The following is a 57,671-nucleotide window of genomic DNA, read 5'->3' on the forward strand; positions in this document are numbered from 1 at the left end:
CTTTAATTTTATATACCATTATACTAGCGTCACTTTTTTTATTAAAAGACTCTAATTGTTCTTGGTTTAATCCAGGTAGAGTTAAATTTTCTCCACCATTGTAACTTATTGTTGTTTTCAGTTCTTTATCTAAACTAAGAGAAACATGATTATAATTTTTTTGAGTAAAAAGTGAAATTAATTCACTTGCAGAACTACCTGTGCTAGATAAAACAATATACAAATTTTCATCATTTAAACTTTTTTCACATTCCGCGAAATAACTTTCACTCAGTGAATTTCTATTTAAATATTTAATATAACTATGCCTAGGAATATCATTCGCAACTTCATGAATATTTTCTTTAGATAAAGCAGTTTTACTTTTACTAACATTCTTTTTTAAACTGTTCCTTTTGTTATTTATTTCTCTAATCATATCAAAACTAATTGATGTTTTACTGATCATTGAAAATTGATGTTCAAGTGTGTATATATAATGTAAGTATCTTACAAAGAATGGTACAAAAATGATAATAATACCAAAGACATTTTTCACTAAAAAGGCGAGCCAAATACTACTATTATTAAAAAATGTAGAAGCTATAAAAACTTCTTGTAGAATTAAGATTAAAGTGTATATTGAAACGAACATGATTTTCACTTTCCATGCGTTCTTCGACGCCAATATATGTATAATAAGAATTGCGACTGATAAAGCAAATATGACTGCAAATATAGCAGTTGACTTAGTAAATAATAAAGACATTAATAAAATAATAATTAAAAATTGGATCAGTAATAAATATACTTTTTTGACTCTCATATAAATGTTCTCCTCCATAACTTTCTTTAATATATAGTATATTTAAAAAATCAACAATCTAAACGGTCTTTTAATTATCAAATTAATATGTTTTTAAAATATAGAACAAGTAGCTTATGTTCTACACATGTAAATGAGTCAAACTTGGAAACAGGGCTAAATTATTTCAGTTACTCAAATAGTCTTCAGTCAAAATACCCTTCTTCAACCATGCTTAAATAAGTATGGTCACCTATAATAATGTGGTCTAATAAATCAATTCCTAGCACTTGACCACATTCTTTTAACCTTTCAGTAGTTTTAATATCCTCGGTTGAAGGCGTAACATCACCTGAAGGATGGTTGTGTAATACAATAATGGCGTTACTCGCACATTTAACAGCTTCACTAAATATTTCTCTTGGATGTACAATTGAGCTATTTAAAGTGCCAATAAATATAGTCTTTTGCTTAATAATTACGTTTTTAGAATTTAAAAACAACGCTATAAATTTCTCTTGTGTCAAATGCTCCATTTTGCCCATCATGAAATCTGCGACATCTTTAGGGCTTGAAATTTGAATCTTATCGTCTACGCTACCTGAATGCATGCGTTCTCCTAACTCAAATGCTTGCTTTCAAAATAAGCGCTTTATATAAACCTACACCTTTGATTTTATTTAAGTCACTGATAGATAACCTTTTTAATTCTTTTAAGTTGCCAACTGTCTTCAACAATTCGTTTGCAATATCTAAACTGGAACTCCCTTTTCGACCAGTATTAATGAGTATAGCTAATAACTCAGCATGCGATAAATGCGAGGCACCATAGCTTAACAAACGTTCTCTCGGTTTCTGATTATCTGCTAGTTCATTTATTCTCAAATTAGACCCTCTCCTAAAGTTAAATATTGATGAGACACCATCGTTAAATTAAAAGCAACAAAAATAAAAGGTATAAGTGGTATTCTTTGCTTTAAATTACGAAAAAGTATCATACTAACTAAAGCAAAAATCCCCCCACAAATAAACGTAAAAAACATTGTTAACACAAAATCTGGATATGGTAGTAAATAAGATAGCAATGAAAAAAGAAGTATGTCACCGTAACCAATGCCGTGACGTATTAAAAAATAAAAAAGGTGTAATATCGTAGTCATGATTAAGCAGTGGTATACATTTCCTTGTGCAATAAAATAGGCACATAACGAAAATATAATGTACAGATGGAGTGGCAGCGCAAAAGTTTTGATGTCATACATAGTAAATACAAGTAGGAATATATATATAAGTATAAAGGTGGTGTGATCTAAAGGAAATGATAAGTAAGAAAGTATAAATGCGGGAACAATAGATAATAATTCTCCAATTAAATATAAAGAACTCAACTTACTTTGACGAGCAACTGCTTCTTCCCTTTAAACACAAAAAGCTTAAAATTGGTATCATTTCGGTAAATTTAAGTACGCTTTGACAATAATCACAACGAGAACGTAAGGTAAAGTATTTTAACCTTAATTGATTTACATGGCTCAACTGGTACAAATAACTAAATAGAACTGGACATAATAAAAGTTGTTTAATCAATGATGTGCCTCCTTATAAAAATTATAGCACGTCCATTTTAATTTAATAACAAAATTATCACTTAATTAAAAATTTTAATTGCAAACTTGTTAAAATGAATTTTCAGTACACAAAAAGCGCTGTAATCTCTACAATTTAAAGGGAAAAGCATTTAAATAAAATAGAAATTACGCGCTTATGTATGTGTAATAATTATATGCATATTTAACTAGGGAATACAGAAAGACACAATCAGACACTCTGTATTTATTAATTAATATGTTATTTGTTGTTGTTACTTTTAAAAATAAAGTAAATAATTATTTTTCGATACTATTTTTTCTTAACTTCTTCTACTGTTTCTTCGACTTCTTTACGTGTTATTTTTTCACGGCCATTTTTCATAGCTTTCAAAGATTTATGTGCAAGCGCTAATGGTAAACGTGCGAATAATATAATCGTTCTCTTATGGATTGAATTGATATATGCATCTGCTTTTGCTAAGTTTTCATCTGCGTAATCAAACAGGTCTGCACGAGTCCAACCATCCGGTACAAAACTCACACCACGTTCATCTAAATCTTCTTTCTCATTTCGTAAAATGTTAACAGCTTGAAGTCCACGTCCATAACCAATGGCTAAATCGCGGTCTGTTTTTTCACCGACACACAATTCCCATAGCTCTGATAGCATGACACCGACACGCCCTGCAACGTAATATGTATATTCATCTAAATCTTCGCGTGTATGAACATCCCAGTTTGCTTTCGCCCATTTAGCCATACCGAATGCCATCTCGCTCGAACAATCTAAAACGATTGGCAAAGTTCTGTCGGGACATGCGTCTATCCACTCACTTAAACGTAGTGTAACTTCAGGCATAATATCTCTCACAGGGCCAAGAATCTCTAGATATTTTTCTTCATCAAAAGGTTCTTTAAACAATTCACTCACTTGCATTAAAATTGTATATTTTAAATCATTATCTACTTCTTCATGATCCTCAATCTCATCAATTGCTCGTAGTATTAAATATGCAGATGCTACTGAATGTTTTAATTCTTTTTCTAAAAAGGTAATCGGAATATAAAACGTACGGCTTGTTTCTTTCAGTACGCGCATTGCATCCTTTGGAAATTTCTTTTCTGTCATGTTAATCTTTCCCTCCCTTTTTTAAATACTATCATATTATTACAAATTAAAATAGGAATTGCTAAATAGCTAAAAAATCAACAATAATTATTCGCGTTAAACGACACATTAATTACAATTTACACAAATAATCAAACAAATCTTCACTTTTCATAAAACTATTATATAAAAAAGCCAGTTACTTTTACATTAAAGTCAGAATAAATCATTAATCCTGACTCAATAACGCTAAATAATAACTAGCTTTCTTATTGAATAACTCTTTATTTAATTAAAATCAGCACAGTTTCACTATTGTTTAATAAAATCTAAAAATTAACTTTTGCTTTAACTTCACTAATGAAATATAAACTTCCAGTTATGATTAATCCATCACCTTCATATGTTTCAATAAACTTCACATAATCATCAACAAGTTCTTTTTGATCAAATCGTATTTCTTCAAAAATAGCGTCTTTAGTTAATGCACGAGGAAAATCAAAATCAGTAACATAAAACGTTGAAGCAATTGTTTTAAGTTGGTCTACCATCGTATTAATTGGCTTCCCTTTTACTGCAGAAAACAAGATATCTAGACTATCAACGTGATAATAATCCTTCATTGTACTAATCAAAGCCTCAACACTTTCAACATTATGTGCGCCATCAACAATCATCAAAGGCTTTTCTTTAACTTGCTCAATTCTCCCAGTCCGACTTACTGATTCAATACCATCTATCATCTTGTTGAAATCTAAATCAACAATGCCTGATTCGTTTAGTTCAATAAGTGCAGTTATTGCTAAAGCCGCATTTTCTTTTTGATGCTCACCCAACATATTTAATAGTAAGGTTTCTAATTCATAGTCTTTATAACGATAAGTAAATTCTTCTTCTTGTGAAACGATACTAATATCGCGATCAAACTCTATACCTTCAGTATTCTGTTGCTCAACACAACCACGAATTACTTTAAGCGCATCTTCATTTTTCACTGCATAGATAATTGGTGTATTAGGTTTGACGATTGCGCCTTTATCTTTTGCTATATCAGTATAAGTATCCCCTAGAATTTCAATGTGGTCTAGTCCTATACTTGTGAGAATTGTTAATATCGGTTTAAAAACGTTCGTTGAATCGTTTTTTATCCCTAATCCCGCTTCAACTATTACAAAGTCAACTGGGTGTAATTCACCAAAGTATAAAAACATCATCGTAGTAATGATTTCAAATTCAGTGGCTGTTCCAAGCTCTGTTTCAACTTCTAATGCTTCGCTTACTGGCTTTACTTTTTGAACTAATTCAACAATATTATCATCACTAATCGGTATCCCATTTAAACTTATACGCTCATTAAAGGTTTCAATAAATGGCGAAGTGAAAGTACCCACTTCATATCCATTATCAACAAGCGCTGATCTTAAATATGCAACTGTGGATCCTTTTCCATTCGTGCCACCTACATGAATACCATTTATATTAAATTGAGGATTGTTTAATCGTTCCAACATCCATTCCATACGCTTAATGCCTGGTTTAATGCCAAATTTAGTTCTTTCATGTATCCAATATAAGCTATCTAGGTAATTCATGTTTAGGACTCCTATGCTTTTAATTGATTAATTCGTAATTTAACACCCTCGTATTTTTCTTGATACGTTTGTTTTTTCTCACGTTCTTCATTGATTACTTTTTCAGGTGCTTTATTAACGAAGTTATCGTTTGCTAATTTTTTATTAACACGATCCAATTCTTTTTCCCATTTCCCAAGTTCGTTTTCTAATCTCTCAATCTCTTTATCCATGTCGATTAAACCTTCAAGTGGTAAAACAACTTCACCAGCTGTAGTAATAGATGTCATCGCTTTTTCAGGTATTTCAACTGCTGTATCGATTGTAAGTTCACTAGGATGACAGAATCTATCTATATAATTTGAATTATTTACTAGCGTATCTTTAACATTTTCATCTTTTGCTTTAATGAAAATAGGTATTGCTTTAGATAATGGTGTGTTTACTTCCAGGCGTGATTGTCTAACAGATTTAATTATTTCAACAAGTTGTTGCATCGTTTCTTTACTTTCATCAAAAATCAATGCATCGTTCACTTTAGGCCAAGGTGCATTAACAATTGTTTCACCTTCATGTGGCAGATTTTGCCAAATTTGTTCAGTAACAAATGGCATGAATGGGTGTAACATTCTCATTGTATTATCTAACACATAAGTTAGTACAGAACGCGTTACTTGTTTCTGTGCTTCATCATCGCTATTCATTGGTATTTTACTCATTTCAATATACCAATCACAGAAATCATCCCAAATGAAGTTATAAAGCGTACGACCAACTTCACCAAACTCATACTTGTCACTTAAATCTGTAACGTTAGCAATCGTTTCATTTAAGCGCGTTAAAATCCACTTATCTGCTAATGATAGATTACCTGATAAGTCTACATCTTCAACTTTAAAGTCATCCCCAATATTCATTAAACTGAATCGAGTCGCATTCCAAATTTTATTGATAAAATTCCATACAGATTCAACTTTTTCAGTAGAGTAACGTAAATCATGACCTGGTGAAGAACCAGTTGCTAAGAAATATCTTAGGCTATCTGCACCATACTCATCGATAACATCCATTGGATCAACACCGTTACCTAGAGATTTACTCATTTTACGTCCATCTTCTGCACGGACCAATCCATGTAATAATACATCATCGAAAGGACGTTTTCCAGTAAATTCTAATCCTTGAAAGATCATTCTTGCCACCCAGAAGAAGATGATGTCATAACCAGTTACTAATGCATTCGTTGGGAAGTAGCGCTGGAAGTCTTCAGCTTCAACGTCTGGCCAACCTAACGTTGAGAATGGCCATAATGCACTAGAGAACCATGTGTCTAATACATCTTCATCTTGTGTCCAATTTTCAATATCTTCTGGTGTTGCTTCACCGACGTAAATTTCGCCAGTTTCATTGTGATACCATGCAGGAATTTGATGTCCCCACCATAATTGACGTGAAATTGTCCAATCTCTAATTTCTTCCATCCAACGGTTAAATGTTTTTTCAAATCTTGCAGGTACAAAATCGATTCTATCATCTGTTTTTTGATTATCTAATGCTTGCTCTGCTAAAGGTTTCATTTTTACAAACCATTGTGTAGATAAATAAGGTTCTACAACTGCACCAGAACGTTCAGAATGACCAACAGAATGTTCATGCTCTTCTATTTTAATAACTAAACCTTCAGATTCTAAATCTTTTACAAGCTGTTCACGACAGTCAAATCTATCTAAACCTTCGTATTTACCAGCTTTGTCATTCATTTTACCAGATTCATCCATAACAATAATGCGTTCTAAGTCATGACGGTTACCGATTTCAAAGTCATTTGGATCATGCGCAGGTGTTACTTTCATAGCACCACTACCGAATTCAATATCTACATAATCATCTGCTAAGATAGGCAATTCTCTACCTAGGATTGGTAATATAACTTTTTTGCCAATGATATCTTTATAACGATCATCATTAGGATTCACAACAATCGCAGTATCACCTAACATTGTTTCAGGACGTGTTGTAGCGATTTCTATATAGCCTTCACCATCTGCATAAGGATATTTAAAATGATAAAATTTACCTTGTACGTCTTCATGAATAACTTCAATATCTGATAACGCAGTACGAGCGATGGGATCCCAGTTAATAATATATTCTCCGCGATAGATTAAATCTTTCTTATACATATCAACGAATACTTTATTAACTGCTTTACTCAATCCTTCATCCAATGTAAATCTTTCTCTGCTGTAATCTAAACCTAATCCTAGTTTAGCCCATTGTTTTCTAATAAATGTAGCGTATTCTTCTTTCCAATCCCAGGCTTGTTCAAGGAATTTTTCACGACCTAAATCATGACGAGATAATCCTTGCTCATTTAATTTAGCTTCTACTTTGGCTTGTGTTGCTATACCGGCATGGTCCATACCAGGTAAATACAAAGTATCGTAACCTTGCATACGTTTCATACGTGTCAATATATCTTGCAACGTTGTATCCCATGCATGTCCTAGGTGTAATTTACCCGTTACATTTGGTGGTGGGATAACAATTGTGTATGTTTCTTTTGTATTATCTTCAGACGCTTTAAAATAGCCCTTATCAAGCCATTCTTCATAGCGCCCTGACTCAACTTCGTTCGGATTATATTTTGGTTTCATTTCCATTCGTTAAAATCCTCCTTAAAATAAAAAATCCGCCCTATAAATATATAGGACGGATTTCCCGTGGTACCACCTAAATTCAAGAAATTAGTTCACTAATTTCAAGCACTTAAAATTATGATTAACGCTCAAACACGCTTTAACCTATTTTACATACAATTACATTGTAGTATTTCAGCTAAAGTTCAATGTGGGCTACCTTCAATAAGTTAAACTGTACATTCTCAGCATACATGTACTCTCTGTTAAATCTAAACCTATTTACTCTTCCCAGTAGACAATATTTCTTTACTTAATTATAGTATAATGGATGTTAAGATAAGTCAATGGAATGGAGTGAAAATATATGAATGAATGCGCATTTGGCACAAAAGATCCAACCTATCTGGAATATCATGATGAAGTGTGGGGCCAACCACTTTATGATAGCTTGAAATTATTTAAACTGATGGCTTTAGAATCACAACATGCTTGGTCTTTCCTAGTTAACAATTTTAAAGAAAAAAGCATCTTACGAAGAAGCTTTTTATGACTTTGATCCAGTGCTTATCTCCAAAATGACACCAGATGATATAGACCGCTTGATGACATTTCCTAATATCGTTCATAATAGAAAAAAGATAGAAGCTATTGTAGGACAAACAAAAGGATATTTTGAAATAGAAAAAGACTTCGGAAGTTTCAGTGATTTTCTATGGTCATATGTAGATCACCAACCTATCGATTGTGGCTATACACATCCAAGTGATCGTATTACTGTAGACACACGCGCAACAGAATTATCGAAAACATTGAAGCGTTATGGTTTTAAATTTTTAGGGCCAGTGACAGTTTATTCATTTTTAGAAGGCTGCCGGTTTGTATAATGCACATATGCAATCATGTCCTAATAATCCAAAGCATTATCGAGGCAAAGGCTTTAATTAGCCATAGATCATTCCCTTTTGAGAAAATTTTATTTTTCGATATCTTTCAGCATGATTCAACAAAATGCCCGCCCAAAACCCAAATTATTTCAATAGACTATATAAAAAATAAGGCTGAGACATGTATTTTGTCTCAGCCTTATTTTTTATATTGGCAATTCACAGAGTAGCGATTCTACATTTTTAATTTTAAATAAATAGAAAAGTGTTGTAAAATTTAAAACTTTTATAAATCTCGTTTTTTGTGACTATTTTTAACAATCTTTTTATTTTTATACAACCTGATTATAAGTAAAGTCAATAGTACTGCAACGATACCCTTTACAATATCGTAGGTCAGTATGACATTAATCCATAGAAGAATGATGACCATGATATAAATAATTTTCATAATATATGTTAGAAACACTTTGTTAATTGTGACTTTTGGTTCACCTTATTCGCTCAAAAAGTAGTGTCACTTTAACTGAAAAGTGATTTGATATGCCTATATCACATTTTCTAACACGGTCTCACCCTCTCTATATCATAATATTGTGTATAAAAGTCGTAATATATAATTGTGATGTAATTGTTCAATTTTCTAATTAAAAATATCATCAGTTTAATTAAGTTTTTTTCACGATGTTTCAAGAACACGTTTATCGCTGGCGCAATTAAGAATAAAATAAAGAATATTCTAAAGATATGGTAACTAGAAATCAATGCGACATCCGCACCTGTTTCTAATGCCACAATAACAATTTGACTCATACCTCCTGGAGCAGCGCCCAAGAACAATTCATTTACTGAATGCGTCGAAAATGTAGAAATGATTAGCACCATTACGAAAGCTAACAATATGAGTAATATATTCTGAAAAGCGATTGCGACGGCAATTCGCCCTTTCATCTGATCTAATAAGAGCGCAATTTGAATGCCAATTCTAATCATATATATGACTTGTGCAGCTGCAATAATATAATTATCTAATGTAAAGTTAGCACCTGTCAATAAATTCCAACATATTAGTACAAGAATAGGTGCAAGTATCTGTTTTGTCGGAAAATTAATTTTACCCATTACGATATATACAGCGATTACAGCTAATGTCAAAAAGATAATACTTGGCATCGATAAAGCTTCAGTCAACGTTGCTGTTACTCCAGTTCCACCGGTTGCTAATTCTTGTGAGTCTTTAAAAAAGTAAGAAATAAAAGGCACAAGAATAACCACAAATATAATTCTCGAAGTTTGAGTCAAACTCACTACCATAATATCCGCTTTTTTATTTTCTTCGGCCATAATCAGCATTTGACTCAATGCACCTGGAATGACACTAAGTATTGCTGTTTCAGTATTTACTTTTGCTATTTTTTTGAAAAAATAAGCAATGATTAACGCGAGCCCAAGTAATAACACTGTAATTATTACAATAGTAAACCAATCATCTTTAATATCTAAAATAACCTCTTTAGTGAAAGTAGATCCAATTTGAACACCTAGTAACACTAAACCAATTTGACTTAGCCAAAATGGCCAATTTATTTCTAAATGCAAATATCTCACACAAATTATACTGGCAATAATAGGACCAAACATAAATGGCAATAATATATTGGTCGCATTAAGTATAAAACTTAAAAATAAAGCTAACGCTAAAACGATGATATTGTTTCTTAATTGCTTACTCATGTACTCACAACTTTCATAGGTATCATTATACTTCATAGTACTTTACATATAAAAGAACCCGATCAACACCATGGTTGTTCGGGCTAAAAATAAACTTTATACAATTCGACTTAGAGCGGTATCAAATGCTTGTATTGTTTGTTCAATATCAGCTTCTGTATGCGCTGTTGAAAGAAATGTTCCTTCAAATTGGGAAGGCGGTAAAAATACGCCTTCTTTTGCCATTTCTCTATACATTTGACTAAACATTTCTAAATCGCTTTTATTTGCTTGTTCAAAGTTTGTCACCGGCCCTGCATTTAAGAAATATCCTATCATAGAACCAGCACGATTTACAGTGATTGGCACATGATGTTTTGCAAAGACCGCTTTCAATCCTTCTTCTAATTTGTCACCTAATTTATTAAAATAATCATATGACTCAGGAGTTAATTGACTTAGTGTTTCATAACCACTTGTCATAGCTAATGGATTACCTGATAACGTACCGACTTGATAAATATCACCCGCTGGCGCAATTTGATCCATAATTTCTTTCTTACCACCAATAGCACCAACTGGCAAGCCACCACCGATTACTTTACCTAAACAAGTTAAATCTGGTGTTACATTAAAGTAACCTTGCGCACAGTTGTATCCCACTCTAAACCCTGTCATCACTTCATCGAAAATAAGTAATGAACCATATTCTGTAGTGATGTCTCTTAAGCCTTGTAAAAATCCTTCAACTGGAGGTACGACGCCCATATTACCAGCTACAGGTTCTACTATAACGCCAGACAATATCGTCACCAAATTCTTCAAAAGCAACTTTTAGTGCGTCTAAGTCATTATATGGAACTGTGATTGTATTTTTCGCAATACCTTCAGGTACTCCTGGTGAATCAGGTAAACCAAGCGTTGCGACACCAGATCCTGCTTTGATTAATAGTGAGTCACTATGACCGTGATAACAACCGATAAATTTAATGATTTTATTACGACCAGTATAACCACGTGCTAAGCGTAATGTATCAAGGGTTGCTTCAGTACCTGATGAAACCATACGTATTTTTTCAATAGATGGCACACGATCAATAACGAGTTCAGCTAATTTATTTTCTTGTAGTGTGGAAGCACCGAAACTTGTACCATTATCCACGGCTTCATGAATTTTATCAATTACCTGCTTATTTTTATGTCCTAAAATTAATGGCCCCCAACTTAGAACGTAATCGATGTATTCATTACCATCAATATCATATATTCTTGAACCTTCACCATGGTCCATAAATATTGCTGGTGTATCTACTGATTTGAAAGCTCTTACTGGACTATTGACACCACCGGGCATCAATTGTTCAGCTTTTACCATCGCTTTTTCAGAATTAGTATAACGCATTCTAAATAACCTCCTTATTGTTCATCAATATATCTACAAATATCTTTTGAAAAATACGTAATAATTAAATCTGCGCCTGCACGCTTCATTGAAATCATTTGTTCCATAACTACCGCTTTTTCATCAATCCAGCCATTAAGTGCGGCTGCTTTTGTCATGCTATATTCTCCACTTACATTATAAGCGACTACAGGTACGTTTGTAGTATTTCGAACATCTCTAATGATATCTAAGAAGCTTAGAGCAGGTTTAACAATCATCATGTCTGCGCCTTCGTTTAAATCACTATCAAGTTCTCTAAGTGCTTCTCTTCTATTTGCAGGATCCATTTGATATGTTTTGCGATCACCAAACTGTGGTGCAGATTCTGTTGCATCACGGAATGGACCGAAGAAACTAGAAGAATATTTAATACCATAACTCATAATTGGCACATTATAATAACCAGCTTCATCTAGACCCGCTCTAATTTCTGCAACGAATCCGTCCATCATGTTACTTGGCGCAATAATGTCAGCACCAGCTTCAACTTGAGAAATTGCAGTCTTAACGAGTAATGGTAGTGATTTATCATTATCAACATCTTTCGTCTCATGATTAATCACACCACAGTGACCATGGTCTGTATATTCGCATAAACACGTATCCGCAACGATTAATAAGTCACTGTACATAGACTTCGCTTTTCTTGTTGCTTCTTGGATGATGCCATTATGATCATACGCACCTGTACCAACTTCATCTTTTTCATTTGGCACACCAAAAAACATGATGCCTCTTATACCTAAATCATACGCATCTTTAATTTCTTCACCTAATAAATTTAAACTGATTTGGTAAATGCCAGGCATAGATTTAATTTCTGTTTTCACATTATCACGTTCAACTACAAATATTGGATAAATCAAATCTTCTTTGCGAACGTGCGTTTCACTCACCATGTTTCTCAGTGATTTACTACTACGTAATCTTCTGTGTCTATCAAATTGCATTATCTTCCCAACTTTCTAAAGTTTTTTGAACTAATGATTCTAATGTTTGGATTTCTGACATCGTGCCCTGAACATTAAATGTATTTAATGTGTCCAATGTTTGTTGGCCAATGACAAAATAATTATTAAAAGGTATATGTTGACGACTTTCAAAAAAATATCGCACAGCTGATGAGCTCGCAAAAGTAATAGCATCTATTTTATTTTCAGCTATGAGACTTAAGACTTCATTTATATTCTCAGTATGTGGAACAGGTTCATATAAGTCAATTTTTCTAACTAAATACCCTTGTTGTTTTAAACCATTTTGTAATAACGTTCTTGTTGCTTGCGCTTGATGGTAATAAGATGCGACTGCCTTTTATCGCTTCAAACTCCTCAAGAAAGCCTTCTTGTGAATAATCTGTGGGACAAAACGAAACATCTAGACCTAAAGTTTTGCAATAATCAGCTGTTTTTTCACCAATTACTGCAATTTTTTGTATATTTAACATAGGTAAATATGGTTGGAAATGTTTCACAGCTTTTTTAGACGAAAAAATAAGCCAGTCATAGTTAACATCTAGCAAATTCAAATCAAAGGATAACGGCTCTACATCTATGAAGGGCTTGTGTAGAATACATGTATCTTCTTTGTTAAATTCACTAGTCTGTGTCATTACTATCACTGGTCTCATTATTTTCACCTCAAACGATTATTGTTCTTCGTTTAGTGCCTTTATTATTTCATATGCACCTTGTGCATTTAAAACTTCAGTTACTTTTTCACCGATTTCAATTGGATTCTCTCCGCGCTCAGTATGCTCATAACGTTCTTTACCATCAGGAGACATAATTAAGCCTGTGAATTCGATTGTACCATCACTACTTTTCGTAGCATAGCCACCGATTGGAACTTGGCAACTGCCGTTCATGCGCTCTAAGAATGTTCTTTCAGCAGTAACACAATCTGCTACATCTTCATTGTGAACTTGCTTAAGTAATGCTAACAGCTCTTCATCATCCGCACGACACTCAATACCTAAAGCACCTTGTCCGATGGTCGGTATTAAAGTCTCTTTATCTAAATAAGTTGTCACGATATCATCTGACCATCCCATACGTTTCAAACCAGCAGTTGCAAGTAAAATTGCATCGAAATCTTCAGTTTCTAACTTACTTAAACGTGTATCAATGTTGCCTCGTATCCATTTTATTTGTAATTTAGGATATTTCGCAAGTATTTGAGCACCACGGCGTAAAGAACTTGTACCTACGATACTATTGTCAGGAAGTTCATGTAAAGGAACATGATTCTTAGCAATATACGCATCATATGGATTTTCACGATCTGGTATGCAACCTAGAGTTAATCCTTCTGGTATGACACTAGGGACATCTTTTAAAGAGTGTATCGCCATATCTATACCATGATCAAATAATTCATTTTGAATTTCTTTTACAAAAAGCCCTTTACCGCCTACTTTAGATAATTGTTTATCTACAATACGGTCACCTTTTGTTACTATTTCTTTAATTTCAATATCTAATTCTGGATCAACAGCTTTTAATTTTTCAATAAATTGTTGGCTTTGAGTTATAGCTAACTTACTTCTACGTGAACCAACGATTAACTTACGCATTAGGCGCAACCTCCTAGAAATGACTATATTTAACAATTAACCTTTTCTATCTGTAATCATATCCCTGTCCATTGATGAAAATCAGATATATGAGAAGCAAAAATCAAATTAATCATACTTAAGCAAAATAAGCTGAGATTAAAATAAATCAAATTATGTTTACTTAACGTATGTCTTACTCTAAAGATGATATATACACCATACAGCAATGCAATAATTATAGACATCACTACTTTAGGATCATTCAATATGTGTAAACCTAAAGTATTTATACCCCATTGTGTACCTAAAATGATACTTAATATGATAAATATAAAACCGATTAGGCTACTATAAAACACAACTTGCTCTAGTGTAGCTACACTACCGATTCTAAAATATTTTTGATTAAAACGTTTCTGCTTTAAATTTTTATACTGTATTAAATATAATATACAATTAACAAATGCAAAAGCAAACAGGGCATAACTTATAATTGCAAAGGCAATATGTACTATTAACAATTCGTTTATAATACTTAATTTATCTCCTGCACTTTGATAATGCATAGGTTGAAATGTATTTATAGCAATTAGTACAAAACCAATTAAATTAAATAAAAATATCGAAAAATTTATTTGCTTGATGACACTAATCACTATAGAAATAGAAATAATCAACCAAGCTAATGCAAAAAACACATCAAAAACATTACCTAACGGAATTTGTTTCGTTACATTAGCATAAATAGATAAAGAGATTGTTTGTAACACCCAAACAATCCCTAATGTAACAAAACCAATTTTTCTAACTTTATAATGCTTTTTCACAAAATCAAAAAAGTAACAAGCAATACTAAATAAATAAATTAATAATATAAGTTCATTTAATCTTATAAATGAAAATTCTTGCATATTATCACCATTTGCATGTGCTTATTCAAAACTTAAGATTTGACTAGTTGGCACTTCACTTCTTCTTTTTTAGGTTCATAAGCCTGTTCAGCTTCAATGTCAAAAATGTTTTGAAACAGCTCTAATTTTTCGTTACTATTTCTATCATTACTCAATTCTTTTGCTTGTTTGATTGGATCTTTCAACATTTGATTTATAATACTTTTAGTATGTTTTGAAATGATTTTACGTTCTCTCTCACTTAAGGCAGGCAATTTTCTATCAATACTATCCATAGTATCTTCCTGAATATTCATTGCTTTTTCTCTTAAGGCATGAATAACAGGTACAACGCCTAACATGCTTACCCATTCATTATGTGCTACAATTTCTCCTGGGATTCGTTGCATAATATCATTTGTTGCTATTTGACGTTCTCTGAGATTAGCATCCACTAATCCTTTCAAGTCATCTACATCATAATTAAATACATCTTGAATTGTATTAATATTAGGCTCAATGTCTCTTGGAACCGCTATGTCTATTAAAACAAGTGAATCACTTTTACGTTCTGTTGAAATAGAACGCATCATGTCGTTTGTCACAATATATTCGTCTGAACTTGTTGAACTGATAACAATATCCACATTAGCTAAAAGTTTTGGTAATGATTCCATTGATTCAAATTTCACATGATGTTTCATTGCTAATTTTTGAGCTTTACTCAATGTTCTATTAACAACTGTTATATCTGTGACACCAGAACCAATTAAATTTAAGAGTGATAATTCACTCATATCCCCTGCACCAATAATCAAAGCTTGCTTATTGTCAATTTTGCCAAATACTTTTTTACCTAGTTCAACAGCCGCATAAGAAACACTTACTGCATTGTCTGCAATATCAGTTTCACTATGAGCTTTTTTCGCAAATGTAATTGCTTGTTTGAAAAGATGATTAAATATAGTACCTGTTGTGTCCTCTTCTTGAGCTAATAAGAATGCATCTCTAATTTGTCCAAGAATTTGAGTTTCCCCAAGAACAACAGAATCTAAGCCTGAAGTAACATGCAATAAATGATTTACTGCGTCGTCCCCCACTTTTACTTCAGTCATTTCTTTAATATCTTCAACATCAAACCCAAATGATCTCGCTAAAAATCGTTGGATATAATAACGACCAGTATGAATTTGATCCGCAACTGCATATACTTCTGTGCGATTACAAGTTGATAATATAACATTTTCTAAAATAGATTTTGTTTCAAATAAATCAACATTGGCTGAACGTATGGCATCATCTTTAAAAGCAACTTTTTCTCTCAATGCTACATCTGCTGTACGATGATTTATGCTAACCGCAATTAAATGCATTTATAACGCCCTCCATACATATTACAATAAGTAAATTATAACACAATTACATCATGAGTTAACCATCTTGCTCGAGTAAATTATAATTCTTCTAATTTACATTCAAAATGTTGTCATAATTGTACTAAATTCAACCTATTTAAAGCAAAACATATTACTTCAATGTAATCATTACAAATAACTTTCAATCATATTCCATATTTTTTGTTGTTTGTCTTTTTTAATTGAAGAATAGCTTATAATCTCGTCCTCAGCTTCCATTTCTAATTTTTGCTGAATCTTCGCTAAATGCTTCTGTACTTTACCCTTAGCAATTTTATCTTCTTTCGTTGCTACAATAAGTGTTGGAATTTCATAGTATTTAAGATAATTGTACATAATGATATCGTCTTCGGTTGGGTTATGTCGTAAATCAACAAGTTGAATGACAAGCTTCAAGGATTCTCTTTGTGAAATATATCTTTCAATCATTTTACCAAATGCTTCACGTTGTGATTTACTCACTTTCGCATAGCCATAACCAGGTACATCAACAAATACAAGTTGATTATCTATATTATAAAAATTAAGTGTTTGTGTCTTACCAGGTCGTTGAGATGTTCTTGCCATATTCTTTCGACCAATCATACTATTGATAAACGTTGACTTACCTACGTTAGATCTGCCACTTAGGCCAACTTCACTTAAACCGGTTTCTGGATATTGTTCCGGTTTTACTGCACTAATTAATAATTCTATTTCATTAGGATTAACTTTCATTATCGTCCCTCTTTTCTTCTGAACTCATTGTTTATTATATTACACTATGGCTTATATGAATATGTATTTTTATTTTATCTATGCTTTCTTTTTTAAAAAATGGGACTAGGACAGAAAACTAATTTTTCTAATGAATTTTTGTCGTCCCACCCCGGCAAGAATGACTATAAATTGGAATACAAGAGCTGAATCTCTTTAAAAGGTTGATATAAGTACATTTTCAATTCAGTCAGCCACTGCCAATATAAAAAATGAGGATGAGACATGTGATATGTCCCGACCTCATTTGATTCACCTAATTTAAGCAGAAGTTTGTTCCTTGTTTACAAGGTTACCTTCTTTATCGTATAGTTCAGGATCTTTTTCATCATTAATTGTTTCTTCTGTAATCACGACTTTTACAACACCTTCAGAAGAAGGCACGTCATACATAATATCAATTAAAGCTTCTTCTATAATTGAACGAAGGCCACGTGCGCCTGTCTTACGTTCAATTGCTTTATCACTGATTGCAGATAATGCTTCATCAGTAAATACCAATTCTACATCGTCAAGTTCTAACATTTTAGTATATTGTTTCACTAAAGCATTTTTAGGCTGAGTTAGAATATTTTTCAGTGCATCTACATTTAATGTTTCTAAATTAGCAACAATAGGTACACGACCGATAAATTCTGGAATCAAACCATATGATTGTAAATCTTCAGGTCTGATTTGTTCAAGTATTGCATCTTCATCATATTTTGAAGCTTCACTACTTGCAAATCCGATTACTTTCTCACCTAATCTACGTTTAATTACTTCATCTATACCATCAAAGGCACCACCAAGAACAAATAAAATGTTTGTTGTGTCAATTTGAATTAACTCTTGGTTAGGATGCTTACGACCGCCTTGAGGTGGCACGCTTGCAGTTGTGCCTTCTAAGATTTTAAGCAATGCTTGTTGTACACCTTCACCAGATACATCACGTGTAATTGATGTATTTTCTGATTTTCTAGCTATTTTGTCAATTTCATCGACATAAATAATACCCTTTTCAGCTTTATCAATATCAAAATCAGTTGCTTGCATTAAGCGTAGTAAGATGTTTTCAACATCGTCACCTACGTAACCGACTTCAGTTAAACTTGTAGCATCAGCAATTGCAAAAGGTACATCTAATGTTCTAGCTAATGTTTGTGCTAAAAGTGTTTTACCACTACCAGTAGGTCCAATTAAAGCGATATTACTTTTTTGTAATTCAACTTCATCTTCATTTGGTCCTAAATTCTGTACACGTTTATAATGATTGTAAACAGCTACAGCTAATGATTTCTTAGCTTTTTCTTGACCGATTACATAATCATTCAATTGGTTCATAATTTCTTTTGGTGTCGGTAATTCAGTTAACCCTTCAGGTTCCGATTGAGCTAATTCTTCTTCTACAATTTCTGAACATAACTCAATACACTCATTACAAATATAAACGCCACTTCCTGCAACTAGCTTTTTAACTTGATCTTGGTCTTTGCCACAGAAAGAACATTTTAAATTTTCTTCATCTTCGTTGAATTTGAACATTCTATTTACACCCCTATTCCCTAAAGACTATACTAAATAGCATTTTAATATGCAACTTACAACTTTCACAAGTTATTTGCTTTAAAAATAGTGTAGCAGATACATTATTTGAATGCATCTGCTACTAGTTTACTATATTAAACGACCAACATATAATTCACAAAATAATTTGCTCTTTTTATATTTAGTTACGCTTCAGAGTCATCTTTAGATGGTTCTACTAATTTTGCTTCTTTAACTAATAAATCGATAACATTTTGGATACGAACATCATTTTTAACGATATCAGTATTACCAAGCGTTTGTTTAATATCTTCTACTGACATATTAAATTGTCCGCTCATTTTTTCTAATTCTTTATCGATATCAGCCTCAGTTACTTCAATTTCTTCAGCATCGAGCAATAGCAGTTAATGTTAAGTTTGTTTTAACACGTTCTTCTGCATCATCTTTCATTTGTTCTCTTAATTGCGACTCATCTTGACCAGAAATTTGGTAATATGTTTCTAAATTAAGACCCTGTTGTTGCATACGTTGTCCAAATTCTTGAACCATACGATCTAACTCAGTGTTAATCATAGCGTCTGGAATTTCAACTGAAGCATTATTTGATGCTTTGCTAATTGCTTCTTCTTTTTGATTATTCTCAGCGTCAGTTTCTTTTTGCTCAGTTAGTTTTTTACGTAAGTTTTCTTTGTATTCATCAACAGTGTTTGCTTCAGCGTCTAATTCATTCGCAATCTCATCTGTTAATTCTGGAACGTCTTTATATTTAATTTCATTTACTTTAGCTTTGAAAGTAGCTTCTTTTCCAGCTAATTCTTCAGCATGGTATTCTTCTGGGAAAGTTACAGTAACGTCTTTTTCTTCTCCAATTTTAACACCAACTAATTGTTCTTCGAATCCTGGAATAAATGAACCTGAACCAATTTCAAGGTCATAGCCTTCAGCTTGTCCACCTTCAAATTGTTCGCCATCAACGTAACCATCAAAGTCGATGTTAACTGTGTCGCCGTCTTCAACAGCGCCATCTTCTTTAACTACCATTTCAGCTAAGTGGCCTAATTGGTGGTCAATTGATTCTTGTAATTCTTCTTCAGTTAATTCAACATTTTGTTTTTCAATTTCAAGACCTTTATAGTCTCCTAACTCAATTTCAGGTTCAACTACTACACTCGCTTCGAATGTCATATCGCTACCTTTTTCCATTGTAGTTACATTGATTTCTGGTTGATCGACTGGTTTAATTCCAGTTTCGTCAATAGCTTCACCATAAGCTTCTGGTAATAAGATATCAACGGCATCTTGATATAGTGCTTCTACGCCAAAGCGTTGTTCAAAAATTTGGCGAGGTACTTTCCCTTTACGGAAACCTGGCACATTTATTTGTTTAACTACTTTTTTGAAAGCTTGATCAATTGCTTTGTCTACTTTTTCTGCTGGAACTGTAACGGTTAAAACGCCTTCGTTACCTTCCTTTTTTTCCCAAGTTGCTGTCATGTATAAAAACCTCCATGAATATCCTATTTTATTTTTTCAACTTCATTATTATATCATACGTCAATGCTCTACACAAACACTGAGTTTACAAAACATATTGAATGAATAATTGAAATTAATTTAATTATTATTTTACTACTATTATTAATTACCCAAAAATTTAAAAATTAATTATTCATGCATATCAATTGAAGTAATTAAGTTAACAATAGTATTTGTTGTGTCTAAACTTTCTAAGCCTAACATTGATTTGAAATAGTTTGTGTAAGCTTCAATCCATTCATCTTCAGATGCTATGCTTTCTATATCTAATGGATAAAGTAAAATAGCATGATTGTTCATCAGGTGAAGTGCTTCCTCTACAATTTGTGCTTGCATCATCTTCTATTTGCTTAATAACTTCTGGAATAATTTTAATCTTAAACAGTGTTTGTTCAAGACCAGATAGATGATTTGGATTTACTTCAACTGTATAATCAAATTTCTGAACACGAATGTTTTGATTGTATCCGGCAAAACGTAAATATTCAAGCATTATACTCACAACATTCGGTGCAAGTTCAATTTCATTAATAATATTTACCACAGTTTCTTGATATCGATACTGATTATGATCTATTAAAGTTAAGATTGTACTAATTTGTTCACGTAGTGACAACGACTCAAAATCACGAAGCATTTCTGCTTGCATGCGCATTATGTTTATCAATTTGACTTAGGGCATATTCTTTTAATGGAAATAGTTCCATTCTTGTTTTATGATCATTGACTTCATCAATAATTTGATTAATGACATCAACGACTTCAAAATATTGTCCTAATCCGTTTAAACTTTTCACGTAATAAACCATAAGATCATCATACTTAGTAATGCCTTGTTTTAGTAATATGATAGCTTCTTCACGCAACTCAAGATAATGCCCCATCTTATATAGCATGGCACATTTCAATAGAGACATTTGCTCATCTAATTCAAATTGCTTTTCAAAATCTTCAAACAGTTCATACATTTGATCTAATTCATTATTGTTAAAAGATTGTTTGATTTCTCTTATTAACTTATCTTTTGAACGTGGAAATGGAATGATATCAGACATTTTTATGCACCTCTATTGTATTGACTGTAATATTAATGTACTCCATGTTTCAAAGTCATCATAGTTATCTATTTTACTTTGATTCACCCATTTTATTTTTAATGTATCTGTTTCTTTAGCTTCAACCTCATTACTATTCACTTTAATTTTAAACACTACGCCTAAATGAACTTCGCCAACTTCATTAGTATCATCATTAATAAAACCTATGTATGCTAAATTTTGTGATTTACTATCTGACAGACCTACTTCTTCTTCAAGTTCTCTTTGTGCATTAATACGCAAGACTTCATTGATAGATTCAGCACCTTTAACATCGTTCATGTGTCCACCAACACCGATTGAAGATTGACCGTGCAAACGTGATTCTCCACCACCTGCTAATCGCTCATACACTAAAATTTCATCATTCTCATTTTCTAAAATACAATAAGATACCAATTGTTTATATGTCGGATCTTCCTCCATATCTCCACGACGCTTAATTTCATACTTTGAAAGTGCGTCAAAGATGTCTTGACCCTTTTCAGAATTTTTATCAAGAAAACCGTTGAATTGATTCTTTTCACTATTAAATAAAATTGTTCTCGGTACTACTGTAATCATTTCATCAAATTTAGACATAAGTTTCTCCTTCATATATGACTTCTTAGCCATTTTATCAAATGATAGTTATTTATCAAAATGTTAATCGATACAAAAATAAAGAGATGTACGAATTTGTACATCTCTTTATTTGAGAATTATTTTAAAGCGTCTTTAGCTTTAGCAACTAATTCACCGAAAGCTTTTTCGTCTGAAATAGCAATTTCAGAAAGCATTTTACGGTTAACATCGATTCCAGCTTTTTTCAAACCGTTCATTAATCTTGAATAGCTCATGTCATGTTGACGTGCGGCTCCGTTAATACGTGTAATCCATAATCTACGGAAATCACGTTTTCTTTGACGACGGTCGCGGAATGCGTACTGTCCTGATTTCATTACTTGTTGTTTTGCTACTTTATATAAAGTTCTTTTTGAACCAAAGTAACCTTTAGCTAATTTAATCGTCTTTTTACGACGAGCTCTTGTTACCGTTCCACCTTTAACACGTGGCATAATAAATTCCTCCTCAAAATATCTTCAATCTTTATTTTATCTGTCGTTACTTATTTTTTATAAGCTAATAATTGTTTAACGCGTTTCATATCTGATTTGCTCACTAATGAAGCTTTACGTAATTTACGTTTTTGTTTAGTTGTTTTGTTTGCAAACATATGTGATGTGAAAGCTCTAGAACGTTTTAATTTACCTGAACCAGTTCTTTTAACACGTTTCTTTGCTCCACGGTGTGTTTTCATTTTAGGCATGATTCAATTCCTCCTGTAGTATCTTTTTATTTTTCGTTGAGTGGGTTAAGCATAATGAACATTTGGCGTCCATCCATTTTAGGTCTTTGCCCAATCGTAGCGATATCTTTACATTCTTCTGCAAATTTCTCTAATACGCGTTGACCTATTTCTTTATGCGTAATAGCACGCCCTCTGAAACGAATTGAAACTTTACATTTGTCGCCTTTTTCTAAGAATTTACGTCCGTTCTTCAATTTAGTTTGGAAATCATGTTCCTCAATTGTAGGACTTAAACGGATTTCTTTAAGGTTAATAACTTTTTGTTTCTTCTTCATTTCTTTTTCTTTTTTCTGTTGTTCGAATTTGTACTTACCATAATCCATGATTTTCGCAACAGGTGGTTTAGCATTAGGCGACATAATAACTACATCGAGTTCTACGCGCTCTGCCATTTCTAAAGCTTCTGCTTTAGATTTAATACCAATCTGTTCTCCGTCATGTCCGATTAAACGTAATTCTTTTGCACGAATCTTCTCGTTAACTTGAGTCTGATCTTTTGCTATGGTTGACACCTCCAAGATTTTTACGAAATTATCCCAAGAAAAAGAGCGGGTATATAATATACCCGCTCTTCTTTACACACAACAATGTCGTGTATATATAGACCTGCCAACTACTATCAGTGTCGCAACAGGTGAGAAGCGGGAGCTTCTACTTGGTTCGTTTCGTATTCAACATTACCTATCTTAGCAACAATTCATTAGCAAGTCAATAGCTTTTCTTATTATTTATCGTCCATTTTAACATTTTGTCTTAAATCCACTTGTTCTAATGGTACAATTTTTGTTTTATAACGTAGTTTATGATAAATGAAGAATGCTAAGAATACCGGAATACCCATATATGTGATAACAAATCTGTTGAGATCAAATTCTCCTGATTGGATGAAATCAACATCTTGTCCAATAATTACAAGTACACACAAGACACCTGCAAAAATAGGCCCAAATGGGAATAATTTAGCTTTATATTTTAATTTCGATTTATCATAGTTTTGTTTATCAAAAGCTTTTCTAAATCTGTAATGACTGACTGCAATACCAACCCATGCAATAAAACCAGTCAGACCACTTGCGGCAACGATATACTCATAAGCGTCACCGCTCAAATGTTGTAGTACAAAGATAATTACTACGACTACTGCTGTAGCAAGTAATGATACGTATGGCACACCACTTCTATTTGTTTTACCAAATATAGGATATGCAAGCTTATCTTTACTCATTGAATATAGCATACGTGTTGAAGCGTACATGCCTGAGTTACCGGCTGATAATACTGAAGTCAATATAACAGCATTCATGAATGAGGCAGCAAATGCTAGTCCTGCATTTTGGAATACAAGCGTAAATGGTGAAGTTGAAATATCATCTCCGCCACCCATAAGTGATGGGCTATCATATGGTATCAACATACCGATTACAAAAATTGCAAGAATATAGAATATTAATATTCTCCAGAATACTTGTTTAATTGCTTTAGGAACTGCGCGCTCTGGATTTTCAGACTCTCCTGCTGTAATACCAATGAGTTCAGTACCTTGGAATGAAAAGCCTGCTACTAAGAACACACCTAAAATTGCTAAGATACTTCCTCCAAAACCATCACCTAAAATAGGACCATTACCTTGAGTAAACGTGTCAAAACCAACAAACTCGCCACCCATGATACCGACTATTGTTAATAAACCGATAGCAATAAAGATAATTACGGTAACTACTTTAATTAAAGCAAACCAATATTCACTTTCGCCAAATACTCTAACGGACAATGCATTCAGTCCAAATATGATAATTAAGAATAGACAGCTCCAACTCCAAGTCGGAATACCTGACATTGGTGTCCAATACTGTATTACTTGTCTTGCAATCGTTACATCAGTTGCAACTGTAATTACCCAGTTAAACCAATAGTTCCAACCTAATGCGAATCCTAGAGATGGATCAACAAAACGTGTAGCATATGTACTAAATGAGCCTGACACAGGTAAATATGTTGCCATTTCTCCTAGAGAAGTCATAAGGAAGAATACCATCGCCCCAATGATTGCAAAGGCTAAAAGCGCTCCTAAACCACCTGCATCATGGATTGCACCACCAGAAGTCATAAATAAACCAGTCCCAATACAACCTCCAATTGCAATCATGGATATATGGCGATCTTTCAGACCCCTTTGCACTCCATCATTTTGATTCACTTGTTTTGCCATAGACGCTTCCCTTCCTTAAATATAGAGGTTAACTTACTATATGATTAAGATTCATACTATTTATAGTTTGAGCAGTACTTCATTGTAATTAGGTATATAAATTACACAACAATTATAAATTTCGCTCTTTCCCGTTAACGTATTTATGATAATCATTCGACTAAAAATAAAATGGTTGCATACCTATTAGATATGCAACCATTTTAATAATAGCATTTATATAGGTAGCACATCACGTATGTGACAGTCCAGTTTCTTTCGATAACTGGCCCAACCTGTATAGTTAATGGACAATACAGGTTTCGGCATCTTCACCTTTCTATTATTCAACATATGCCCCATTCGGCTTCTGAATAATTACTAATTGAATATGCAACCTCTAACTCAAATTTAATTTTTATATGAATGTGAACTTACTTCACTATTCTGTAATATACATGATTTCACCAAGAGTTTCAAGACTATCTTTGTTTTTTCAATCTAATCTCATCAAGTAAATTCCAAATGAATTCTTCTTTTTCTAATGTTTCTTGATCTTGGGAACCATATTTACGTACATTCACTTCATTATTTTCTACTTCTTTGTCCCCTACAACAAGTTGATAAGGGATTTTTTGCATTTGCGCTTCTCTGATTTTATAACCCATTTTTTCATTACGGTCATCAATTTCAACTCTAACACCTTGAGATTTAAGCTCGTCTTGAATGTGTCTAGCATAATCATAATGTAAATCAACATTAACAGGTATGATTTCTACTTGTTTTGGCGCTAACCAAGCGGGGAATGCGCCTTTTGTTTCTTCAGTCAAGAATGCAACGAAACGCTCCATAGTAGATACTACACCACGGTGAATGACTACTGGTCTATGCTGTTCCCCATCATTACCAATATAAGTTAAATCAAATTTTTCTGGTAATAAGAAGTCTAATTGGGCAGTAGATAATGTTTCTTCTTTACCCATAGCAGTTTGAACCTGTACGTCAAGTTTCGGACCATAGAATGCTTGCTTCACCTACTGCTTCTTCATAATCTAAGCCAAGTTCATCTACCGCTTCTTTCAACATACTTTCTGCTTTGTTCCACATGTCATCGTCATCGAAGTATTTTTCTTTATCTTCGGGATCTCTGTAACTTACACGGAATTTATAATTCTCAAAGTTGAAATCCTTGTATACATCAACAATTAAATTTACAACACGTTTGAATTCTTCTTTAATTTGGTCCGGACGTACAAAAATATGCGCATCATTTAATGTCATTCCGCGGACACGTTGTAAACCAGAAACCGCGCCACTCGCTTCATAACGGTGCATAGTACCTAATTCAGCAATTCTAATAGGCAATTCACGATATGAATGTGGTTTATTTGCATAAATCATCATATGGTGTGGACAGTTCATTGGTCTTAAGACCATTTCTTCGTGTTCATCTAATTTCATTGTTGGGAACATGTCTTCTTGATAATGATCCCAATGGCCTGATGTTTTATACAAATCAACGTTAGCCATCACTGGAGTATAAACATGGTCATAACCCATACTTACTTCTTTATCTACAATATAACGTTCAATTTCACGACGTATTGTAGCACCATTAGGCAACCAAAGTGGCAAACCTGCACCTACTAAAGGATTGTTAGCGAACAGTTCTAAATCTTTACCAATTTTACGGTGATCACGTTCTTTTCGTTCTTCCAACATTTTCAAATGCGCTTTCAGTTCTTTTTTATCGAAAAATGCTGTGCCGTATATACGTTGTAACATTTTATTATCACTGTTTCCACGCCAATATGCACCGACTGTTGATAATAATTTAAATTCTTTTATTTTAGAAGTAGATGGCACATGAACACCACGACATAAATCAGTGAACTCTCCTTGTGAATATAGCGTCACATTTTCATCTTCTGGAATAGCATCAATTAATTCTTGCTTATACGGGTCGTCTGAGAAAAATGTTTTAGCTTCATCTCTCGAAACGACTTTACGTTCTATTGGATAGTTTTCATTAACAATTTGCTTCATTGTTTTTTCTATTTTTTCAAAATCATCTGATGAAATACTTTCTTCCATATCAAAGTCATAATAAAACCCACCATCAATTACCGGACCAACGCCAAAATGAACATTACCATATAGACGTTTTAAAGCTTGAGCCATAAGATGTGCAGTAGAATGACGTAACACTTCTAGCGCTTCATCAGAACCAGGTGTAACGATTTCAATTGATCCATCTTCGTCAATTGATCTAGTTAAATCTATGAGTTGTCCATTTAATTTACCGACTACAGCTTTTTTTCTTAATCCTGGACTTATAGAATGTGCAATATCTTCTGTAGTTGTACCTTTATCAAACACTTTTGAATTGCCATCTGGAAATTTAATATTTATTTGCTCCATAAAAAACCCTCCTATTTATTCAAGCACTTAAATCAAAATGAAATGACGTTTATACTGAATTAGACTCAAAAAAACAAAAAGACCCCATCCCTAAAAAGGGACGAGGTCTTCGCGGTACCACCCTAAATTAAAGTTATGATGTATTTGATATACATAACTTTACTCTACGTAAGATAACGGTCTTGAGCCGGATGTTCATTACAACATCATTTTATAAAGTAGTAACGAATAAACTTACTTACCGAGCATCTCATCTTTTACTGGTTCTCTGTGAAGTAGTGGTTTATTCATCTCGTCTTCATTTCATTTTTTATGATTTAGATTTAAGTTTATTATACAACATTTATTTTAGATTTCAATCGTTCCTGTAATTTTTCCTTCTAAGAAATAAGGTGTTGATAATGTTTTGATTCTTTCCATTATTCTTGCGGACTTTGTTTTTTCTGTACCGTCTCGTGTAACAGAGAGGTGATATTCTAATTCTTCAAAACTTAAATTAGAACTGAAAAATGTAGGTAACTCTTGAACCATACGATAATGTAGCAATGGTCCAATCACTTCATCTCGTGCCCATGGTGTGATGTCTTCAGCGCCTATATCATCTAACATTAATATATTTGCTTCTCTCACTCTAGAGAGTTTTGTTTCAAAAGTACCATCTTTAAACCCGCCTTTAAGCGAACGAATAAATTCTGGTAAATAAACAATTGTAGATGGTATCTTTTCAGTTTTTAATTGATTTGCAATTGCGCCAAGGATAAATGATTTACCAGTACCAAATGGACCATGTAAATATAAACCTTTAATTTGGGTCTCTTTATTTGTTATTTTTTCACAAATTTGGTTAGCGACCATTGCGACATCTAATCTATCTCTTCTATCCATATATATATCTTCAAGTTTTGCATCTAGTGTGTCACGTTGCATATGGTGCGACGTAATTAAATGTTTATTAAACCGTTCTTCATCATGTTTAATTTTACAAGGACAAGGTAAGTAGCGAATTTTTATATGATTATGTTCGATATATAATTCAGGAATATGACCTGTAACAAAATTGGGACAGTCTTTTAATTTATGACCATCATAACGCTTTTCTTGATCTTTATATTCTTGTAAAATATTCAAATCTTCATCTATCATTGCATTCGTCAATTCAGCTTTATGTGACTCTAGAAACTGTTTAACGTCTGGATCATTGACGACATCTTTTTTTATTTTGGCAATTTTTTTTGATAAATCGTTAGAATCGCCCATAATTTGATTAAAAGGTTTCATTTATTTGTCCTCCTTCCATCTATCTTTAAGTTGATTTAAAAACTGTTCTCTATCATTCTTCAATTTTTCATCATCTTCATTATTATTTGAAGTGTCAGTTTCTGCTTTGTTATCTCGCTCTTCTAACCATTTAGGCGTCATCTCTCTCGATGCCAGTTGTTTTTGTTTATAATAAGGTTTAGATGACTTGTTTTCAGTCTTAGGTTGATTCACTTTTATCGCGTATTGATATGCTTGTTCCGCTGTTTTGATACCTTTTTTCTTCCAATTGGATGCTATTTCAAAAATATAAGTCTTAGGTAGCTTCATATCTTCTTTCAACATCACAAATTGTAACAGTATATTAATGACACCGAATGACAATTGTTCACGTTCTACTAACTCTTCAATCATATATTTTTGTTGTGTTGTCGGTTCAGATTCTGACCAAGATGCTAACATATCTATTGGACTTGTTTCTTCTAACTGTTTTAACCATGTAGCAGAGTTATCCTCATTTTGTGTTTGGTTTTGAGTTTGGTTATCATTCTGCGTTTGATCAACTTGGGTTGTGTTATCTGCATAATTGTTAGTTTTTATATTTAAAGATGGCATTTGTTGTTCATGCTCCATCAAATAATAAGTTCTTGCATGTTTTCTTAATTCTTCAAACGAAAGTTCTTGTGCGCTTGTTATAGATTTTAAAATGATGCGCTTCATCGGCTCAGGCGTTAAACCATATAAGGTCGCGATTTGTGTGATTAAAGCTTTTGCTTCTTTATCTATAATTTTTGTGCTAATAAAGTGATTTTGTAATAAATCATATAGTGTTTCAAAATCAAAGTGCACTTGTGACAAGTTTAAACCTTCATATGCAGTTTCACTTTGGATTTCATTTGTATCGTTATCTAAGGACTTATTAGGCACCTTAAACACATCAGTGAAATTGCGTGTCACATCTTGATATTTACTAAAGTCAATTTGCTTTTTATGTTCAAAATGGCGTTTCAATTGTTGATAACGTTGTTTGCTTACTTCACTAAACAAATACACTGATAACATTGGATCACTGAAAAATTGTTTTGCTGAGGGTGGTTGAACAAGGCTGATAAACAAAAGACGAATGCTGTGCATCATGATTCACTAATGTTTTAACTAAACCAATACCCTCTAATAAGTCCATATCTTTTCTAAATTCTAATAAATTAATCTTTAACTCACTCATAATTATATAGTGCGTCAATACAGAATCCGCTTCATATTCTACAAACTGATTCAAATAATGATATAAACCAATTGCATTTGCACCAATCATTGGTGTGAACAATCTATTTAAAATTTCTAGATGCTTACTGTTCAAATAGAAATTTCGCACAACAGTAAAATTATCATGTGGTCTCAAACCATAATCATATGATTGTAACCCCATTTAAGAATCACTCCGTTTATTTCCAGCTAAAATACCTTGCATAGATTGTAATAGTTGATCTACATCCTTAAATTCTTTATATACAGATGCAAATCTAACATATGATACTTGATCTACGTGCATAAGCAAATTCATCACATGTTCTCCAATTTCTCTTGAAGAAATTTCTGCATGTCCGTCATCACGTAACTTCCATTCAACGTTATTCGTAATATCTTCTAATTGTTGATAACGTACTGGTCTTTTTTCACATGAGCGTACCAATCCATTTAAAATCTTTTCACGTGAAAATTGTTCCCGCGTACCATCTTTTTTCACCACAATAAGTGGTCTTTTTTCTATATGTTCAAAAGTTGTGAATCTCGTACTACACTTTTCACATTCTCTTCTACGTCGAATCGCATTAACTTCATCTGCATGTCTAGAGTCTACAACACGAGAATGAGTCGAATTACATTTCGGGCATTTCATCGAATTATCACCCTCTCGTTTTGATTACTTATCATTATACTATAAATATGTATGTCACAAAAGAATCACTATGATACATGTAAAATACTTAATGCATTATGTAATTTTTATCACTAACATCCCAAATATTGTTAGAAATTAAAATACTTATCACGTCTCCCTGACAGTAAGTTTAACATGCTCAGTAAATTCATCATTGTCTATTTCTACAATCATCTATTATATAGGTTTAAACGACAAAATGAAAACTCCTTTCAAAGTAGGCACTATCAATGTGCATCACTTCAAAAGGAGTATACATAATACTTTCTATTATAATGTCGTATAGTCTAAACATGGTAGTTTCTTAAAATTTAATCAAACAGATTATTATTAACTGTTATAAATGTGTACTTTAATTTGTGACAGCACCAACATCATTTTTGAGTAATTGACCTATTTGTTCAGCTACATCTACTACTCTATTTGAATAACCCCATTCATTATCATACCACGCGATTACTTTAACTTTATTATCACCCATAATCATTGTACTTTGTGTATCAATAATTGCTGAATGTGGGTTTGTATTAAAGTCCATAGATACTAAAGGTGCATCTTCAGTTGCAATCACACCGTCTAAGTCATTATCTTTAAATGCTTGATTGACTTGTTCAGCCGTTACATTCGTGTCTAAATCAACGACTAAATCCACTAATGAAACATTCTTCGTCGGTACTCTTAATGCCATACCGTGCAATTTACCATCTAATTCAGGTAGAACTTCTGTTAGTGCTTTTGCGAGCACCTGTTGAAGTTGGAATAATACTTTCATTGCAAGAACGCGCACGTCTTAAATCTTTATGCGGATTATCTATATTATTTTGATCATTCGTAATGGCATGAACCGTTGTCATTAAACCGTTTTGTATACCAAATTGGTCATTTAATACTTTTGCAACTGGACCAATACAGTTTGTAGTACATGAAGCATTGCTAAATATGTCATACTCTTCAATGTTTAATTGCTCATTATTAACACCTTTGACAATCATTTGGACTTCTCCACCTTTAGATGGGCCAGTAAGCAATACTTTTTTAGCGCTCTGCATTAATATGTGCAACAGCTTTATCTCCATGATTGAATTTTCCAGTAGCTTCAATAACGATATCGATGTTCAGCGTTTCCCAAGGTAAGTGCTCAGGATTTCTTTCCGCTACAAGCTTAATCTCATGATTATCAACTTTGACGCCATTTTCTATAGGCTCTACTTTTAAATCATAAGCACCATGAGTTGTATCATAATTAATTAGGTGGGCAATCGTTTCAGGAGGGTAGCTCGCATTAATTGCTACTACATTTAAATCCTTATTTTTCAAAGCGATTCTTAATACCATTCTTCCTATTCTACCCATTCCATTAATTGCAATATTTGTCGTCATTCAAAGCACCCCTTGTTTTTGTGTTATACTTTATGGAAATAGTATAACATAAATAAAAGTACAAGAAAGCGTTTTCTAAAATAAATTTAAAAAAATTTAAATTCCGCATACCTATGAACTTAAAGAGCCCTTTTCATAATAAGTTTATCCAAATAATTTAACTTCATATTGAAAAAGTACCACTCAAACTTAAATTATAAGTTGAGTAGTACTTCAGAATATACTTATTAAACCATACTAATGTATATTAAATCAAGCTTACGAAAATCATCATTTAAAGACTCATGATTTATTGCGCCTCTTCTTCAGTATTGTTGTGAATATAACCTTCCTCTACGAGCAATTGTTCTAAGTTCTGTTTCAATTCTAATTTCGTATCACGGTTATCAATTTCACGATCCGCCATTCTACGTTTTTTATCAATTGAAATTTGGCTATAAACGCGTGCTTTCGCATCTTCCATTGATAAATCATTACGTTCCATCAATCTATCAATTTGTATACTTTCAGAAGTGTATACTAACCAAACTTCATCCACAGTATCTTGTAAGTCATTTTCAAATAATAACGGAATATCCATAATTACGTTATAGCCTTGCTCAAGATAAGCTTCTTTTTCTTGTTCCATGATATCTCTAACAATAGGATGAACAATTTCATTTAATTCCAATCTTTTCTCTGGATGATTAAATATGACATCTCCTACATATGATCTATTCATATTGCCATCTTCATCTATTGCTTCTTCTCCAAATGCTTCTTTAACTTGTTCTAGTCCTTTAGTACCTTTTTCTACTGCTTGGCGTGATGCAACATCTGCATCTACGACTTTAAAACCATGTACGGTTAATAATTCCGAAACACTAGATTTACCTGATGCGATACCACCTGTTAGTCCTATAACTTTTGGCATAATATCACTCTTCCTTTATTTTTGACATGTAGCGCAGAAATGACTATTTCTCGTTGCAATAACTTGAGTTTCAATATCACTTCCACACACTTTACATATCTTTTGTTTATAAACATTAAGATGTAATTGCATCGTACCTGTACTACCGTCTGCATGACGATAATCAGATATGCTCGTTCCACCATATTTTATACCCGCTTCTAATACATCTCGAACATAATAAAATAATATTTCTCGTTCTTGATTATTTAACTCTTTTGATAGACGCGCTTGGATGGATACCTGCTCTAAAAAGCGCTTCACACGCATAAATGTTACCACAGCCCGAAATGACCCGATGATCTAAAATCATTTGTTTAATTGGCTTGTTCTGGTAAAGTTTTTTATTAAACCATGATAAGTAATGTGGCATTGCTTCTTCATCAAATGGTTCTGGAGCGATTTCTAAAAATGATGGATACGCTTCAAATGATGGCACATTTCTAATTTCACCGAAGCGGCGAATATCAGAATAGACAAGCAACTTATCATTATTTAATTTAAATATAACATGCCAATGTTTACGATAATTTGGAACACTAATATCTTCTATTTTATCGACTACAAAGAAACCACCGACCATACCCAGATGGCTAATGAGTATTCTTTCTTCACCGTCTTTCTCTAAATAGAAAACGATATACTTACTTCGTCTATCTATATCATTTATTGTAAATTGCTCAGTAAAGCGTCTAAACGTATCTAATTCTAAACCTTTAATTATTGTTTCACGTTTGTTTGCTTTACCTTCATGCACTTTGTCAGAAAAAGTAACTGATTCAATTGTTTGTCCTTTAACAAAAGGTTTAATACCTCTTTTTACATGTTCTACTTCTGGTAACTCAGGCAATATAATACCCTCTTTCTATTTTGCATCGTACCATGTTTGACCATAGCTAGATTCAACTTTTAATGGTACATCTAACTCTATCGCATTGTCCATAATCTTTTCAATAAATTTTTCAAATGCTTCTACTTCTTCTTTAGGTACTTCAAAAATCAATTCATCATGCACTTGTAATAAAAGTTGCGCATGGAAATCCGTATCTTTAACTTCATTTGCAAAATTAACCATGGCTAATTTAATAATATCTGCAGACTGTACCTTGAATTGGTGTATTCATTGCGGTTCTTTCTGCAAAACCTCTTAAATTAAAGTTTCTACTTGTGATATCAGGTATATATCTACGACGATGTAATAATGTTTCAACATAGCCCTGAGCTTTACAGTCTTTAACAATATCTTCCATATATTGTTTAACACCAGGGAAACTATCTAAATAATCATCAATAAATTGTTTGGCTTGTTTTCTTGTTATGCCTAAACTTTGGCTTAGACCATAATCACTTATACCATAAACAATTCCGAAATTCACTGCCTTCGCTTGTCTACGCATCGTGCCATCAACTTCATCTGGTTGCACATTGAATACTTTCATAGCTGTAGCTGTGTGAATGTCTTCATCATTAATAAATGCTTGTTTCATACTTTCATCTTGCGTGATGTGCGCCAATACCCTTAATTCAATTTGCGAGTAATCGGCTGCAAATATGACATTATTTTCATCTGTAGATTTAAACGCTTTTCTAATTTTTCTACCCTCTTCTAAACGAACAGGTATATTTTGTAGGTTAGGATCAATAGATGACAATCTACCAGTTTGTGCTAGCGTTTGGTTAAAACGTGTATGAATACGATTATCCTCAGCAATTACTTTTTGTAATCCTTCTACATACGTAGATTGTAATTTAGCAAGTTGTCTATATTCAAGGATATGTTCAATAATTGGATGTTCACCTTGTAATTGTTCTAACACATCTACTGCTGTGGAATAACCAGTCTTCGTTTTTTTAATTACAGGTAACTCTAATGTTTCAAATAATACAACACCTAACTGTTTTGGTGAATTGATATTAAACGGCTCTCCTGCGAGCTTCATGTATATTTTTTATTAACACATCTAATTTACTTTGAATCTCTTTTTCCATTTCTTTTAAATCATCAGCAACTGTATAAATACCTGTTTCTTCCATTTCACTTAAAATGCGTGCCAATGGTAACTCTAAATCATATAGTAAATCTGTTTGGTTATATTCATCTAGTTGTTCTGCCATTTTAGGTTTAGTCGCACTAATTGCTTCTATAATAGTTGCTACATGATGATTCAGAACTTCATCTTCAGGCAACTGTCTTTTTTTGCCTTTACCATAAATAGCGATGGTTTGTTGTACGTAATACTGACCATAATTCGTAACAACTGAATTGACGTCATCTATTGTACGGGATGGATCAATAATATAACTTGCTAACATCACATCAAACACAATGTGCTTAATCGCGATATCTAATCTATGTGCGACGACATATGATTTTTTAGCATCATATACATTCTTTTCTGTAGTACTATCTTCTAACCATGCAATAAGTTCTGGATAATCATGCATCTTATGTGCATCAATAACAACATGGTGTGTGCCATCATATAAAGCAAATTTTAATATGTCATCTTTTAAATAATTAGAACCATCTAACTCAAAATGTATAGTCGCAGCGATCAAGTTGTTAAAATCAACCTGTGCAAAATCACTCACTGTATTGATTTCCATTTCTTCAACACTTGAGCTACTACCATCAACATCTATTTGGTCCAACAATTGTTTGAACTCCAATTTTTTAAATAATTCAATTTTATCATTTGTATCTGGATTTTCTTGTAACTTAGTCTCGTTTAAGGATACTTCAATTGGACTTTCACAATTAATTGTCGCAAGTTCCTTACTCATTAAAGCATCATCTTTACTATTTTCAAGTTTCTCTTTTAATTTCTTACCTGACACTTCATCTAGGTGTTCATAGACATTTTCAACATTTGAAAATTGCTTCAATAATTTAATTGCTGTTTTCTCGCCAACACCTGCAACACCTGGAATATTGTCCGAAGCATCACCCATTAAGCCTTTCATATCAATAATTTGTTCTGGAACCAAACCATCATATTTTTCGGCTATAAATTCCGGCGTGTAATGATCAACGTCTGTTACACCTTTTTTAGTATAATAGATTGTCACGTCATCTGTAGCAAGTTGTGTTAAATCTCGGTCACCAGTTACGATAATCGTTTGGAATTTTTCTTCATTTGCTTGTTTACTCAGCGTACCGATAATATCATCCGCTTCATAATTGTCTAACTCATAGCGCTTAATTTGATAAGCATCTAATAATTGTCTGATATAAGGAAATTGTTCACTTAATTCAGGTGGTGTTTTTTGACGTCCACCTTTATATTCACTATATTGTGAGTGTCTGAACGTTGTCTTTCCGGCATCGAATGCAACTAAGAAATGTGTAGGCTGTTCTTCTTTTATAATTTTTTCAAGCAACATTGCAAAACCGTACACGGCATTGGTATGAATACCTGCTTTATTTTGTAACAATGGCAAAGCGTAAAAAGCTCTAAAGCTAAGACTGTTACCATCAACTAAGATTAATTTATTCAATGTTTTAACCTCCAACACATATTTACTATCCATTTTATCATAAATTATGACCCTATCCGTATTGATACGACATATCTTCTGATTTTCATAGCAATATAAAAAGTCGACCTAACAACATTAAGTTAATTAGATCGACTATCAATTTGATATTATACAACAATTATTCATTTAAAGTATACTTACTCTGTTTCAAAAAATGTAATTCTAAACGTCGAGCCTTCATTTGGACTACTAATGACGTTAATTCTACCATTATGGGCTTCCATAATATGTTTTGTAATCGATAGTCCTAAGCCCGTACCACCTGAATCTCTACTACGTGCTTTATCTACTCTATAGAAGCGTTCAAAAATATGTTTTTGATCTTCTTCACTGATCCCCATACCAAAATCTTCTACTTCTAGTATACGTTTATTACCTTCTTTATATACACGTACAATGACTTCATCCGATTCCTTAGAATAACTAATTGCATTTGATAACAAATTGATAACAACTTGTGAAACTTTATCCTTATTTGCATCAATGACAATATCAGGCGTCACTTCATTTAAAATGGTTATATCTTTACTTTCAGCAATCGTCTGCATATTTTTTATCGTTAACTCAGCAATGTCAGACAAACTGATATATTCTGTTTCTATTTCAGATTGTTGTTCGACATGAGATAAATCTAGTAAATCAAAAACTAAGGTTTCTATGCGATCAGATTCTTTAGAAATGATTTGTAAAAAGTCATTTAATGCCTGTTCATCATTTTTCGCCCCATCTAATAATGTCTCAGCAAATCCTTTTATTGAAGTAATAGGTGTTTTTAGTTCATGTGATACATTCGCTACAAATTCACGACGCAAATTTTCAAGCTTTTTAAGGTTCGTGATATCATGCATAACAATAACCATGCCATATAAATTTTTCTTTGTTTTTGACAAAATTGGCACACAAGCAGTATCAAAATATTTTTGATGCACTTGATCTATGGTTAATTCCACTTGATCATAAATAGGTTTTTCTACTTTAAAAGCATCGAGCAATAAGTTTTTGAATTTTAACATCGATAAACTCAACATAACTTTTATGTTCTACTGCTTCTTCAGGCGTAAACAACTCATAATATGCTTTATTTGCTACAACAATTTCACCATATTTATCAATCATTAATATGGAACTTGGAATACTTTCTACAGTTGTTTTTAGTCTATTGGATTGTAGTTTTTGCTTATGGTTTAAACGTTGTAAACGTCTAGCTAATTCATTTGTAGTAACGAACAACTCTCTCGTCTCTTTAACGTTACTTTCAGGTACCCTCACGTGATAATAACCTTCAGCTAAAAGGTTCGTGGCATAAGTTACTTCATTAATAGGTCTAATATATGTTCTATTGATACTTCGAACTACAAAGAAAATAATCACTAAAACAATCAAACCAATTAAAGCAGTGTATTTCCATATTTCAATTTGCAATTCTAAGATTTCATTATTTACACCACTAATCAAAACGTCTTGATCTTTGATTGAAGTTTTAAATGTATATCTTCGATCATCGGCTACTTTATCATAAATTAGTTTCGAAGGAATAGCTTCATTTCTTATATCTTCATTTATCTCAGTACCTTGTTTTGTGGACAACAAGACATCGTTACCTTTTTCAATGACTACAGTAAGTTTCTCACTTTCAGCAATATCTTTGATTTCAGCTATTTTATCATGGTTGTACAAACTAACGAAATGCTCCGAACGATGCTCTAGGTCGCCTTCTTGACCCGTAGTAACCGTGTTATAAATAACATGTGTTATGATTGCGCCTAGCATAATAAAACTAATGATAACGATGGTACATAATAAAAATAAGAGGCGGTGATGAAACTTCAGCATTAAACCTTAGGTCTCTCCAATTTATATCCTAAACCTCGTACTGTTTTGATAAGTTTAGGTTGTTTTGGGTTTTCTTCTAATTTATCTCTTAAATGACTAATATGTACATCCACAATTCTAGAGTCACCCGCAAATTCATAATTCCAAACTGAATTTAACATATGTTCACGTGTGATTACTCTACCCTGTCTTTCGATAAGATATAATAACAGTTCAAATTCTTTTGGTGTTAATTCTAATAGTTCATCTTCTCTATACACTTCAAAATATTCTGGTCTAATTCTGATTGCACCAATAAGTATGTCATCTTCATCATTTTCAATTTGAGTCGCTTCTGTAACCATGGCAGATCTTCTTAAAATAGCTTTGACTCTTGCTACGACTTCTCTTGGTGAAAATGGTTTAGTCATATAATCGTCTGCGCCAAGTTCTAGTCCAAGTACACGATCAAATTCATCATCTTTAGCTGTCAGCATTAAGATGGGTACAAGATTTTTATCAGAACGGATCGTTTTACACACTTCTATTCCATCCTTTTTGGGAAGCATGACATCTAACACAACTAATTCGGGGTTTGTAGCATTAACCTTCTCCAGTGCTTCTTCTCCATCATAAGCTACATCCACTATATATCCAGCTTGCTCTAAATTATATTTTAATAAGGTTACGATTGATTGCTCATCATCTACTACAAGTACTTTTTGTGACATAGTATACCTCCATATTTGTGTTTACAAATTAATTATAACTTATATTTAAATAAAAATAACATACTTTAAATTCTTTTCACATAAACTTTACAATGCCTATATTATAGAAACAAATTAAGTATTCATGAATTTAATGTAATTGTACTGTTAACAATCTGTTGTGCTGTTGATTTTGTTTTACTGAATTTTCCTGAAATTATACGTTAACAAAATCTTAACATTTAATTAACAAGATGAACACTTATATCACTGAAAATATGCAGTTCCCTGAAATCCTCCGTGTTAATTTACATTAAATACTATCCTTAAATTTACAATTTACATTTAAAACTATATGAATTAAATACTCTTTGTGGTGCATTTTTACTAAATCGTGAAAACAAAAAAATACCAACAAAATCCTAAGATATTGTTGGTAACTTTAAAATCAATACGAATTTATATTATTTGATGTTTTTAATAAGTTCATCTGCAAAGTCAGAAGTAGATACTTCTTTAGCACCATCCATTAAACGGGCAAAGTCGTAAGTTACTACTTTAGAAGCAATTGTTTTTTCAATTGATTCAGTAATCTTATCTGCAGCTTCTTGCCAACCTAAGTGTTCTAACATTAGTGTTGCACTTAAAATTTCAGATGATGGGTTAACTTTGTTTTGTCCAGCGTATTTTGGAGCTGTACCATGTGTAGCTTCAAAAATAGCATGTCCAGTTTCATAGTTAATGTTTGCACCAGGTGCAATACCAATACCACCAACTTGTGCTTGCTAATGCATCAGATACATAGTCACCATTTAAGTTCATTGTAGCCACTACATCATGATCTGATGGACGTGTTAAGATTTGTTGTAAGAAAATGTCAGCAATTGAATCTTTAACGATAATTTTGCCTTCTTTTTCTGCTTTTTCTTGCGCTTCGTTTGCTTTGTCTTTACCTTCTTTTTCAACAATTTCATCATATTGTTGCCAAGTAAATACTTTATCACCAAATTCGTTATGTGCTAAATCATAACCCCATTGTTTAAATGCACCTTCAGTAAATTTCATGATATTACCTTTATGCACTAAAGTTAATGATTTACGATTATTTTCTAAAGCGTATTGTATAGAAGCACGTACTAAACGTTCTGTACCTTCTTTAGAAACTGGTTTCACACCAATACCTGATGTTTCTGGGAATCTAATATTTTTAGCGCCCATTTCATTTTGTAAGAATTCAATTAATTTCTTAACTTCAGGAGTACCTTCTTGGAATTCAATACCGAGCATAAATGTCTTCAGTATTTTCACGGAAAATAACCATATCAGTGTCTTCAGGACGTTTAACTGGTGAAGGAACGCCTTGGAACCAACGTACTGGGCGTAAACATGTAAATAAATCTAATTCTTGACGTAAAGCAACGTTAAGTGAGCGGATACCGCCGCCAATTGGTGTTGTTAAAGGACCTTTAATAGCAATTAGATATTCATTAATTGTATCAAGTGTTTCTTTAGGTAACCATTCGCCAGTTTCATCGTAAGCTTTTTGTCCAGCTAATACTTCTTTCCATTCGATTTTCTTTTCACCGTTATAAGCTTCTTCAACAGTCGCATCGATTACTCTGCTTGCCGCATTCCAGATATCTGGTCCAATACCATCACCGATAATAAATGGGATGATTGGATTATTTGGAACTGTTAAACCTTCTTGTGATTTTACTATTTTTTCTCCTGACATGTAAAAAAACCTCCGTGTTTTGTTTTATTGATTAAATACTTTTCAAAAATATTGTTTATACATTCATTATTACAATAAAAACTGTAATGAAAATGATTAAACTTATTATCTTTTTCTATTGGTTCATATTTTCTATCTGTTTCACCAATATACTCAGCTCTTGGACGCATAATTCGGTTATCTCTATATTGTTCTAAGATATGTGCAATCCAACCAGAAGTTCTACTTACCGCAAAAATTGGAGTGAATAAATCATGCTCAATGTTCATACTATGATAAACTGTCGCACTAAAGAAATCCACATTGGCTATTAAGCCTTTTTCTTCTTTCATCTTATCAGCAATTTTAACGGAAATATCAAATAATTGACTTTGACCTGTTTCTGCTGTGATTTTTCTACTCATTTCTTTTAAGTATTTCGCTCTTGGATCACCATCTTTATATACACGGTGTCCGAAGCCCATAATTTTTTCTTTATTTTCAATTTTTTTATCGATGTAATTATCAACTTCATCAATTGATTTCACTTCAGCTAGCATGCTCATGACACGTTCATTTGCGCCACCGTGAAGTGGGCCTTTTAATGAACCAACTGCGAGCAACAATGCCTGAATACATATCTGATAATGATGAAACAGCACATCTTGCTGTAAATGTTGAGGCATTCAACTCATGGTCAGCATGTAATACAAGCGCTTTGTTAAACGCTTCAACTTCGATATCTGTAGGTAGTTCCCCTCTTAACATATATAAGAAGTTTCCTGCATAATTTAAATCACTATTTGGTTTTACAACCTCTTTACCTTCTCTAACTCTTGCATATGCTGTAACAAGAGAAGCTATTTTAGCTTGAATACGTATTGCACGTTCCATTGTTTGTTCATCGCTTTCAGTTTCAGCATGTTCATCAAAATGGGCAATATAAGACACAGAAGTTCTTAACGCTGTCATTGGATGCACATTACTAGTAGCGTACTCTTTAAAGTGATTATACACTCTAGGATTTAGTGTCATGTGTTCAAAAAGCTTTTCTTTTAATTCTTTTAATTCTTCTTCATTAGGTAATCGGTAGTGCCATAATAAGAAGACAACTTCTTCAAACTCAGCATTTTGAGCTAAATCATCAATATCATAACTTGCATATGTTAATTGACTATCAATGATAGAACTTACTTTAGTTTGAGATGCAATTACCCCTTCTAAACCTTTTTGTAACTCTGCCATATATAAATTCCCCTTTTCTATTTCGTTATGAAATGGCTTTCATTAACCATTATATCCAATTTCGTCCCTTTTGTGAATATTTAAAGTTTAATCCTCTTGCCAAAACACTAAGAAATAAGTATTTGTTTATATACCCTTAAACACGTCATGATATGAAACGGTGTTATAATCTCATTTTAGTATGGATAGCCTTACAGTTCAATTTTTATTACTTTTCATTTGGTTATCATTATTAATAACTAATTATTAATGTAGTTTTATCCTTAACTTTTTTTATGATTCAGTTAAAAAACAGTTGTAATATTTTAAAGACAGTTGCATAATAATAAAACGACAAAATGAAGGAGTAGTAGATTATGTCAAACAATGAATTACAGAGAGAACTAAGTAATCGGCACATCCAGTTGATTGCAATTGGTGGCGCAATTGGTACAGGTCTATTTTTAGGAGCTGGTCAAACTATCGCGTTAACTGGCCCTTCTATTTTACTTACATATATTATCATTGGTTTTATGCTATTTATGTTTATGCGTGGCTTAGGAGAAATGCTTGTTACAAATACTAATTTCAAGTCTTTTGCCGATGTCACGAATCAATACATTGGTTCATTTGCAGGTTTTGTAACTGGTTGGACTTATTGGTTATGTTGGATTATTACTGGTATGGCTGAGGTAACTGCAGTAGCTAAATATGTAAGTTTTTGGTTTCCTCACATTCCAAATTGGATCAGTGCTTTGTTCTGTGTACTTGTACTTATGTCACTTAATTTATTAAGTGCTAAATTATTTGGGGAATTAGAATTTTGGTTTGCAATCATAAAAATTGTAACGATTCTCGCTTTGATTGTTGTTGGTGCAATTATGATTATTATGGCCTATGACACACAATTTGGACATGCTTCATTATCTAATTTATACACTAATGGTATATTCCCTAAAGGTGTTAATGGATTTTTAATGTCATTCCAAATGGCTGTATTCTCATTTGTGGGTATCGAATTAATAGGTGTGACTGCGGGTGAAACTAAAGATCCAACTAAGACCTTACCGAAAGCAATTAATAGTGTGCCTTTACGTATATTAGTTTTTTATGTAGGCGCGTTAGCTGTGATTATGTCAATCATCCCATGGAATGCTATAAATCCTGACGATAGTCCATTTGTTAGATTGTTCGCTCTAATCGGTATTCCATTTGCAGCAGGCATTATTAATTTCGTTGTACTAACTGCGGCGGCATCTTCTTGTAACAGTGGTATTTTTTCTAACAGTCGTATGCTCTTTGGTCTTTCTAATCAAAAACAAGCACCACCTTATTTTGCATCAACGAATAAAAATGGTGTACCGCACATTGCAATATTTGTCTCATGCGCTTTACTGATGATCGCAGCTTTATTAAATTATATTGTACCGAATGCGACACTCGTCTTCACTTATATCACAACTGTATCTACAGTGTTGTTTTTAGCCGTTTGGGCGTTAATCACCGTTGCTTATATCAATTATACTAAACGTAACCCAGAAGCTCACAAACAGGCTAATTTTAAATTACTTGGCGGTAAATATATGGGTTATATCATCTTAATATTTTTCTTCTTAGTATTTTGTCTATTATTCGTAAGTGAGGTTACAAGAACAGCAGTATTTTTAACACCAATATGGTTCGTTGCCTTAAGTTTAATGTACTTAAGATATAAAAAAGTAGCACGTACACAAGATAAATAAAAGAAGATATTTTCAAAATAAGCTATCTATACACATTGTTCGCGAACCAATGTGTATGGATAGTTTTTATTATGATTAAAAATAGTAATCTTAGTGATTTTATATAAGATTGAGTGAAAATTAAAAAGAGAGTTAACTGAATTTAAAATTCAATTAACTCTCAATGTCTTCTATTATTTCAAATAGGAATTTACAACCGCCTATTTGTTTATATTCGTAAATTTATTATAGAACGTTAGCATAACCTTCGAAGATTTTACCTTGATTTGCATCAATAGTAACTAAAACATCATTTTGTATTTCTTTAGTTGCGTTTTCAACACCAACAACTGTAGGAATACCTTTTTCTAAACCAATAATCGCACTTGGTGAAGTGATGCCGTTTTCTTCTGTGATTAAACCAATTGCATTTTCAATATAAGGTACAAGCGTTTCGTCTACTGAAGACGTTACAATAATAGTTTCAGATAAATCTTTACCTTCTAACTCACTTGCATTATTAACAACAAGTGTTTGGCCAACAACTGAATTTCTACCAATACCTTGTCCTTTTGCAAGTTCATCGCCTACTAAATGTAATTTCATCATGTTAGTAGTACCTTTTTCACCTGTTGGAACGCCAGCAGTGATAATAATTAAATCACCATTTTGAACTTTTTCTGTTTCAACTGCAGTAGCTACAGCATTATTTAATAATGCATCTGTAGTTTTACGTCCTTCTTTGATTACTGGGTGAATTCCCCATACTAGCGCACATTGGCGTGCAGTTTCTGGATTAGGTGTTACTGCGATAATGTCTGATTGTGGACGATATTTAGAAATCGTACGTGCAGTAGAACCACTTTCTGTAGCGACAACAATTGCTTTTACATTTAAGTTTAATGCTGTATGTGCAACTGAAACACCAATTGCATTAACAAGTGAAGTTTCTACTAATTTAGTACGGTCTGATAATAATTTTTTATAATCTTGTGCACCTTCAGCAGAAACTGCAATATTACGCATTGTTTTAACTGCTTCTTCAGGATAAAGTCCAGCAGCTGTTTCACCAGAAAGCATAACTGCATCAGTACCATCATAAATTGCGTTGGCAACATCACTTGCTTCGGCACGTGTAGCACGTGGGTTTCTTTGCATAGAATCAAGCATTTGAGTCGCAGTGATAACAGGTTTGCCTAATTTATTACATTGTCTAATTAAATCTTTTTGCACCATAGGTACTGATTCTGGTGGGATTTCAACACCCATATCACCACGTGCAACCATTAAACCATCTGAAACTTCAAGAATACCTTTGATATTATCGATACCTTCTTGGTTTTCAATTTTAGGTATAATACTGATTGTTGTATTTTTTTGTGCTTCTAGTAATTTACGGATATCTAGTACATCACTTGGACGACGTACGAAACTAGTTGCGATAAAATCAACGCCTTCGCTAATACCGAAATTAATATCTTCAGCATCTTTATCAGTGATACCAGGTAAACTTACTTTAACGCCAGGTAAGTTAACACCTTTTTTGTTGCTTAATTCGCCAGTGTTTAGTACATCACAAACAACTTCGCCGTTGTCTTTGTCGATACTTTTAACTTGTAATTCAATTAAGCCATCATCTAATAAAATATATGAACCTTCTTCTACATCATTGATTAAATTATCATAAGTTACTGAGAATTTTTCAGGTGTACCTTCTACTTCTGTCATGCTTACAATGACTTCAGTATCTTTTTCAAGTTCTATTTTGCCATTTTTCATACTATGTGTACGAATTTCAGGGCCTTTAGTATCAAGTAAGATTGCAACAGTTTTACCTAATTTTTTAGATACTTTGCGAATTGAATCAATTCTTGCTTTATGTTCTGCATGATCACCATGTGAAAAGTTTAAACGTGCAACGTTCATTCCGGCTTTCATTAATTTCTCAAGCATTTCTTCCGATTCTGACGCTGGTCCAATAGTACAAACAATTTTAGTTTTTCTCATTAATAATGCCTCCAAGTATTTTATATAGATAATTCATTTGTTAATTCATAAGTTTCAAAATCAAACTCATGTTGATCTGATCTAAATATTTCTTCGAATGGTGTGTCAGTTAATTCATTATTACGAATGCCTACACCGATAGCAGTTTTCCCTTGTAATAATAAATCTACTGCATGACCACCTAAACGTGACGCTAACACACGATCTGCTCCACTTGGGCTACCACCACGTTGGATATGACCTAATACAGAAACACGCGCATCAACATTAATATACTTAGTTAACTCTTGTGCGCAAGCCTCTCCAGACATACAACCTTCTGCAACCATGACGATTGAATGTTTTTTACCTCTTTTAATACCATTATCGATTTTTTCAGCTACATCTTTAATGTCTGTTTCTACCTCTGGAACAATAATTGTTTCTGCACCTACAGACATACCTGCCCATAATGCTAAATCTCCACAATCACGTCCCATAACTTCTATAATAAAGGTTCTAGCATGACTCGATGCTGTATCGCGGATTTTATCAACGCAATCAATAATAGTGTTTAATGCTGTATCAAATCCAATTGTAAAATCTGAACCATTAATATCATTATCAATCGTACCAGGTATTCCAATTGTCTGGATTTCTTCACATTCTTCACTTATACGTTGCGCGCCTCTATAACTACCGTCTCCACCGATAACTACAAGGCCTTCGATGCCTCTTTTACGTAAGTTTTCTATGCCTTTCTTACGCACTTCTACTTCTTTAAATTCAGGACACCTTGCTGAATATAAAAAAGTGCCTCCGCGTTGAATTGTATCCCCTACAGAACCGAGTTCAAGCTTTTCGATATCATCGTTTAATAAACCTTGATAGCCTTGGTAAACACCATAGACTTCAATGTTATTAAAAATCGCTTTTCTAACTACAGCTCTTACAGCTGCGTTCATGCCTGGAGAATCTCCACCACTTGTCAACACTGCAATTTTTTTCATGACGACAAACCTTTCTAACATGTATTTCTTATTCTAAAAATACCATAAATAATACAATGGTGCCATTAAAATAAGGCTTTGTGCCGAATGTAAACGTTTTAAAGTAATCTAAGCTATTAAATTATAACTAGTAAGCGTTTACTATAATTTTTCGGCAAAAATGAAATGAGCACTCTTTTATATTTACCTTTAAATTATATTTCTTAAACAATGTATTTATTTTTTAAATAAGTTAAGGGTTTGCATTTACTCAATCTCCTTCTGTACAACTATAAAAAATAGCTGTACAGAAATCTATCGTCATAAATTTCTGTACAGCTAATCTTAGTATATTTATTATTATTCGTGGTATGTTCCAATATTTCTAAATTTAGCATATCGGTCATCAACAAGTTGTTGTTTACTTAGCTGACTTAATTCTGCTAAATAATATTCAAACCCTTTTTTGATATTTTGTGCTTGAATTTCAACATCATGATGCGCACCACCTAATGGTTCTTTAATTACATCATCAGCTATATTGAGTTCACGTAAATCTTCAGCAGTAATCTTCATTGTTTCTGCAGCAATTTTTGCAAGATTGCTGTCTTTCCATAACAGTGCAGAGGCACCTTCAGGTGAAATAACTGAATACGTACTATTTTCAAGCATCAATATACGATTTGTAATACCTAAACCTAAAGCTCCGCCACTACCGCCTTCACCAATCACAATAGAAATGACTGGTACTGTTAACGCGACCATTTCGACTAAGTTTCTAGCAATAGATTCACTTTGTCCACGTTCTTCTGCTGCTTTACCTGGATAAGCACCTTTAGTATCAATAAAAGTAATAATAGGTCGATTGAATTTTTCTGCTTGTTTCATCAATCTAATTGCTTTTCTATAACCTTCTGGATGTGCCATCCCAAAATTACGATAAATATTATCTTTGGTATCTTTACCACGTTGTTGTCCAACTACAGTAACTGCTTGGCCATTCAAATAACCAATGCCACCAATCATTGCAGGATCATCTCTGTAATTTCTATCACCATGGAGTTCCATGAATGAGTCGAATATATAAGGTATGTAATCTAAAGATGTAGGTCTTTCTTGTAAACGTGCTAATTGCACACGATCCCAAGGTTTAAGGTTTGTATATACCTTTTCAGTCTCTCTCTCTAAAGAAGCTTCAAGCATATCAATTTCTTCTTGCAGATCTACATCATTCTTTTCTTGAGATTCTTTTAATGATTCAATTTTATTTTTTATTTCAAAAAGCGGCTTTTCAAAATCAAGCATTTGTTTTCACCTCTTGGTGCATTTTTAGGATACTAGATAACGTTGTTTTCATTTCTTTTCTATGTACTACTTTATCTAATTGACCATGTTCTAATAGAAATTCTGCAGTTTGGAAATCCTCTGGTAATTTTTCATTAATTGTTTGTTCGATGACACGTCTCCCTGCAAATCCAATTAACGCTTTAGGTTCACTAAGATTGATATCACCTACAGAAGCAAAACTTGCAGAAACACCACCTGTAGTTGGATTAGTAATGTAAGAAATATACAATAACCCGACGTCCGCATGTTTCTTCAGTGTCACACTTGTTTTACCCATTTGCATTAACGAAATAATACCTTCTTGCATTCTAGCTCCGCCACTTGCTGAAAATAAAATAAATGGCAAACGGTTTTCAATACAGTGCTCTATAATTCTACAAATTTTCTCGCCTACTACAGAACCCATGCTCGCCCATTCTGAATCTAGCATCCATAACAGCAACACCATAACTTATACCTTCTAAATTTGCAGTTCCAGTTACTACTGCTTCGTTTAGATCAGTTTTTTGTCGATCTTTTTGGATTTTTTCTTCGTAACTTGGGAAGTCCAATGGATTTGCCGAAGTCATGCCTCTATCAAATTCTTTAAATGTGCCTTCGTCAGAAATAGCTTCAATACGTTTATAAGCTGTAAGTGCAATATGATGATCACAGTTAAAACAAACGTTTAAGTTTTCAGCTAATTCTTTCGTATACATAATTTTTTTACATTTAGGACATTTCGTCATAATACCTGCTTGGAACATCGCTTTGTTTTGAATCCGATACGGTTACGTACTTTTTCTTTTTACTACTTCTATTGAAAAAATCTTTAAACATTGGTAAACCTCCACATAAATATCGCAATCTGTCTCTACACTTAACTGTAAGTTACGTATTGAGTTTAGTATTAACGAATATTATTTATCTAAATCTGTTAATTTCATTGTCTTTTCATATATTTCCTCTGGATCCATATCATTTCTAGCAACGCCGGACTCCATCAGCTGCTTTTGCAACTTCTCTAGCAACTGACGGTGCTACTCGCTTATCAAACGGACCAGGAATACAATAATCAGGATTCAATTCTTCTGGATTAATTAAATTCGCAATCGCTTCAACCGCAGCCTGCTTCATTGCTTCATTAATTTGTGTTGCTTCTACATCTAAAGCACCTCTGAATATACCTGGAAATGCTAAGACATTATTAATTTGATTTGGAAAATCTGAACGACCTGTACCAATTACTTTTGCACCTGCTGCCTTTGCAACATCTGGCTGAATTTCTGGGTTAGGGTTTGCCATAGCAAAGATAATTGGATCATCGGCCATAGATTCAACCATTTCTTTTGTTAATAAATCTGCAACAGAAACACCTATAAATACGTCAGCATCTCTGATGACATCATTTAAGCTGCCCTCAATTTTTTCTCTATTAGTCCATTTAGCTACGTATGCTTTTGTATCATTCATACCAAAAGCGCGTCCTTCAAAAATAGCACCTTTAGAATCACACATAATCATATCTCGAACACCATAAGAATATAATAATTTAACGATAGCCATACCAACTGCCCGAGCACCATTGAGAACGACCTTAATGTCTGATAAATCTTTATCCACTATTCTTAAGGCATTAATCATACCGGCTACTGTTACAATTGCTGTACCATGTTGATCATCGTGAAATACTGGTATTTTAGTTTCTTTTTTTAAACGTTCTTCAATTTCAAAACAACGCGGTGCCGAAATATCTTCTAAGTTTATGCCACCATAATTCGGTTCTAATAATTTCACAGTGTTTACTATATCATCTGTATCTGTAGTGTTTAATGCAATAGGTACACCATCGATACCAGAAAAGCTTTTAAATAGTACTGCTTTCCCTTCCATTACTGGGATACTCGCTTCTGCACCAATATTGCCTAATCCTAAAACAGCTGTGCCATCTGTTACAACAGCAACAGTATTGCCTTTCATGGTATACTCAAAAACTTTTCTAGAATCTTCATGTATCTCTTTACAAGGCTCTGCGACACCTGGTGAATAAGCTAAACTTAATTCTTCCTTATTGGTAACTTGAACCTTAGGCGTTACTTCCAATTTTCCTTGATTTCGTCTATGCATTTCTAATGCTTCGTCTCTCAATGTCATGTAAATCTACCCCTTTACATTCAACTAGTATAAAAATCAGTTCATATATATTTTTATTACAATCTAACTTAAATTACAAATGATATTGCTAACAAGATGTCGAATTCACCCGTACAGTTAATATTTGTAATAAAAATATATAGATTGATTTGACATTAAATAATTCTTATCTTTAATTTAGTTAAAATTAAAACTGACGGCAAGTTTATGCTTAACCATCAGTTTACTATACCATAGTTCATAGCGCTATTAAAGTTAAATAATTCTTATATCCCAAGGCGAAAATCGTTGTATAAATGTATTTAATACGTCGTTATCTCGTGTGATATAACCTATGATTTTGAACTTATTTTGCTCTTCTTGAAAATACTTAACTGGAATATAATTGCTTGTGCTCTGTTTGTGTTAAAAATTGCTTTACTTCTGTTTCATCGCTAAGGTTTCTAATCACAATTTGTTTCGCATGTTCAAATGTACTCACTTCGAATGCATCAATCGTCTCTATTTGATTAATAATAAGTTGCTTCTTATTATTCCTATTTTCAAACTTACCTTTTAGGATAAATGTCTCATCCGTTTTCAAATCTGTTTCATATTTTTTGAATGCATCTGGAAAAACAACGCCATCCAAACTATTAATTCCGTCATTTAATGTTACAAAAGCCATATTCTGACCGTTTTTTGTACGTATACGTTTAATATTATCAATTTGAACAAAAATCGGTTGATTATCTCGTGCATTAGTGAGTTTATATATACCAAGATATTGCTTTTGTTCAAAGGCTTTTTCGACAGGATGTGTTGAAACATAAAAGCCTAAATATTCTTTTTCATAATCACTTAATACTTTATCTGGCAATTCCTCTTTGTCTTCATATGTCGCTTTAGGCGTTAATACATCAAATATAAAACCGTCTTGTTCAATATCAGATGAACTATCAAGTACTTGATCAATTGACTGTAGTAGCGTAGCACGATTCTTACCAAAGGTATCGAAAGCGCCTACTAATATGAGCGCTTCAAGTAATTTTCTAGATTTAATCCTTTTAGGAATGCGTCTTGTGAAATCAAAAAAGTCTTTGAAATGACCATGCGTTATGCGTTCGTCAACAATTAACTTAACGCTTTGATAACCTACACCTTTAATCGCACCGATTGACAAGTATATACCCTGTTTAGTTGCTTTATAGAACCAATGACTTTGATTTATATTCGGCGTTAAAATATTGATTGATTGATGCTTTGCTTCATCAATAATTTGTGCTGTCTTTTTCTCGCTTCCAATAGTATTGCTCAAAATATTAGCGTAAAAATAGTTAGGATAATATACTTTTAAATAGCTCATAATATAAGCAATTTTAGAATAGCTTACAGCATGGGCACGTGCAAAGCCATAGTCTGCAAATTTTAGAATCAAATCAAATATTTGCTTACTTAAATTTTCATCATAGCCATTATTTAAAGCACCATCCACAAAGTGTTGACGTTCACTTTCTAATACAGCACGGTTCTTTTTACTCATCGCACGTCTTAAAATATCCGCTTCTCCATAACTAAAGTTTGCGAACTTACTGGCAATTTGCATGATTTGTTCTTGATAAATGATAACGCCATAAGTGTTACTTAATATCGGCTGTAAATCACTATGCAAATATTGCACCTTCGATGGATTATGCCTTCTCGTAATATAGGTAGGTATTTCTTCCATAGGACCTGGTCTGTATAAAGACGTTACGGCTACAATATCTTCAAAATGTTCAGGTTGTAATTTTTTCAATACATTTCTAATACCATCTGATTCTAGTTGAAAAATACCTGTAGTATCACCTTGTGACAATAATTGAAAGACTTTGCTATCATCAAAAGGTATTTGCTCTATATCAATATGTGTATTCATATCTTTTTTTACTTGTTTCACAATTTGATGAATAATGGATAAATTCCGTAACCCTAAGAAGTCAATCTTCAGCAAGCCTATTCTCTCTGCTTCTGTCATCGTCCACTGCGTTAATAATCCAGTATCACCTAACGTCAACGGTGCATATTCATATAATGGATGATCATTAATAATGATACCTGCAGCATGTGTTGAAGTATGACGAGGTAAACCTTCTAATTTTTTACTAATTTCAAACCATCGTTCATGCCTATGATTTCGGTGCACAAACTGTTTAAAATCATTTTGTTCATATGCTTGATCCAAAGTTATACCTAACTTGTGTGGTATTAATTTAGAAATTTCATTTAAAGTAATCTCATCAAATCCCATAATTCTACCAACATCTCTAGCTACTGCTCTAGCTAACAAATGACCGAACGTTACTATACCTGCAACGTGATTATCACCATACTTTTCTTGAACATATTGAATTACTTTATCTCTATGCGTATCTTCAAAATCAATATCAATATCCGGCATTGTTACACGTTCCGGATTAAGAAAACGCTCAAACAGTAAATTATATTGTATGGGATCAACCGTAGTAATGTTTAAAAGATAACTTACCAATGACCCTGCGGAAGAACCACGACCAGGCCCTACTAATACATCATGTGTTTTTGCATAATGTATTAAATCACTTACTATAAGAAAGTAATCTTCAAACCCCATGCGAGTAATGACTTGATACTCATGTACAAGTCTTTCTCTGTACGTTTCGAATTGACTATGATCTAAATTGAGTTGGCTTAAGTTTTCTTGTAATATTTGCCATAAATAATCTTTTGATTGCTGATTATCTGGCGTTTTAAATTTAGGTAATAAAGACTGATGATAAATCATTTCAGCCTGACATACTGTTGCAAGTTGATTTGTGTTATCCAACACTTCCTTACTTAAATGAAGTGTAGTTAAATCATTATTGTCGTATAAATGTGCATTATAATCAGGTTGTTCACTCACTAAATCTAATTTATCGTTATCTCTGATTGCGACAAGTGCAGTCAGTGTATCAGCATCTTGTTGATTAAGATAACGTGTACTTTGTGCCCAAACCATTGGTAATTCTAATGTTACTTCACTCGTATGATTCACATAAACATGTGTATTATCGGTAAATTCAGCTACAATAGCTTCATTTGATGATGATACATCTTTAAAAATAACAACAAAATGCTGTAGATATTTTTTTAGCCACTCTATAGGTGTTTCAGTTTTTTCTTTCATTTTTATAGCAGACGACAGCTTAAACATATCTTTTAGTCCTTGTTCATTTTGCGCTAGCACTATCGTTTCCACTGACTCTAATCCATCTGTCACAAAAATTGTCATACCGAATATAGGATGAATATTTGCCGCAATACACGCGTCATAAAATTGTGGATAACCGTATAAGACATTTGTGTCTGTAATCGCTAACGCGGTATACCCTTCTTTAGCGGCCTTAGCAACAACATCTTTTATTCTCAAACTAGAATGTAATAAGTCGTATGTTGTATGAATATTTAAATGCGTAACCATCAGCAAACACCTCCTATATACTTATAACTTATTCTTTAAAGCTTCCGCTAATGTATTAAATTCGTTCCAGTTAGCAACAGAAACACCTGAAGCATTTGGATGACCTCCGCCACCAAATTCACTTGCAACATCATTAATCACAATGCCTTTTGAGCGGATGCGACATCTTATTTCAGAACCTTCATCAACAGCAAAGACCCATATCTTCAAGCCTTGAATATCCGCAATCGCATTTACAAATAATGAAGCTTCGTTAGCCGCAATATTAAACTGCTTAAGTACATCTTGTGTAATAATTATTTTACAAAATCCATTTTCATCTAACTCAAAGTTCTGTAATACATATCCTTGGAATGGTAGGAGTTTTGGGTCTTTTTCGCCCATTTTATTAAGCTCTTCATTATGATTAAATGGATATTTAAGTAACTGGCTTGCGACTTCCATCGTATGGGACGTCGTATTATTAAATAAGAAACGACCTGTATCACCAACAATCCCTAAATATAGTACACGTGCAACAGATGCATCTATCACAGTTGTGTCATTAAAATGCGCAATAAAGTCAAAGATAATTTCACTTGTAGAAGAAGCCTGTGCATTCACATAATTAATATCACCATATTGATCTACTGCAGGATGATGGTCGATTTTAATTAGGGAACGACCTTTATTAAAGCGTTCATCACTAATCCTTGGTGAATTAGCCGTATCACAAACAATCACTAATGCATCTTTGTATTGTTCATCTGTAATTTCGTCAAAAGTTCCTATAAAATCTAACGAAGGCTCTGATTCCCCAACTGCATATATGTTTTTATCTGGAAATTTTAATGTTAAATAATGTTTCAAACCAAGCTGTGAACCATAAGCATCTGGGTCAGGTCTGACATGTCTATGTATAATAACTGTTTCAGCTTCGTTAATTTCACTCATAATTTGATTGAATTCTTTAGTCATTTATATCTTCCTTTTCATTAGTTATATAAAATTCGTTTAATCTATCATCTGGCAGATAATCATTGCTTTCGCGACATGATGCTCATCAGTAGACATTGTCACTTCTAGTTTAGCAAAGTTTCTCCCTACATCTAACATATCATAATGCACATCGATTTCTGATTCAATTTGTACTGTCTTAATATATATAATGTTCAAACTTTCTATCATGACTTCAAGTTTTTTTAACTTTCTCATTTCATAGCGCACTGTTTCTTCAATTATAGCGACAAATACAGCTTTACTTAAAGTACCATATTGATTCGTTAATAGCGGGGTTGTTTGTACTTGAATGCCATTATTTGTAATGTTGATATGTTTTGCAATTTGATCATTAATAGTTTCACCCACTTGGGGTTGTCGGCTTAATAATTGCATCGCTGTTAATACATCTTTTCTCGTAATAACACCTATAAGTTTTTTACTACTTGTAGTCACTGGTAACAGTTCTATACCTTCCCAAATCATCATATGCGCACAATTTGCTACTGTGGTAGTTAATTGGACATTTATAGGAGCCTTCGTCATAAACTGAGCTATCGTATCATAATCATCCATTTTAATAATTTCTTTGCTCGTAATAATACCTACTAGTTTCCACTGTTCATCAATAACTGGAAATCTTGAATGTCCAGTAGCTCTTGCTTTTTCTTTATAATCAATCAACTTCATATTTTCAAAGATTACTGTGCTCTCTTTTACTGACTTCACAATATCTTCAACGACCAATATTTCTTTACGAATCATTTGGTTATACATTGCTCTATTAATGATGTTTGCTACTAGGTATGTATCATAATTAGAAGAAAGTATTGGTAAATCATGTTCATCTGCATACTTTATAATTTCATCAGATGTTCTAAAACCACCTGTAATCAGCACCGCACTTCCTCTTTTTAAAGTCGCTAATTGTACATCTTTACGATTACCTACAATCAATAATGTATGCGTACTTAAATATTTTACTACATCATCAATCTCCATCGCACCTATGGCAAACTTAGTTAGTGTTTTAATTAAACCGTTTCTGCCGCCTAACACTTGACCGTCTATAATCTTTACAATTTCACCAAATGTAAGTTGTTCAATTTGCTCGCGTGTTTTCTTTTCTATACGAACAGTACCTACGCGGTCAATTGTTGCTACCAAGCCAATTTGACCAAGCATCTTTAATCGCTCTGTAAGCTGTACCTTCAGATACACTTAAATCTTTCGCCACTTTTCTAACAGAAATTTTTTGTCCTACTGCTAGAGATTCTATATATGATAAAATTTGCTCATGCTTTGTCATTTAAATAACCTCATTTATATTGAACAGTTTCTATGCCATTATAACTTCTTATATCTAAAATTGCGATGTCACAATTCAAATTATGGTAGATTCTAACTTTATAATGTTGAACTGCACCTTTTAAATAATATAAATAATTCTTTTTAAGAAATTAATATGTAAGATTTTATATTATAATTGGATTTATTAAGAAATTTTGATTAGAATGATATCAAGGAGGGATGAACAATGTTCAAAAATATTTTACTTGGTGTAGATACAACACTTACTAATGAAAAAGCACTTAAAGAAGTATCAAAATTAGCCGGTGAAGGAACAACGGTCACTATTTTAAATTCGATTAGTGAACAAGATGCACAATCATCAATTAAATCTGGTGTTCATTTAGATAAACTAGTTGAAAAGCGTAGCAAAGGACTTGAGCCTACACGTAAAGCTTTAGATGAATATGGTATCAAATATGATGAAATTATTGTTCGTGGCAGTGCCAAAGAACAATTAGTTAAACAAGCTAATAGTGGCAAATATGAAATCGTCGTACTCAGTAACCGCAAAGCTGAGGAAAAGAAAAAATTTGTCCTAGGTAGTGTCGACCATAAGGTGGCTAAAAGAGCAAACATCCCTGTTCTTATCGTAAAATAAGATAAAACTCAAAAAACTTTTGTATTCATTTGAGTTACACGCCTAAACAAGCCTAACGCACAAATGCATTGGGTTTGTTTTTTAATTTGTATCCTTAAAAAACATGAAATATAAATGAATGGTTTGAATTTTTCTTATAAAAACATAAAAATGGCGACAAAATAATAAGATTTTGTCGCCATTTTCTATTTATTGCAAATCCTAAGCCTTTAAATAATTTAAAACTTAACTGATTCTCCAGGTTTTAAAATTTGCACCTCTCCTACTGTAACAGCAGATTTAAATTTGTTTGGATCTTGTTCAATCAATTCAAATGTATCGTAATGCACAGGGACAGTGATTTTAGGTTTAATAAATGTGTTGATAGCATAACTTGCATCATCGATACCCATAGTAAAGTTATCACCAATAGGAACAAAACAAACATCAACAGGATGACGTTCTGCAATTAATTTCATATCGCTGAATAATCCTGTATCACCAGTGTGATAAATTGTTTTGCCTTCAACTTCTAAAATAACACCCATCGGCATACCAAGATAAACCGGTATACCATTATCATTAGTTAAACTTGAACTGTGAAAAGCTTGCACAAATTTCACTGTACCAAATTCAAATTCAGCTTTACCACCAATGTTCATTGGTCTTACATTTTCAACATTTTTATTTGTAGTTAAATAATCTCCCAGTTCTGCTGAACCAATTACAGTTGCATTATTTCTATTAGCCAACTCGACTGTATCTCCGAAATGGTCACCATGACCATGCGTCAAAATAATATAGTCTACTTCTAAAGCATTTGCATCTAAATCTGACTGACCATTGCCAGTAATAAATGGATCTACAATTACTTTTTTACCGTTCGCTTCGAAATAAATCGTTGATTGTCCATGAAATGATAAGTTCATTATATGAATTCCTCCCATAAATCTGTTTATTTACTACATACCACATTCATACTATTTTATAACATATCCGTGCATTTTATATAGCTCTTTTATGCTTATTTTAAAAACATTTAGTTAAAATAGTATCATTCTAATATTTTATTTTTGAATTCCGTCATGAACTAACATAAACTTAGAATGATAGTATTTTTAGG

At 32.9% G+C, this 57,671-nt stretch carries 28 protein-coding genes, 19 pseudogenes, 1 riboswitch and 2 other annotated features (1 of these 50 running past the window's edge); of the genes and pseudogenes, 3 read left to right on the forward strand and 44 right to left on the reverse strand.

Annotation, left to right across the window (positions count from 1 at the left end):
• From ABLV90_RS12360 to ABLV90_RS12390, 7 genes and pseudogenes are all read right to left on the reverse strand, one after another.
• Positions 1 to 805: the 5' portion of a hypothetical protein gene (locus ABLV90_RS12360; protein ID WP_460872706.1), read on the reverse strand. It extends 260 nt beyond the left edge of the window; only the first 805 of its 1,065 coding nucleotides appear in the window; its start codon is at positions 803 to 805; its stop codon lies off the left edge, out of view.
• Positions 806 to 990: 185 nt separating this feature from the next.
• Positions 991 to 1,669, reverse strand: a pseudogene (gene radC / locus ABLV90_RS12365) (RadC family protein).
• Positions 1,666 to 2,046, reverse strand: coding sequence for a hypothetical protein (locus tag ABLV90_RS12370; protein WP_460872883.1), 381 nt, complete (start codon positions 2,044 to 2,046; stop codon positions 1,666 to 1,668). The pseudogene radC and the gene ABLV90_RS12370 overlap by 4 nt, the downstream one beginning before the upstream one ends.
• Before the next feature lie 127 nt (positions 2,047 to 2,173).
• On the reverse strand, positions 2,174 to 2,371 hold the full coding sequence (locus tag ABLV90_RS12375; RefSeq protein WP_460872707.1) for a prepilin peptidase: 198 nt from the start codon (positions 2,369 to 2,371) through the stop codon (positions 2,174 to 2,176).
• 312 nt (positions 2,372 to 2,683) lie between these two features.
• Positions 2,684 to 3,502, reverse strand: a complete 819-nt coding sequence (locus ABLV90_RS12380; RefSeq protein WP_460872708.1) for a squalene/phytoene synthase family protein — start codon at positions 3,500 to 3,502, stop codon at positions 2,684 to 2,686.
• Positions 3,503 to 3,810: 308 nt separating this feature from the next.
• Positions 3,811 to 5,073, reverse strand: coding sequence for a bifunctional folylpolyglutamate synthase/dihydrofolate synthase (locus ABLV90_RS12385; RefSeq protein ID WP_460872709.1), 1,263 nt, complete (start codon positions 5,071 to 5,073; stop codon positions 3,811 to 3,813).
• A gap of 11 nt (positions 5,074 to 5,084) precedes the next feature.
• Positions 5,085 to 7,715, reverse strand: a complete 2,631-nt coding sequence (locus tag ABLV90_RS12390) for a valine--tRNA ligase (RefSeq protein ID WP_460872710.1) — start codon at positions 7,713 to 7,715, stop codon at positions 5,085 to 5,087.
• A 42-nt stretch (positions 7,716 to 7,757) separates the two neighbouring features.
• Positions 7,758 to 7,999: a binding site (T-box leader), on the reverse strand.
• 59 nt (positions 8,000 to 8,058) lie between these two features.
• Here ABLV90_RS12390 and ABLV90_RS12395 point away from each other — a divergent pair.
• Positions 8,059 to 8,639, forward strand: a pseudogene (locus ABLV90_RS12395) (DNA-3-methyladenine glycosylase I).
• 500 nt (positions 8,640 to 9,139) lie between these two features.
• On the opposite strand, the gene ABLV90_RS12400 reads toward ABLV90_RS12395, so the two are convergent.
• The 28 genes and pseudogenes from ABLV90_RS12400 to ABLV90_RS12535 form a co-directional block, all read right to left on the reverse strand.
• Positions 9,140 to 10,312: an AbrB family transcriptional regulator gene (locus ABLV90_RS12400; RefSeq protein ID WP_460872711.1), complete on the reverse strand. Its 1,173-nt coding sequence runs from the start codon at positions 10,310 to 10,312 to the stop codon at positions 9,140 to 9,142.
• Between the two features lie 96 nt (positions 10,313 to 10,408).
• A pseudogene (hemL, locus tag ABLV90_RS12405) lies at positions 10,409 to 11,693 on the reverse strand (glutamate-1-semialdehyde 2,1-aminomutase).
• Between the two features lie 14 nt (positions 11,694 to 11,707).
• Complete coding sequence (hemB, locus tag ABLV90_RS12410; RefSeq protein WP_460872712.1) at positions 11,708 to 12,685, reverse strand: porphobilinogen synthase; 978 nt, start codon at positions 12,683 to 12,685, stop codon at positions 11,708 to 11,710.
• Positions 12,675 to 13,362, reverse strand: a pseudogene (locus tag ABLV90_RS12415) (uroporphyrinogen-III synthase). The gene hemB and the pseudogene ABLV90_RS12415 overlap by 11 nt, the downstream one beginning before the upstream one ends.
• Before the next feature lie 18 nt (positions 13,363 to 13,380).
• Entirely contained in the window at positions 13,381 to 14,307 is a 927-nt protein-coding gene (gene hemC / locus ABLV90_RS12420) for a hydroxymethylbilane synthase (protein ID WP_460872713.1), read from the reverse strand.
• A gap of 56 nt (positions 14,308 to 14,363) precedes the next feature.
• A complete protein-coding gene (ccsA, locus tag ABLV90_RS12425) occupies positions 14,364 to 15,200 on the reverse strand; it encodes a cytochrome c biogenesis protein (protein ID WP_285323336.1) in 837 nt (278 codons plus the stop codon).
• A 32-nt stretch (positions 15,201 to 15,232) separates the two neighbouring features.
• On the reverse strand, positions 15,233 to 16,552 hold the full coding sequence (gene hemA, locus ABLV90_RS12430) for a glutamyl-tRNA reductase (RefSeq protein ID WP_460872714.1): 1,320 nt from the start codon (positions 16,550 to 16,552) through the stop codon (positions 15,233 to 15,235).
• Positions 16,553 to 16,723: 171 nt separating this feature from the next.
• On the reverse strand, positions 16,724 to 17,311 hold the full coding sequence (gene yihA / locus ABLV90_RS12435; RefSeq protein ID WP_046465528.1) for a ribosome biogenesis GTP-binding protein YihA/YsxC: 588 nt from the start codon (positions 17,309 to 17,311) through the stop codon (positions 16,724 to 16,726).
• A gap of 300 nt (positions 17,312 to 17,611) precedes the next feature.
• Positions 17,612 to 18,874 carry an ATP-dependent Clp protease ATP-binding subunit ClpX gene (gene clpX / locus ABLV90_RS12440; RefSeq protein ID WP_460872715.1) on the reverse strand — a complete coding sequence of 421 codons (1,263 nt, stop codon included), beginning with the start codon at positions 18,872 to 18,874 and terminating at the stop codon, positions 17,612 to 17,614.
• Between the two features lie 188 nt (positions 18,875 to 19,062).
• A pseudogene (tig, locus tag ABLV90_RS12445) lies at positions 19,063 to 20,374 on the reverse strand (trigger factor).
• Positions 20,375 to 20,545: 171 nt separating this feature from the next.
• Positions 20,546 to 21,471, reverse strand: a pseudogene (locus tag ABLV90_RS12450) (hypothetical protein).
• A 12-nt stretch (positions 21,472 to 21,483) separates the two neighbouring features.
• Positions 21,484 to 22,095, reverse strand: coding sequence for an NUDIX domain-containing protein (locus ABLV90_RS12455; RefSeq protein ID WP_046465532.1), 612 nt, complete (start codon positions 22,093 to 22,095; stop codon positions 21,484 to 21,486).
• A gap of 119 nt (positions 22,096 to 22,214) precedes the next feature.
• Positions 22,215 to 22,571 carry a 50S ribosomal protein L20 gene (gene rplT / locus ABLV90_RS12460; RefSeq protein WP_002507379.1) on the reverse strand — a complete coding sequence of 119 codons (357 nt, stop codon included), beginning with the start codon at positions 22,569 to 22,571 and terminating at the stop codon, positions 22,215 to 22,217.
• Between the two features lie 50 nt (positions 22,572 to 22,621).
• Complete coding sequence (gene rpmI, locus ABLV90_RS12465; RefSeq protein WP_460872716.1) at positions 22,622 to 22,822, reverse strand: 50S ribosomal protein L35; 201 nt, start codon at positions 22,820 to 22,822, stop codon at positions 22,622 to 22,624.
• Positions 22,823 to 22,848: 26 nt separating this feature from the next.
• Positions 22,849 to 23,376 carry a translation initiation factor IF-3 gene (gene infC, locus ABLV90_RS12470; RefSeq protein WP_002507377.1) on the reverse strand — a complete coding sequence of 176 codons (528 nt, stop codon included), beginning with the start codon at positions 23,374 to 23,376 and terminating at the stop codon, positions 22,849 to 22,851.
• Positions 23,377 to 23,398: 22 nt separating this feature from the next.
• Positions 23,399 to 23,527 (reverse strand) — a sequence feature (ribosomal protein L20 leader region).
• Between the two features lie 61 nt (positions 23,528 to 23,588).
• Positions 23,589 to 25,073, reverse strand: a complete 1,485-nt coding sequence (locus ABLV90_RS12475; protein WP_460872717.1) for an amino acid permease — start codon at positions 25,071 to 25,073, stop codon at positions 23,589 to 23,591.
• Positions 25,074 to 25,290: 217 nt separating this feature from the next.
• Positions 25,291 to 25,463, reverse strand: a riboswitch (Lysine riboswitch).
• Between the two features lie 71 nt (positions 25,464 to 25,534).
• Positions 25,535 to 27,473, reverse strand: a pseudogene (gene thrS, locus ABLV90_RS12480) (threonine--tRNA ligase).
• Between the two features lie 355 nt (positions 27,474 to 27,828).
• Positions 27,829 to 28,751, reverse strand: a pseudogene (dnaI, locus tag ABLV90_RS12485) (primosomal protein DnaI).
• Positions 28,752 to 30,159: pseudogene (locus ABLV90_RS12490) on the reverse strand (replication initiation and membrane attachment family protein). It abuts the pseudogene before it with no gap.
• Positions 30,160 to 30,630 carry a transcriptional regulator NrdR gene (gene nrdR / locus ABLV90_RS12495; protein WP_285323343.1) on the reverse strand — a complete coding sequence of 157 codons (471 nt, stop codon included), beginning with the start codon at positions 30,628 to 30,630 and terminating at the stop codon, positions 30,160 to 30,162.
• A 394-nt stretch (positions 30,631 to 31,024) separates the two neighbouring features.
• A pseudogene (gene gap / locus ABLV90_RS12500) lies at positions 31,025 to 32,052 on the reverse strand (type I glyceraldehyde-3-phosphate dehydrogenase).
• Between the two features lie 289 nt (positions 32,053 to 32,341).
• Complete coding sequence (coaE, locus tag ABLV90_RS12505; protein ID WP_046465538.1) at positions 32,342 to 32,965, reverse strand: dephospho-CoA kinase; 624 nt, start codon at positions 32,963 to 32,965, stop codon at positions 32,342 to 32,344.
• A gap of 15 nt (positions 32,966 to 32,980) precedes the next feature.
• Positions 32,981 to 33,854 (reverse strand): annotated as a pseudogene (gene mutM, locus ABLV90_RS12510) (bifunctional DNA-formamidopyrimidine glycosylase/DNA-(apurinic or apyrimidinic site) lyase).
• Positions 33,855 to 33,869: 15 nt separating this feature from the next.
• A pseudogene (gene polA / locus ABLV90_RS12515) lies at positions 33,870 to 36,502 on the reverse strand (DNA polymerase I).
• Between the two features lie 179 nt (positions 36,503 to 36,681).
• Positions 36,682 to 38,377, reverse strand: a pseudogene (pnpS, locus tag ABLV90_RS12520) (two-component system histidine kinase PnpS).
• Entirely contained in the window at positions 38,377 to 39,087 is a 711-nt protein-coding gene (locus tag ABLV90_RS12525) for a response regulator (RefSeq protein ID WP_460872718.1), read from the reverse strand. Before ABLV90_RS12525 ends, pnpS begins: the two are co-directional and overlap by 1 nt.
• 443 nt (positions 39,088 to 39,530) lie before the next feature.
• A pseudogene (gene icd, locus ABLV90_RS12530) lies at positions 39,531 to 40,801 on the reverse strand (NADP-dependent isocitrate dehydrogenase).
• 110 nt (positions 40,802 to 40,911) lie between these two features.
• A pseudogene (locus ABLV90_RS12535) lies at positions 40,912 to 42,025 on the reverse strand (citrate synthase); the annotation flags it as partial.
• Between the two features lie 356 nt (positions 42,026 to 42,381).
• Here ABLV90_RS12535 and ABLV90_RS12540 point away from each other — a divergent pair.
• Positions 42,382 to 43,746: an amino acid permease gene (locus ABLV90_RS12540; RefSeq protein WP_427704256.1), complete on the forward strand. Its 1,365-nt coding sequence runs from the start codon at positions 42,382 to 42,384 to the stop codon at positions 43,744 to 43,746.
• 225 nt (positions 43,747 to 43,971) lie between these two features.
• On the opposite strand, the gene pyk is transcribed toward ABLV90_RS12540, so the two are convergent.
• From pyk to ABLV90_RS12580, 8 genes and pseudogenes are all read right to left on the reverse strand, one after another.
• Positions 43,972 to 45,732 (reverse strand): pyruvate kinase, encoded by a 1,761-nt coding sequence (gene pyk, locus ABLV90_RS12545; RefSeq protein WP_460872719.1) that lies wholly within the window; start codon positions 45,730 to 45,732, stop codon positions 43,972 to 43,974.
• Positions 45,733 to 45,752: 20 nt separating this feature from the next.
• Positions 45,753 to 46,721 carry a 6-phosphofructokinase gene (gene pfkA / locus ABLV90_RS12550; protein WP_046465547.1) on the reverse strand — a complete coding sequence of 323 codons (969 nt, stop codon included), beginning with the start codon at positions 46,719 to 46,721 and terminating at the stop codon, positions 45,753 to 45,755.
• Positions 46,722 to 47,060: 339 nt separating this feature from the next.
• Positions 47,061 to 48,005, reverse strand: coding sequence for an acetyl-CoA carboxylase carboxyltransferase subunit alpha (locus tag ABLV90_RS12555; RefSeq protein WP_460872720.1), 945 nt, complete (start codon positions 48,003 to 48,005; stop codon positions 47,061 to 47,063).
• Positions 47,998 to 48,866, reverse strand: a pseudogene (accD, locus tag ABLV90_RS12560) (acetyl-CoA carboxylase, carboxyltransferase subunit beta). The gene ABLV90_RS12555 and the pseudogene accD overlap by 8 nt, the downstream one beginning before the upstream one ends.
• 80 nt (positions 48,867 to 48,946) lie before the next feature.
• A pseudogene (locus tag ABLV90_RS12565) lies at positions 48,947 to 50,180 on the reverse strand (NADP-dependent malic enzyme).
• Positions 50,181 to 50,435: 255 nt separating this feature from the next.
• A pseudogene (locus ABLV90_RS12570) lies at positions 50,436 to 53,640 on the reverse strand (DNA polymerase III subunit alpha).
• A gap of 21 nt (positions 53,641 to 53,661) precedes the next feature.
• Positions 53,662 to 54,597, reverse strand: a complete 936-nt coding sequence (locus ABLV90_RS12575) for a DHH family phosphoesterase (protein ID WP_427704253.1) — start codon at positions 54,595 to 54,597, stop codon at positions 53,662 to 53,664.
• Between the two features lie 36 nt (positions 54,598 to 54,633).
• Positions 54,634 to 55,927: pseudogene (locus tag ABLV90_RS12580) on the reverse strand (DRTGG domain-containing protein).
• 228 nt (positions 55,928 to 56,155) lie between these two features.
• On the opposite strand from ABLV90_RS12580, the gene ABLV90_RS12585 reads away from it, so the two are divergent.
• A complete protein-coding gene (locus tag ABLV90_RS12585; RefSeq protein WP_460872721.1) occupies positions 56,156 to 56,569 on the forward strand; it encodes a universal stress protein in 414 nt (137 codons plus the stop codon).
• Positions 56,570 to 56,787: 218 nt separating this feature from the next.
• Here the strand turns inward: ABLV90_RS12585 and ABLV90_RS12590 are convergent, their stop codons facing one another.
• Positions 56,788 to 57,477, reverse strand: a complete 690-nt coding sequence (locus ABLV90_RS12590; RefSeq protein ID WP_285323362.1) for a metal-dependent hydrolase — start codon at positions 57,475 to 57,477, stop codon at positions 56,788 to 56,790.
• Positions 57,478 to 57,671 lie beyond the last annotated feature (194 nt).

The organism is Staphylococcus sp. 2S1 (assembly GCF_046721335.1).
Lineage (GTDB): Bacteria > Bacillota > Bacilli > Staphylococcales > Staphylococcaceae > Staphylococcus > Staphylococcus equorum_A.

Coding starts and splice junctions, on each gene's coding strand:
- ABLV90_RS12540 (WP_427704256.1), top strand. CDS start 42,382: ATGTCAAACAATGAATTACAGAGAGAACTAAGTAATCGGCACATCCAG.
- ABLV90_RS12380 (WP_460872708.1), bottom strand. CDS start 3,502: ATGACAGAAAAGAAATTTCCAAAGGATGCAATGCGCGTACTGAAAGAA.
- clpX (WP_460872715.1), bottom strand. CDS start 18,874: ATGTTCAAATTCAACGAAGATGAAGAAAATTTAAAATGTTCTTTCTGT.
- nrdR (WP_285323343.1), bottom strand. CDS start 30,630: ATGAAATGCCCGAAATGTAATTCGACTCATTCTCGTGTTGTAGACTCT.
- pfkA (WP_046465547.1), bottom strand. CDS start 46,721: ATGAAAAAAATTGCAGTGTTGACAAGTGGTGGAGATTCTCCAGGCATG.
- hemB (WP_460872712.1), bottom strand. CDS start 12,685: ATGCAATTTGATAGACACAGAAGATTACGTAGTAGTAAATCACTGAGA.
- hemA (WP_460872714.1), bottom strand. CDS start 16,552: ATGCATTTAATTGCGGTTAGCATAAATCATCGTACAGCAGATGTAGCA.
- coaE (WP_046465538.1), bottom strand. CDS start 32,965: ATGCCAAAAGTTATAGGACTAACAGGTGGTATCGCATCAGGTAAATCT.
- pyk (WP_460872719.1), bottom strand. CDS start 45,732: ATGAGAAAAACTAAAATTGTTTGTACTATTGGACCAGCGTCAGAATCG.
- ABLV90_RS12585 (WP_460872721.1), top strand. CDS start 56,156: ATGTTCAAAAATATTTTACTTGGTGTAGATACAACACTTACTAATGAA.
- ABLV90_RS12525 (WP_460872718.1), bottom strand. CDS start 39,087: ATGTCACAAAAAGTACTTGTAGTAGATGATGAGCAATCAATCGTAACC.
- ABLV90_RS12575 (WP_427704253.1), bottom strand. CDS start 54,597: ATGACTAAAGAATTCAATCAAATTATGAGTGAAATTAACGAAGCTGAA.
- yihA (WP_046465528.1), bottom strand. CDS start 17,311: ATGAAAGTTAATCCTAATGAAATAGAATTATTAATTAGTGCAGTAAAA.
- ccsA (WP_285323336.1), bottom strand. CDS start 15,200: ATGCAAGAATTTTCATTTATAAGATTAAATGAACTTATATTATTAATT.
- ABLV90_RS12590 (WP_285323362.1), bottom strand. CDS start 57,477: ATGAACTTATCATTTCATGGACAATCAACGATTTATTTCGAAGCGAAC.
- ABLV90_RS12390 (WP_460872710.1), bottom strand. CDS start 7,715: ATGGAAATGAAACCAAAATATAATCCGAACGAAGTTGAGTCAGGGCGC.
- ABLV90_RS12475 (WP_460872717.1), bottom strand. CDS start 25,073: ATGGCAAAACAAGTGAATCAAAATGATGGAGTGCAAAGGGGTCTGAAA.
- ABLV90_RS12400 (WP_460872711.1), bottom strand. CDS start 10,312: ATGAGTAAGCAATTAAGAAACAATATCATCGTTTTAGCGTTAGCTTTA.
- hemC (WP_460872713.1), bottom strand. CDS start 14,307: ATGCGTAAGTTAATCGTTGGTTCACGTAGAAGTAAGTTAGCTATAACT.
- ABLV90_RS12370 (WP_460872883.1), bottom strand. CDS start 2,046: ATGTATGACATCAAAACTTTTGCGCTGCCACTCCATCTGTACATTATA.
- rplT (WP_002507379.1), bottom strand. CDS start 22,571: ATGCCACGTGTTAAAGGTGGAACGGTAACAAGAGCTCGTCGTAAAAAG.
- rpmI (WP_460872716.1), bottom strand. CDS start 22,822: ATGCCTAAAATGAAAACACACCGTGGAGCAAAGAAACGTGTTAAAAGA.
- ABLV90_RS12455 (WP_046465532.1), bottom strand. CDS start 22,095: ATGTCTAAATTTGATGAAATGATTACAGTAGTACCGAGAACAATTTTA.
- ABLV90_RS12385 (WP_460872709.1), bottom strand. CDS start 5,073: ATGAATTACCTAGATAGCTTATATTGGATACATGAAAGAACTAAATTT.
- ABLV90_RS12555 (WP_460872720.1), bottom strand. CDS start 48,005: ATGCTTGATTTTGAAAAGCCGCTTTTTGAAATAAAAAATAAAATTGAA.